This window comes from Novosphingobium sp. Chol11, from assembly GCF_900218065.1.
Lineage (GTDB): Bacteria > Pseudomonadota > Alphaproteobacteria > Sphingomonadales > Sphingomonadaceae > Sphingobium > Sphingobium agri.
Map to the genome: position 1 here is coordinate 71,487 of NZ_OBMU01000002.1, position 57,671 is coordinate 129,157.

A 57,671-nucleotide genomic window follows, 5' to 3' on the forward strand; every position below is an offset into this window, starting at 1 on the left:
GCGCCCGCTCCGCCGGCGCCTGCCGCTACGCCGCGCACAGCCGACCCGCGCCGCGCCGCCCAGTTGCGATCGGCAGGGCTCACCGCGCTGAACAAGGGGCAGATCGGCACTGCGGTCGGACTGCTGAACCAGGCGCTGCGCCTGGACCCCGGCAATGCGCTGATCAAGCGTGACCTAGATCGCGCGCGGCGGCTGCAGGCAACGGTAAAGGCACGGCGATGACCTGGGTTGGACGCTACCGGATCGATGAGCTGATCGGCGAGGGAGCGATGGCGCATGTCCATCGCGCGCATGACCCGAGTATCGACCGGCCCATCGCGATCAAGCTGCTGAAGCCGGAATTTCGCGCGGACAGCGAGATTACGCGCCGGTTCCTGAGCGAATCCCGCGCCGCCGGGATGCTGAGCCACGCCAATATCGTCACCATCTACGATGTGGGCGAGGCCGATGGCACGCCCTATATCGCGATGGAATATATCGACGGCTGCCCGCTCGATGAAATGCTCGCGGCGCAGGGGCGGATGACGGCGGACAAGGCCGCCCTGCTGGGCGCGCAGATCGCGAGCGCGCTTGCCTATGCCCATGCCCAGGGCGTGGTTCATCGCGACATCAAGCCGTCCAATATCCTGGTCTGCGGCAGTGGCCGAACCGCCAAGCTGCTCGACTTCGGCATCGCCCGGATCGACGGCCGCGACACATCGTCGGCCCAAAGGCAGGCCGCGCGCACCCAGGCGGGGGCCGTGCTGGGCACGCCGCGCTACATGAGTCCGGAACAGGCGCTGGGCATGCCGGTCGACGCGCGATCCGACCTGTTTTCGCTGGGCGTCGTCCTGTATGAAATGGTGACGGGCAGGGTCGCCTTCACGGGCGCCGGGCTTGCCACCCTCGCCATCCAGATCGCGCAGGAACAGCCGCTGGAAATCGCGCGGCACGTGCCCGATTGCCCGAAGGGGCTGCGGTTCCTCATCACCAAATTGCTGGCGAAGAAGCCCGACCAGCGCTTCGCCGATGCCGGAGAGGTGGCAGACGCCCTGCGCCGCGAATATGACGCGGCGACAGGCGAGATGGACCAGCGGCAGGAAGGATGGGTCCAGCGCTACCGGATGCCGTTGCTGCTGGCCGCATCGGTGCTGCTGGCGCTCGGCAGCGGGATCAACTTCGTGGTGCAGCGGGAAAAGGCGGTCATGCAGGACATGGCGCTGGCTTCCGGTTCCTCCATCGCATCCTTCGTCGCCCGCAATGCGGCGCTGCATGTGGCGGAGAATGCGGGCCGCCCGGCGACCGAACAGGATTGGGCGCCGTTGCAAGCCTTTGCAGTCGCCGCCGCGAGTGATCCGAGCCTGCGCAAGCTCGTCATCGCGGACGAGCATGACATCATCCGCGCGGCCAGCAACCCGCGGCTGCTCGGCACCCGATACCGGCCGGGAGCAGCGGCGGACGAAATGCCCCTCCCCCGAACCGCAGGATCGGCGGTCACGCTGACAGACGGCGGCATGCGCTTCGTGCAGCCGGTCCGCTATGCAGGCGTGCCGTTCGGCAAGGTCGATGTGGTGATGGAGCGCGGGCAGCTGGACCGGGCGCAACGCACCGCCAGCCTGCTCTTCGCGGGGTTTGCGATCTTCGTGACGCTGGTACTTGGCCTATGCACCGCCGCGAGCGTGCGCATATGGAGCCGCCCGCTCCGCCGCCTGAAACGGGCGATGGAAGATGTGACGGCAGGCAACCTCTCCTTCCGCATTTCGCACCGGCGCAAGGATGAGATAGGCGACCTGTTCGACACCATGAACCGCATGGTCGCATCCATGGCCGACCGGCAGGAATATGTCGCCACGGCCCTGGCGGACGCGGAACGGGCGATGTTGATGACGCGGATCGATCCTGCGGCGTCGGCCGATGCAGCGCCACGCAAGGGAGCCGCCTGATGTACATATTCCGCCTGTTCAACAAGGATGATGCGTTGACGCCGGTCGATGCCCGCTTCCTGGCGGAGGGGGTGCTGACCGTGGGACGCGATCCTGCGTCGGATTGGGTGATGATCGATCCGGATCGGGAGATTTCCCGGTCGCACCTCAGCATGCGGGTCGAAAATGGGCAGTTGCTGCTCCATTGTACCGGCGCAAACGGGGTTTTCGACGCAGCGACGGAGGAACGGCTGCCGATCGGCGAGGATATTGCGCTGAACCTTCCCCAATCCATCCTGCTTGGCCGCTACCGCCTGGCGGCCGATCATGCGCCACAGGCGTCGGCGGGCGGATCGCCGGAAAATGGCACGCTGCTCATGATGCCACCGCTTGGCCACCGTATCGATGTGCCGAGCGACTGGACGGATGGACCCAGCGTCCCGCCGATCACCGCCGGCACGATGTTCGATGCCTTTTGCGAAGGGGCAGGGATCGACGCGGCGCAGTTCGGTGCGGAGGACCCGGCGGAAATCCTGCGGCGCGCAGGCGCGGTCTATCGCCAGATGGTTCTGGGTGTCGGCGACCTTCTGGCCGAGCGGGACCGGGTGCGGGGACAATATCAGCTGGCCCAGACGATCATCACCAGCGCGGACAACAACCCGTTCAAATGGGCGCCGACCCAGCGGCTCGCCATCGACCTGCTGCTGGCGAGCGAAGGGAGCTTCCTGTCCGGTCCGGACGCTCTGAACGCGTCGTTCCGGGACATAAAGAAGCATCTGGTGGCGACATTCCACGGCTTTCAACAGAGCCTCGCCGCTGCCGTCGACAGCTTCGATCCACAAGCGATCGCCGCCGCTACGGAGGGGCAGGGATCGCTGCTCAAGAGCCGGGCGGCGGTCTGTTGGGAGGAAGCGTCCAGGCGCCACGCGGCGCTGGCAGCGGAGCTGGAGGGCGAGGCAGGGACGCTCAACGACGCCTTCGTTACGGCCTATGGCGAGGTCAGCGCCCAGCAGGAAGAGGAAGGCCGATGAGCGCGCTGCGCATCGCTTGCGATGATCCGGCGGATGGCGCGCCCCATTGCTCCGCCGCCCGTACGCATGTCGGCAAGGTCCGGTTGCTGAACGAAGACCGCTATCTGGAAGCGCCCGAACATAGGCTCTGGGCAGTGGCGGACGGCATGGGCGGGCATGATGCCGGTGATGTGGCGGCGACCATGACCGTGCGCGCTCTCGCGGCCCTGTGCGAGGATGCGGCACCGATCGACGCCCCTGCCATCGCCCGGACATTGCAGGCGACCAACGGGGCGATCCATGCGCATTTGACCGAGCGAGGACAGCGGGGCGGATGTACTGTCGCGGGGCTGTGGCTCGATCAGGATCAAGCCCATGTCTTCTGGGCGGGCGACAGCCGGGTCTATCGTTTCCGTGCGCAGCAACTCCAGCGGCTGAGCCACGATCATAGCGTGGTGCAGCAGTTGCTGGACGCAGGCGTGCTGAGCTCAAACCAAGCGGCGCATCATCCGCAGGCCAATGTGATCACCCGCGCGCTGGGCGTCGATCATCAGGTCGAGATCGATTTCTGCACTGTGGACCTTGCCGAGGACGACCGCTTCCTGCTCTGTTCCGATGGCATCACGGCGGAGCTCGATGATGCGCAGATCGCCGGATATATGGGCGAAGAGCGGGGCGAGATCATGAACGCGATCATGGCCGCCGCGCTTGCATCAGGCGGCCGTGACAATCTGACGCTGATCATGGTGGGATAGGGCACGACGAGGTTTGATTGATCGTCACCCCGGATCTGATCCGGGGTCTCGCTTCTTGCCTGAGGCTGCTGAAACAGCGGGACCCCGGGTCAAGCCCGGGGTGACCGAAAGGAGCCTCTGCGGTGCGTTCGTGTAAGACGATCACGCTCTGGAGGGAGCAGCCCGCGACGAAGCGCGGCCTGCTCCCCTTAAGCTATGTCAGAGTTCGACCACCGACAGGATGTGGCTGTCATAACCGGGCCACACATAGTCGAATTCGAGGATCAGCGTGTCGCCGATCTGACCGCTCGACAACAGGTCGGTTTCGACGAACAGCTGCAGGCCGTTGCGGCCATAGGCGTAACGGGTGACGTTGCCGAAGGCGGGGGACGCGTCCAGAAGCGCGTCGATCTGCTCATTGCCCTGGCGCGGACGGTTGACGGTGACCTTCAGGCGGCCCTTTAGGTCGGGATCATTTTCGTTCGCATCCATGAAGTCGAGCGTCATCTTCTCGATCGCTTCGAACGAGTCCACCAGCGTCCCGACGTGGAAGGTATATTCAGGATCAGCGTCGACAGCAGCGCGCAGGGCCTTGACCGCCTCATGCTCCTTGTCCGTGCCATAGCCGAGCGCTTCGCGCGCAGCCTTGTTCACCGCCGCCTGCGCCGCGGGAAGAGCGGAAAGATAAACGATGCCGTCGCCCCGGCTGCGGTTGCTGTCATGGACCACGAAGCGATAGAAATTGCCCTGGGGGAAAGGCAGCATCTGCGTTTCGACGAACCCTGCCAGCTTCAGCAGCTTGGCCGCTGCCGGGCCGTCTTCGCTATTGGGATAGAATAGGGCGACATGCCCCATCGACCGCATGTAATCCTGAGCATCTACTGCCAAAGTCGCCATGTTCATGCCTCCTGCTCCGGTCGCTTGACGCAACCGCTATCCCGGTAAAATCAAAAGGACCGGGCCGTTATGATCAACGGCCCGACCATAGGCCAGCCTTTCCGGCGGCGCTGGATATTTCGACCTTATGCCGCCTGCGTGGAACTGCGCTTGTCGAGTGTGACATGCATGCCGTTGGTGCGCTTGTGCAGGTCGGGGGTCTTGTCGCGGGGATTGTAGAACTGCTTGTACCAGGTCCGCACCTTGCCATAGGGGCCGTCATTGGGGATGACGAGCGGGTTCAAACAAGCTTTCTTGTTCTGCCAGATCTCGACATCCTGGGCAAAGGCAAGGCGGCTGCCTTCCTGATATTCGAGGGCTGCGGCGCGCAGCTCGTCGGTGACGGGCGCGGAGCCGTCATTCACCTGCACCATCAGGCCATGCCAGACGCGGATCTTGCCATCCTCGATCGGCGTGTGGGTGATGAGGATGAAGCTGTCGAACGTCCCTTCCATCTCCGACTGGAGGATCGAGGGACCGGTGTACCAGGTGTCGAGCGTCAGCACGTCTTCCGGGTTGAGCGTCAGCGTGCGGTGTCCGGCGGCATAATATTGATGGACGATGTGATCCTTGAACTCATTGGCGAAGTAGACGAAGTCCTTGGCGCCATGGATCGGGATGAAGTGGCCGAAGTCGGCCATGTTATCCACGACCTCGATCGGGTGGATGTCGAGGTCGCCCATGAAGTCGATCTTCCAGTTGACCCAGCCGGGCGCATCATAATGGCCGCCGAAATCGGGCAGGTCGAAATTGGGTTCGAGCGCTTCGGGATCATGCCAGATCCAGATCGTGCCCGCGCGTTCCACCACAGGGAAGGTCTTGAGCTTCGCCGCCTTGGGCACGAAGTCGGAATAGGGAATGTTCTTGCACGCGCCGTCAGGGCCGAACTGCCAGCCATGGAAGGGGCAGCGGATCGAATCGCCCACCACCTGCTCGCCGTCGCGCACGATGTAGCTGGTCGTGTTCTTCGCCAGATGCGCGCCCATGTGCGGGCAATAAGCCTCCGTCACATAGACCTGCCCGCTCTCGCCACGGTACATCACCATGTCCTGGCCAAGATAGCGCATCGCCTTGGGGCTGCTCGTCGCCTCGGCGCTTTCACCCACCATGAACCAGCCACGTGGAAAGGTGAATTCTCCCAGACGATAGTCCGACGATGTCGCCATTGCTTGATCCTCTCACTCGCTACCTGGCGTAGCAGGACGGGCCGGTCGCCCATATGAACCATATGGCGATCAACCCAGCCGATTTAACTGATGCCATATAATTTACGCAAAGCCGTTCGGCCGTGCAAGTTACTTATCGCCAATAAGCTTGAACCAGCCCTTAATGCTGCGCAATGAACAAGCCCATGCGCGTCCACGTCCGGGATTTGCGTGCACGCAAATCTCCGCCCGGCGCCTTGGTCATGCCAAGGCGCGCGCGGCCAATATGGCTTCTCGCACATGCGCGAACAAGAGGTCGAGATCGGCGTCGCTGGCGATGGTGAGATCCAGCACGACGCCGCCCTTGGTTACGCGTGCCCGGCCTATGCGGTCGTCGCCAGCCATGATCTCCATGTCGCTGCTTTCCCTGGGCCGCCGCGCCGCCGCCTGACGCAGCCGGGACAGGACCGTCGCGGACGCCAACATCGCCCCGTTGCCAGCTGCGCGCGCCTGCTGCTCCTGCGCGATGATCCGCGCTTCGGCGATCAGGTCGGCCCTTTGCTCATGCCTTCGCAAGAGCGGCGTCAGCAGTTCGGAATAGCGAACCTTCAACTCCTCCTTCGTGGCGAAGGCCTGGATCACCTCTTCGGGCAGTTGGGCAAGGGCAAGAAGGCGGCTGAGCTGGCTGTTCGACAGGCCTAGCGCCTCGGCCATGCGCGACTGGACACCGCCATAGAAGCGGTCGACCGCCTGCTGATAGCTGCGCGCCCGGTCCAGTTCGCAAATATCGGCGCGTTCCCGATTTTCTATGTCGGCGAGACGGAAGGCTTCCTCGTCCGACAATTCGACGACCAGCGCGTTGAGGCGCAGTTCCGGGCGACCATTATGGTTCAGCCAATCAATGGCGAAGCGCCGCCTGCTGCCGACCAGCAGCTGATAGGGTTGTTCCGACGCCTGCGGGTTCAGCCGCACGAGCACAGGGATGCGGTTGCCGCCTTCGGCCGCGATCGATTCGATCAGCGACCGGCAACTGTCGGGGTTGAGGCCCGGCTGATCCCGGGGGTTGCCATCCCACACCACGCAGTCGGCGGGGCGGATGAGCATCGGCGCGCGGCTGTCTATCCTGTCCCCGGCAAAGCTGGTCAAGCGATCATCCAGGCGGCTGAGCGCTTCCAGTTCGGCGGCCGGACGGGCTGCACCATTGTCGCGGGACAGCGTCGCCATGATGTCGCGTATCAATCCCGCCATGCGGCCTTTCCTCCATTGCTGGCGATTGTCTAGCGGCGTTTCGGCTGCCTGGCTCATCAGACCGAATCCGAAATGGTGGAAGTGGCGCGCGTTGCGTGCACGCAAAGAAGACTCTGCGCCACGTGGCGCGCCGGTTTTTCGCTGAACTGGCGATGATGCAGGGCGCTGGTGAAAGTGCTCAGCGACGTGACGCGATCTCCCTTCGTCCAGCCGCGCCGTGCGCTTGGGCGGCCGAGGTGCGAGCCGGTCACCCACTCCGCCCCTTCTTCAGCGGCGATATGGAGGTGCCATGGCGAGTCCACGCCATCGACGATCACGGTGGAACTCATGGTGCGGGCCAGGCCGAGAAGATGGCCGACGCGCAGCCGGTTGCGTTCCGATTCATAAGCCGTGCGCATGAAGGGGCTGTCCAGCTTCACGACATCGGGCGAAAGGGCCATCAACTGCCCGATGGAAGCTTGGCCGGAGCCGAAGCGGGCGACCGAAATCCGCACGCCCAGACCGCGCAAGGTCCGGACGAAGGCGAGCGCGTCGCGAAAACAGGCGATGCCGCTATTGTCGCCAATCTCGATCACCAAGCGGCGTGCAAGGCTGGGATCCCCTCTCAAACGGTCGATCAGGTCCGTCCAGCCTGCACCCTGGCCATGCACGTTGCTCGACAGGCTGTGCGGGGAGACGGCGACCGACAAGCAGGCGACCGGGTCCGCCTCCAGTTCACGGATCACGTCGCGTACCAGCAAGCGATCGAGCAGATGGGGCAGGCCGAGGCGTTCGAGCGCCGCGTAGTGGGCGGCGCAATCCATCTGCTCGCCATTTTCGCCGACGCGGCGCAGCATCGCTTCATAATAGAGGATGGTGCTGCCATCGCGCGGGCGGGATACCGGGCGCCAGCTCAGGACGGCCTCCCCATCCTGCACCCAGCGCAGGAGTGCGGCGGCCTGCTCCATGTCGCGCCGGTAGAGGGCGACCCCTTCACCCCGGCGGACGACGATCTGCAATTGCCGCAATGTGGAGGCGGCGAGCCGGGCGCTCGCCTCCATTTCCTGTGCACGGCCCAGATGTTCGCCGACAAAGGCCTGCCCGGCCGACACCGACAGCAATATGTCGCAACCATTGTACCGGAAGGGTTCGCCATCGATCGCTTCGCACAGCTTCTCAACCAGCCGCTCGACGGGCAGGCTCTGCATGAGCGGATAGCGGGCGGTCAGCATGATCCGGCTGCCGTCGGCGCTGCGCAGGCCGATGCGGCCCAGGTGCTGGCGAGCTCGATGGCAAAGATGATCGATGGCGGCGCGAGCGGCATCCGGGCCGTAGGCGGCTTCGATGGCATGAAAATTGTTAAGGCAGATGATGAGCAGATGCTCGGCCTGATGGAGCTTCATCAAGGGCGAATCCTTTCGCGGGACCAGCTTGCAAAGTGCCAGACAGGATAAGATGAGGAGGCGGCGGGCCTGCCGCCTCCTCACCCCCCTCCCCCGTGCCGGTGGGTGCGCGGGAGAGGCAAAGGGTCAGCGGCCGAGCAGACCGCCGAGCAGGCCCGTTACCGGAGCGGCGGGGCCCTGACCGCCCGTGGACGGCGCGGCCACGCCGCCGAGCAGGCCTGTCACTGGCGCAAGCAGTGATCCGCCGCCCGTGCTGCCGCTGCCGGTGGGGAGTGCCGGGGCAAGGCCGTTGACGGCGTCGAGCACTGGCGAGACGACGCTGTCGACGGTCGAGGTGACGGTGGCGACGACCGGCGCGGCAGCGGTCACGACCTGATCGACCGCGGCGCCCGCTTCAGCGCCCAGAACGCCGCCGACGAGATTGCCGACCGGCGCAAGTCCGGCCTCCACCCCTGCGGCGGTGGTCGGCACTGCCACATCGACGATCGTCCCCTGCGTCAGGACTTCGGCGGTCAGCAGCTGCCCCTGCGCCGGAGCGGTCGCGGACGGCAGCAGATTGACGCCGACCAGCGTGTCACTGGTGGTCGGGCCGGGCACGGCCCGACCCCCGACATTTGCCCCGAGCAGGGGTCCGCCGAGCAGGCCGCCCGGCGTTCCGCCTGCTCCCCCCAGCACGCCCGTCAGCCCGCCTGCGACCGTTTCGACCAAGCCGGTTACGGGAGCGAGCGCACCGCCATCGCCGACGAGCGCCCCCGTGACCGGGGCAAGCGCGCCGTTCACCGTGTCGAGCAACGGCGCCGTCACCTGAGTAGCGGCAGACGTCACCGTCGCCACCACCGGCGCAAGACTGTCGGTCACTTGAGTGACGGTGCCGCCCACCTGATCGCCGAGCAGCGTTCCGGCAAGCGTGCCGACGGGCGCCAGTCCCTGCTGAACGCCGCCGACCGTTGTGGGCAGGGCCACGTCCACGACCGTACCATCGCCATTCAGCAGGCCGACCGTCGCGAGGTTGCCGGTGGCGTTCGGCTGATCAGTCAGCACATTCACGCCGACGAGAGATCCGGGGCCGGTGGGACCGGCGACCAGCTGGCCGCCCAGATTGACGCCGATCAGTGCGCCATCGCTGGTTCCAGTCGGGCCACCGGGGCCGGTGGGACCGGTTGGACCTCCTGGACCGGTGGGGCCAGTTGGGCCGGTAGGGCCGCCCGGTCCGGTGGGTCCGCTCGGGCCGGATGGTCCATCTGGACCGCCTGGGCCGCCCGGGCCAGTGGGGCCATTCGGGCCAGCGGGACCGCCTGGTCCGCTCGGGCCACCAGGACCGCTAGGACCATCAGGGCCACTTGGACCACTCGGACCACCTGGGCCGCTTGGACCAGTGGGCCCGCTGGGGCTGGTCGGACCCGACGGGCCGGAGGGCGTCTTGCCTCCTGCCGTACGGACGCTGAAGCCCACACCATCGGAGCAGGCGCCAAGTAGGAAAAGCGGAATCGCCGTGGCGCAAAGCAGCAGACGCCGCCCTGACCGCGCTGGCCCAACCAAAGACATGCTAGAACCTCCCTGTTCAATGCGAACATCATCGCAAGGCCACAAGGCTAAGCACGGCATTCCCTTACGGCTTCTTCTAAAATCACCGATCTGGTGACATCGGGCTTTGGGTGGGGGGAGGTGCGAAGGAGCAGCCAGGGAAGCATGGGAAGGAATACGCAAAGGGCTTGCGATTGCGGTCTGTGCGTCGGGATCGGCTGATTAGGTTGGGGAAATTGGGGTTGGGCTGTGTTCTGATACGCAAGATGGCGAGGTCGGGGTGTTTTTGAGGTTTGTCCATTATGGTTCGATTTGTGTTCGGACTTGGGGCTAGAAATAATGGGCAGTCGGAAGGCTTTCTCCCTCTCCCCTTTAGGGGAGAGGGTTGGGGAGAGGGGAGCGACGATCGCCTGTTACGGTCCCCTCTGCCGCCTTCGCTGCGCTCGGCACCTTGGCCAGAGTCACGTGCCTCTGGCCGACCCCTGAAGGGGAGAGGGGATTTTCCGTCGACCAAGAGGCGCAGCGATGACCGGCACTAACGCCAGCGTGGCCCTTCAATCCAAGTCACGAGGCTCCGGCGCAGCCCCGCCGTCACGGGCAGCACGCGATGTTGCAGGAAGGATGGAAAGATAAGCATGCTGCCGCGCGGGGCGAAGGTGGCGGCGGGTTGCGCCACGCAGAAAAATTCGAACGCCCCGCCTTCATAATCTTCTGGATCGGACAGCTGCACCACCACCGACAATTTGCGGTCGAAGGGGCGGGAAGATTCCAGCCACACATCCTGATGCCAGTCATATTTGCCATGCTGGGTGGCGTGATATTCGGTGAACTGCACTTCATAGGGAGCGACGATGTCGACGCCGAAATTGGTGCGGTTGGATGCGCCGACAAATTGCATCAGCCGGTCGACAATATCCTTTTCCCGCAATGGATCGAACCAGCGGATAGTGGAGGAGCGATAGGCATGATCGCTGCGGCTGCTGTCCTCGAAACCCACAGTGGCGGATTGGTCGGCATAGAAGTCCGCCCGTTTGACGATGGCGTCGCACTCCGCGGCCGTCAGCGCGGACGGCCACACTTCCCACACATTGTTCATGTTTTCATCTTTCCTTTGCGTACACGCAAAAAGGGATCAGAAGGCGCGGCCGATCCCGAAGAAGACGCGCGCGCGGCGGGAATCCGCGCTGTCGACGCGCTTTACCGGCACAGCCAATTCCACGCTCGCCCGCCATTGATTGCCGATGCCGATCCGAACTCCGCCGCCAGCGGATGCGAGCGAAAAATTTTCGGCAGGAAGACGGTAAAAGGGCCGCGCGACCGCATGGGCCGCCGTGCCATCGGCATAGGCGAAAAGCGTCGTCTTCTGCAAAATACCGGTGCGCACGGGCGTCCAGCTTAGCTCGGCGGAGCCCGCCACCGCCTTTTCAGCCGCGCGGATGCCGATCGGGAAGGCCATGCCCGCGCCGGTGCCGCCCAGCGAAAAGCGTTCGGTCGAGGGCAGCTGGTCCCGCGAATATTGCGCCCTCGCGTTGAGTTTGACGGCAACACGCTTGGACAGGCTTCGCACGACCACGGCCTGCACATTGACCTTGGTGAAGATCTTTTCCGAAAAGCCAGTGAAGGCGCGCGCGCCGAGCAGGCCGATGCCACGGCTGGCGACGGCGGACAGCGCCTGCCCCTGCGTCTGATCGGAATGCGACCAGGATGCGCCGAGCCGCACCGCACGGGAACGGTAATCGCCGAAGCGGACGTCGAGGAAATAATTGCTGCTGTCGATCCCGTCGATCGAGGCATTGATGGTGAGGTTCGTCCTGTTGGAGCGGACCAGCGCATGGCTGATCGTGACGCCAGCCAGCGTCGCTTCGCCTTCGATCGGCCGGTCGCGGACGCGGCTTTTCATATGGGCGATATTGGCCGACAGGGTGGTGCCGTTGCTGCCGATCGGGGTTGCGTGGCTTAGCGAATAAAATTGATAGCGTTCGGGATAGAAGGGCAGATAGCCCGAGATGCGCGTGCTGTCCCCTTCGCGCAGAATCCCGTTGGCGGTCAGGGTCAACTGCGCCTGAACGCCGTCGATGACATTGTTGACCGCGCTGTTGTCGATAAGGACGCCGATTTCGAGTTGCTTGCGCTTTATGATGAGGTCGAGGATCAGGTCGCCCTCGCCCGCACCCTGGCGGACGCGTGCTTCGACGGTCTGGCCGGGAATGTCGCGCAGCAGGCCCAGGGCGCGTTCCAACGTGGCTTTGCGCAGCGGTGCGTCGTGCTTCACCCGCCGCATCTGGGCTTCGATCAAGCGGACCGGCATGCTGGGGGACATGCCCGCCAGCCGATATTCCTTTACCCGCCCCTCGACGATCTTCACGATCAGTTGGCCGCCTGCGGGCACCTGTGCCGGGATGGACACGGAATAAAAGGCGATGCCGCTGCGCGCATAGGCGTCGCCCACCGCCTTCGCCACGGCCTGAAGCGTTTCTCGGGTCAGCGGCCGCCCGATCAGGGGAGCGACTGCCTTGTCGAGATGCGGCACGGGGAGCGATGCGCCCATATAATGGACGCGTGTCAGCATGATGCTGCTGGCCGGGCTGGCGGCGGGCGCGACGGCGGGCCCAGGTGGGGCGAGCGTGACCGGAGGCGCGGGCGCGATGCTGGGCTGCACGCGATCCTGCCGATCCCGGTCGATCAGCGGAGCGGACGCGCCGTCCCCCGCACCGGCCATCTGCGCGGCGGCGGGAAAGCAGGCTGTGAGCAGCGTTGCCGCCGCCGCGATCGCCTTCAGCCCAGCCAAAGCCCCTTTGAAATCCATCTGCCCCACGCCGCCCTGCGCCGTGGATGACGACGCTTGTCAGGCGTCAGGCCTAAGGCAATGTCGTTGCGAATTGCTCCCAAACCATAACCGATTTGGTGCATTCTTGCCCATTCCAGAATGGTGCAAGCGTCAAATGCGACCGGATCGGCGCGATCGTGGCGGCGTTCACAGCGCGATCAGGGCGTAGGGGCGGTCGAAACGCTCCGACACCACAAATTGCGCGCAATTATAAACCGGGACGCCGCGTGGGGTGCGCCCTTCGAACGCGCCGCGATGCGCGTGGCCGTGCACGGCGAAACGGACATTGTCGAAACGGTCGATCGCTTCCGCCAGCCGCGAAGAGCCGAGGAAAGGGAAGATTTCGGGCGGCTCTCCCTCCACCGTATCGACGACCGGCGCATAGTGGAGAACCGCCACGCAGCGGTCGGTCCGCAGCGAGCGCAGGGCATTTTCGAGCTTACGCGCCTCGTTGATCGCTTCCTCGACAAAGGTTTTGATGCCCTTTTCCCCGAACGCGCCCAGTTCGCCACGGCCAAAGCCGCCGACAAAGCCTTTCACCCCGGCAAAGCCGACGCCCTTTATCTCCACCGCCTGATCGTCGAGCACGGTGACGCCAGCGCCGTGCAGGATGCGCGCGACTTCTTCGGGTTGGCCGCATTCATAATCGTGATTGCCGAGAACGGCGACGGTGGGGATGGTGCAGGCGCGCAGATCCTCGGCCAATATTTCCGCCTCGCGCGTCTTGCCGAAATTAGTGAGGTCGCCGCAGAGCGCCAATATGTCGGCCTTTTCCGAAATCTCCTCGAACATCGCCCGGTAGCGATGCTCTGACGTGTCGGTGACATGCAGGTCGCCGATCGCGGCGAGTGTCAGTCCTTCATGACGGCTGGGTTCATTTGTTGCGGTCATGGCTCTCCTCAAGGCCTTTGCCGACCACATCGGCGAAGCCCCATTCGGTGATGTCGATCAGATAGTCGCGCGGGGACAGAAGCCGCCCGCGGCATACGCGGATATTGGGCACCGGCAATTCCGCCCGCGTCTGCAAGCGGCCCAACAGTTCCTCGAACAGCCATAGCGGGATGCAATGCCGCTCCGTGGGATAGATGAAGCGGAAGTTGAGCAGATGGATCAGCAGCAATTCCCAGTGCAGCTCCATCGTGTCGAGCAGCCATTGCCAGTTGATCCGCTCATGCTGGCGCAGGATGACATGGACGACATCGGCGCCATCATAGCGATAGCGGTCCTGAATGAAGATCTTCGACAGGATGAACTCGGTCGGCGGGGTGATGCGGACGGTGGTGCCATAAACTTCGGCATGATCTTCGGCGCGAAACCATTCCTCTGTCACCGGAACACTGGCCGAGGAAATATTGTAGATCACGTCGAAGAAGTTGTTGCCGCGCCAGACCTTGCCGATCCAGCGCTCATCCTCGAACTCGACTTCATGTCCGAGGTGCTTGAAATAGGAGAGGATGCGCGGAGCGTCGCCTGCCTTGCAAAAGACGTCGAGGTCCTTTGTCGGCCGCACAATGCCGGTGTGGCAGCCCAAGGCATAGGTGCCCGAAAGCATGAAGGGAATGCCGGATTCCACCAGATGCTGGAGGCTTTCGGTGTAGAAGGCCACTGAATCGGGCGGCGGATCGAAGATCGCTGGGTCTGCTGTCATTTCAGGAAGGCAACGGGCGAAGGGGGCGAGTGTTCCGCGACAGGAGACGGGATGATCCCGGTTAGCATTTGAAACAGTCCCCCCCCCGCAGGCGCGAGGGGTTAGGCGTGGGTGTGAGCGAAGCGAGCTTTTGCCTGAGCCTTCAAAGCGACCTTGCGCTGGCCCACCCCCCGCCCCCTCCCGCTTGCGGGAGGGGGAGTTATCCCTCCTTAAATCCCCGGCACCGCAAGCAGCCTTGCCTCATCGCGCAGCCTTCCGGCCTGCGCGGGATTGGCCTTCCGCGCGGCCTGATAGGCCGCCTGTGCCTTTGCCGTTTCGCCCAGCGTCATGCGGCTGCGCATCAGCATGATCCAGCCGTCGACATTGGCGGGATTGGCCTTGAGCTTGGCTTCCAGCCCCGACACCATGTTTTCGACCATCGCGTCCTGCTGCCCCTTGGGGAGTTGCGCGGCGGCCTGCATCTGCTCGCGGCTTGGCCCGGGGATCGCTGCTGTGGCGACCGATCCGATGGGCGGATGCGGCGCAGTGGGCTTTACCGCTGCCAGACGGTCCTTGACGTCGATGCCGTTGATTTTGCCGACCTGCTCGATCGTCCGCCGCAAGTCGGCTTCCCACGGCGCGCCGGGAGGGGTGTCGGCAAGCAGTGCCAGCCAGTCGCGGATTGCGCCTTCATGATCCTTGGCAAGGTCCTTGCGGACAGCGAGGAAATAGCGGGCGCGCGGCTCCTTGGGATCGAGCTTCACCGCCTTGCCGAAGGCGTCCGCTGCTTCCCGTGGCATCGGGTCATGTTCGCTCGCCATCACCACCGCTTCACCGAGCGATGACCAGAATGTCGCATTATCCGGGGCCAGCTTGACGGCGCGGCGATAAGCGCGGGCGGCGTCAGCATGACGGCTGCTCTCGAAATAGGCCCAGCCGAGCATCTGCCAGCCTTCCGCGTCGTTGGGATTGGCGCCAACGCGCTCCTGAAGACCACGGATGACGCTTTCCGGATCGGAAGGCTGCTGCCCCGCCGCAGCGAAGGGCGCGGAAACGGCACTTTCCTTTTCCTGCGGCCGGTCGCGCCAGACATTATAGCCGACCGACACGATCGCCAGCCCGGCCGCCCCGATCAGAGCCACTCGCCCCACGCTCAGCTTCGCCACTCAACCACCCCCGATAATCACCAACTGCTCTCTAGCGTGACGCAGCGGAATTGATAGAGTGCCCAAAGACTTGATCCGCGCATCATAAACCGGCAGGGGCATGGCCGGGGCTGCGGGTGATCTCGCAAGAGGGGGGACATAAGTGACTGACCGCGTGCGTATCGCGATCGTCGGGTCGGGACCGGCGGGCATGAGCGCGGCCGCGCGCGCGGCGCAGCTGGGCATCCCGCATCTTCTGATCGAAAAGACGGACCATCTGTCCGACACGATCTTCAAATATCAGAAGGGCAAGCATGTGATGGCGACGCCCAGCCAGCTCGTGCTGCGTTCCGATTTCGACTTCGACGCTGGCAAGCGGGAAGCGATCCTGGGCCGCTGGAACGAGCAGGCCGCCGCGCAGGGTATCAACGTCGCCTATAATGCCGAGGTGAAGGCGATCACCGGCACCGGCGATCCGATCCCGGGCAGCGTGCAGAAGATCGTGGAGCGCAAGCGCGACGGCACGACCGACACGAAGGAAATCCAGCGCCTCGCCCCGCCCTACCGGCTGACGTTGACGGACGGGCGCGAAATCATCGCCGATGCGGTGATCATGGCGATCGGCACCCAGGGCAATCCCAATTTGATGCGGGTTCCGGGCGCCGACCTGCCGCATGTGCAATATCAGCTGGACGACCCCGCCGATTATAATGACGAACATATTTTCGTCGTCGGCACCGGGGACGCGGGGATCGAAAACGCCATGGGCCTCGCCGCCGACGAGGCGCAGGGGAATGTCGTCACCATCCTCAACAGGGGAACGGAGTTTGCCAGCGCGAAGCCCGCCAACGTCAAGGCGCTGATGGCGGCCGCCGAAGCCGGACGCCTTTCGATCATGACGGAATCGACCACGGCGAAGATCGAGCCCGGCTTCATCACGCTCGACAGCCGCGACGGCGAAGTGAAGGTGCCATGCGACCGCATCATCGCCCGCATGGGCTCCGCCCCGCCGCGCGCGTTCGTGGAAAGCTGCGGCGTCGAATTTGCCAGCAGCGACCGCTTGGCTTTTCCCAAACTCTCGCCGGTGTTCGAAAGCACCGCGCCCGGCATCTTCGTCATCGGCGCGCTGGCGGGCTATCCGCTGATCAAGCACTGCATGAACCAGGGCTATGACGTTGTCGAATATATCAACGGCAATCGTGACCTGAAGCCTGCCGACGAACCCATTCTCGCCGCGAAATTCGCCGGGTTGCCGGAAAAGCGCTCGGTCGCGGAATGGCTGGAGTTTCTGCGCACCAACGTGTCCATCCTCGAAGGCTTGTCGCCGCTGCAGATGCGCGAATTCATGCTGGACAGCGAAGTCCGCGCCTACCGCGCTGGCGAGGTGATCTTCGAAAAGCATGACCCCGGCTCATCGCTTTTCGGCATCGCGGGGGGTCAGGCGCTGGTGGAGGTCGCTCCCGGAACCAATGTACCGATCGAGGCGGGCAGCATCTTTGGCGAGGTCGGCCTCATCTCCGGCCGCCGCCGCGGTTCCACCTTGCGCGCAGGCACGGACTCGATCATGGTGGAGGTGTCACGGACGGCGGCGCTGAAGCTCATGTCGTCCAACCCGCCCGCCAAGCGCGCCATCACCCGCATCTCGACCGAGCGGCAGCTGCTCCAGATGTTCGGTGCTGGCCTGACGCCCGCCGATCTCGCCGACGTGCTCGACACGGCCGAAATCCAGACGGTGAAGGCGGGCGAGGCGATCCTAACCGAAGGCGATCTCGGCAACGACATCTATGTGATCCGCGTCGGCTCCATGATCGTGGAGAAGAAGATCGGCGGCAGACAAGTCTTCCTCTCCTACCTTCCCGCTGGGTCCTATGTCGGCGAAATGGCGCTGATCGCGGGCGGGCCCCGCACCGCCACGGTCAAGGCCACGGTCAAGTCCGAAGTCATCAAGCTGAACGGCGACGCCTTTGCCCGGCTGATGGCCGCCAAGCCTGCCTTGCTGGAGCGAGCCCGCAAGGACATGGCTGCGCGGCAGGACGTCAACGCCTTCATCGAAAGCCGCAAGGACAGCTTCTCCACTGTCGTCGACATGTATTCGGAGACGGCAAAATTCCTGGTCGACAACGGCATCGGCGAAGCCACCGACGTGCTTTTGATCGACGAGCATCTGTGCGTGGGCTGCGACAATTGCGAAAAGGCGTGCGCGGACAGTCATGAGGGCCTGTCCCGCCTCGACCGGGAAGCCGGGCGCACCTACGCCCATCTCCATGTGCCGACCAGCTGTCGCCATTGCGAGCATCCGCATTGCATGGCCGATTGCCCGCCCAACGCCATCCATCGCGGCCCGGATGGGGAGGTCTTCATCGACGAGACCTGCATCGGCTGCGGCAATTGCCAGCGCAACTGCCCCTATGGCGTGATCCGCATGGACAGCGTGCCGCCCAAGAAGCCGGGCCTGCTCAGCTGGATGTTCTTCGGCGCAGGGCCCGGCCCGGGCGAGCCGTCGAAGAAATGGCGCTACAAGAACGCCGAACCGGGCGTCGAAAAGCCGAAAAAAGCCATCAAATGCGACATGTGCTCCGGCATTGACGGCGGTCCCGCCTGCGTCCGCGCCTGTCCCACTGGCGCTGCCATTCGCGTATCGCCTGAGGACTTCCTCACCGTTGCCCGGCTTGATGGGCAAGCGAACTGATGGCCACTCGCGCGCCCTCCCCTCGCCGCGCCAAGGGCGAAACCCTGCATGACGGCTTCCTGCGTCACGCCAATTTTCGTTGGCTGAAGATCGCTGGCCTTCTCTGCCTGCTGGTCATCGCCAGCTATCTGATGATCGACATCACGCCGCGTCATAATGGCGGCAGTTGGTACGGCTACATGCTGGGGACGATCGGCGTCGGCCTGATCCTGTGGCTGACGCTGCTCGGCCTGCGCAAGAGGGCCATGACACGCGGCCGCTGGTCGCTCAAGGCTTGGACCAGCGCGCATGTCTATCTGGGTTTGAGCCTGATCGTCATCGGCACGCTGCACACGGGCTTTCAGCTGGGCTGGAACGTCCATACGCTGGCCTATGTCCTGATGATGCTGGTGATCCTGTCGGGCCTGTTCGGCATCATCGTCTATGCGACGCTCCCCACCGCGCTCAGTAACAACCGCGCGGAAATGACGCAGGTGCAGATGCTCGAAGCGATCCGCGCCATCGACCGGCAGCTGCACGATGCCGCGCAACCGCTGCCCCAGGCCCATGCCAGTCTGGTCCGCCTGTCGCTGGATGACGATCCGTTCGGCGGCAGCCTGATCGCGCGGCTTTCCGGCCGCTACCCGCGCTGCGCTACTGCCGCCGCGCAGGCGGCATTGCGCCATTGGACCGGAGATCATCCGGATACCGGCGAGGAGCCTTTGGAAAGGATCGACGCCCTGCTCGAACGCAAGCAAGCGATGCTCGCGCGTCTCCGCCGACACCTACGGCTGAAGGCGCTGCTGGAGGTCTGGCTCTATGTCCATGTCCCGGCGACCTTCGCTCTGCTCGCCGCGCTGACCGCGCATATCGTCAGCGTCTTCTTCTACTGGTGAGCGCGCAGATGAGCTTCACAGTCCGCCAGATCAGCCTGACCGCAGACGCGCGCGAGATCGTCCGCAGCGCGACGCTTGACAAGCCGCAGCTGGTGCTCGGCCGCGCATCGACCGGCGACATCCACCTGCCCGACCTGGCGCTGGAGCCCGATCACGCGCGCATCGAACAATTGGACGCCCGCACGATCCGAGTGCGCGCAACCGGCACGCTCGGCTTCGAGATAGAGGGCCGCACTACCCGCAGCGCCGACATCGACGTCAGCAAAGGCGCGGAATTGCGCTTCGGCGGGCATCGCATCACTGTGTCGCAGGAAGATGGCGCAACCGTCCTCACCATCCGCCGCGTCGATGCCGTTTCGGAAGCCTCAGAGGAAAAGGAGGAGGCTCGCGTCTTCTCCCTCGCGCGGCTTGCCCCGCCGAAGCGGCTGACCGCATGGGGCCTCGTCCTCGCCATCCTGATCGGCTTCCTTGCCGTTCCGATCTACAGCTATGCCACCCGCCCGGCCGACGACATGCGCAACATCTACAGCGTGAAGGGCGACAATATTAAGGGGGATGGGGCCTGGTCCTCCGGACCCTTGAGCCAGGCGCACCACGCGCTGGAAGGCAAATGCGAGACCTGCCATCAAAAGGCGTTCGTTTCCGTCCGGGATTCCGCCTGTCAGACATGCCACACATCGGTGCATGACCATGCTCCGGCCGCCCGCATCGCCATGGCGCGCACGGAGCCCGGCATCGGCGGCAAGTTTCTGAACCTCGTCGCCTCGACCTTCGGCAAACCCCCGGAGGGTGCCTGCGTCGATTGTCACCGCGAGCATGAAGGCGCTGGCCCCATGCAGCCGACGCCCCAGGCTTTCTGCACCGATTGCCATGGCAGTCTGAAGGATCGGCTGAAGGACACGAAGCTCGCCGATGCAGGGGATTTCGGGACCGCACATCCGCAATTCACGGCGCTGGTCCATTATAATCCCGGCAAGAAGCCGAGCTTCACCCAAGCCTCACTCGACGCCAAACCGATGGACGATAGCGGCCTCAAATTTCCGCACGACATTCACCTGTCGCAGACCGGCGGCGTCGCTCGCATGGCGCGCATGGTGGGCGGCTATGGCGACGCGCTCGCCTGCAAGGATTGCCATCGCCCAACGGCAGACGGCGTGCGATTCCTGCCGGTGGACATGGAGCGCGATTGCCAATCCTGCCACAGCCTTGCCTTCGAAAAGATCGGGGGCACGGTGCGGACTCTGCGCCATGGGCAGCCCGATCAGGTGATCGCGGATCTGCGCGCCTATTACCGCTCGACCGCGCCCACCCAGCCGATCGGCTTGAGCGGCATGGCTCGCCGCCGTCCCGGCGACTATGCACAGGGCCGTGTGTATCACGCCTATTTCGGCGCTCAGGCGGCGCGCCCTTCCCGCGCGGACGACGCGATCCGCGCCGTCTTTTCAAAGGGCGGCGCCTGCTATGACTGCCATATCGTCACCCCGCCCGGCGCGAACGGCAGTGCCAGCTGGAGCGTCACGCCGATCAACCAGCCGATGCGCTACATGATGAACGGCTGGTTCGATCATAAGGCCCACAGCACCGAGACCTGCGAAAGCTGCCACGCCGCGGCGAAGAGTCACGACGCGCGCCAGCTGCTTCTGCCGGGCATCGACAGTTGCCGCACCTGCCATGGCGGGGAAAAGTCGAAAGCGCCCGTGCCATCGAGCTGCGCCATGTGCCACAGCTATCATGTCGGCGATGGCGCGCCATGGACGCCTGTCCGGACCACAATCAAGGAAGATCGGGCCAAGAGGGAGAAGGACTAGCCATGCTGATCGCGCAGGTTACCGACATCCATCTGGGTTTCGACCGCGACAATCCGGGCGAATTCAATCGCCAGCGGCTTGACCAGGTGCTTCGTGCGCTCATCGACGGCCCCAACCGCCCCGATCTGCTGCTCGCCACCGGCGACCTTACCGAATATGGCGATGCCGACAGCTATCGCCGCCTGGCGGAAGCGTTCAGTCAGTGCCCCTTCCCCGTGTGGCCGGCGATGGGCAATCATGACGACCGCGCCAATTTCGCCCGGCATTTCCCCAAGATCCCGCAGGACGAAGGCTTCGTCCATTTTGTGGTGGCAAGCGAGGGCCGCCGCATCATCATTCTCGACACGCTCGAACCCGGCCGCCATGGTGGCGCTTTCTGCGAAGTCCGCGCCGCCTGGCTGGCCGCCCGGCTCGACGAAGACGCACACACCCCCACCCTGATCGTCATGCACCACCCGCCGATTGAGGCAGGCATCGATTGGATGAACACCCATCCCGACGAGCCATGGGTGCAGCGCTTCGCCGCAACGATCGCGGGCCGCCCCAACATCGCCGCCATCCTCTGCGGGCATCTCCACCGCACCATTGCCGCGCCGTGGCAGGGCACGACCGTCGCCATCTGCTCCTCGACCGCGCCGCAACTCGCGCTGGACCTGCGCCCCATGGACACCGGGCAGCCTGATGATCGCCCCATGATCGTCGCCGATGCTCCCGCCTACGCCCTACATCGATGGACGGAAGCGGGCTTCGTCACCCATTTCGAAACGGCTGGCGAACGCGCGACGCTGGCGAAGTTTGATGAAAAGATGCAGCCGCTAGTGCGGATCCTGATGGATGAGCGGCCCGCTTAAGGCGGGGCTTATCCCTTCTTCTTGTCGATCAGCACCGCCTGCTGCCATTTACCGGGCGCCTTGTCGGTCCGATGGACGCAGCCCGCCCAGCAACAGGGCCGCTTCTTGCCCTCCAGCAATTCCTCGCGCGTCCGATAAATACGCCGCGCGCGCGTCTTCGCCTGTTTGGCGTCTTCGATCCAGCAGATGAACTCGTTGCGGCCCAGCGGCGTCAGCGCCTGCCACAATGCCAGCACCCCCGGCTCCGCCCGTAACGCCGCCTGCAAATCTTCACCTGCTTCATGCACAGTGCCGTGGAAAAAGGCGTCGGTCATGAAATGCTCCGTGGAACTGTCTTACCAAGATCAGCGGAAAACGCCCCTCACCGCAACAATGGCGGCCGCCACGCCTTCATATCGACATCGTCGCTGACCTTGTAGGGTATGCCCTTCGAGGTCAGGAACAGCCGTTCCATTTCGCTGCGGGTGAAAGGCCGCGAGCCCAGCCGCCCAAACACCGCGATCTGCCCGCCGGTTTCGTCTACCGCACGGTCGCGGTCAAGGCCCTTGGATAGCGCGACGGCGGGCGTTGGCGTCCGTGCCCAGGCGATCAGTTCGGGCCTGGGCGCGGGGGAGAATCCGTAGAAATTGGGCTGGCTTGCCGGGCTGGTCAGCTGGATCACCTTCATGCCGTTCCGCCCGTCCGCGACATAGGCGAAGAGGGAGGCGTTGGTGGTAGCGACGATCACATCCTCCACGTCCGTCATCTGCCCGCCGAATGTCTCCTTGGCATAGACGCTCGGCCGGAGCGGATTGGTGATGTTGACGATGGCCAGCCCTTCGGCCTTCGCCGCCACATAGGCATAGGTACGCGCCAGATAGATGCGGCGCGCGTCCCTTAGCGGCACGGTGGCAGATGGCACCGCCACGGGGTCCGTCAGCTTCGTCACGTCGAACAGCTTCAGTCCATCGGCATCCGTCACCCACAGGTAGCGGAACTGAATGGCGCTCGCGCGCGCATCCTTCATCGGCCGGACGGCAGCAAGGCGCGGATGCAGCGGATCGGCAAGGTCCACCACCACCAGCCCCGCATCCGCCGTGATATAGGCGATCTGCCCCGCCAGCTGGATATGCCGCGCCCCGTTCAACACGCCATCAGGGTTCCAGGTGACGGCACGTTTCAGGAAATTGTTGCGGAACTCGCCGTCGGCCATGGTCTCGATATTGACCATGATCAGCCCTTCGATGCTGTCGGTCACGGCCGCATAGCTATAGATCGGAAGAAACGGCTGTTCCTGGTTGATCTCGCGCAATTCCTTGGTGCTGCGCAGCGGATTGATCGGCTGGTTCGTGGGCAGCGCCATGCAGGCCGCGTTCTTCGATGCCACGCCCGTATTGTGGCCGAGCTTCGAGAAGGGGCCGCTGAGGATCGGTTCGGAAAAGCCCTTGTTGGCGATCGATGCGACGTCATAGACGCGGAAGCCGCCCTTGCCCTCCGCAACATACATATATTCGCCGCGCAATTGCAGGCACCCGACGCGATCGCGCGTGCCCTTCACGACATTGCGGAACTCCTCGACGGCTTGGCTCTCGCCCGAAGCCTTCTTGTCGAAGAACTTGCCGCGAACCCAATTCTTCAGCTCGCGTCCATTCTGCTCGACATGCAGCTTCCAATAATCGGGATAGGCATATTTCTGAAGATAGCTGCCGATCACCGCCTGCGGCTCATCCCATTCGGTAACGCGGATCGCTTCGAACCCGCCTTCCAGACCCGTCCAGGCATTGAGGCCGACGAAGTTCACGAAGTTCGTGCCCAGCAACAACAGCTGCGACATGATCGCGTTGTTGTCGTCCTTCGCCGACAGGTGGCAGTCGGAACAGGTTTTCGTCTCCGTCTTGCGCACCGTATGGGGGAAATGCGGGGCGAAGGCCTGGCTTGAAAAGCCGATGCCCGACACGGGCGGCTGCTGGATATAGATGCGTTCGCGGTTGATGTTGGTTGATGAGAGCACCAGCGCGGACGTCGACCGCACCGGCGCGGTCTCATTCCCCTTGGTCGTCATATGCTTGCCGAGCTGGAACATCTCGTCGCGCGCGACCTGGGGATTGTAGGTCGCGAAGTTGCGCGTCTCCTCGCCATCATAATGGTGGAGCGAGGTCTTCCAGTTCGCCTCGATCGGCAAGTGGCAGCCGCCGCAACTGGTGGTCCAGCTCAAGTGACAGGTGAAGCAGGCCATGTTGTCATCGCCATGCGCCCGGTCCGCCTTAGCCACGCCCGGGCCGAAGGCGAAGCTGCCATCTTCCGCGCCCGATCGGCTCATCAGCTTGGCGCGCGCCGCCTTGGCGTTGAAATGTGGATTGGTGGAATCGACGCTGTCCTTCACCAGCGACACTTCCCATTCCAGGGTAGGATCGACGATCGACCGCTGGATCAACTTGCGCCGCCCGCTCGCGTCATAATACCATTCGAACCGGCGCTTGCCGTCCGGATTGCGCAGCAGCGCCAGGTTGGTGCCCTTGGGCGGCGCGGCCGGTCCGGATGTCAGCAGCGTCGGATAGGCGTCGGCGGTGCCGTGGCAATCCTTGCAGCCGATCTCGATCGCGTTCGCCACTTCGCCATAGATGAAGCCGTTGCCATGGCTGTCCTGCGCGAAATGGCAATCGGCGCATTGCAGGCCCTTTTCGGCATGGATGTCCATGAGGTGGACCGACTTGCCGGGATTGACGCCGGGCTGAACGAACTTGCCCTCGCCCTTCTTCCGCCACTTCTCCGGATCGTCGTTCGGCACGATCTTTCCGTCGGCGTCGAGCAGATTGCCCTCCCGATCGCGCTTGAATACGCCGCGAAAATTCCAGCCATGGCCGTGATAGTCGGCGAACTGCGTATCCTTCGCCTTGTCATTGAGGTCATAGACGTTGCGCAGGAAGTCGAGGTCCGACCATTTGCCGCGCGGGCCCGCGCCTTCGGGATTGCGTTCCAGCGTCTGGTGCGTTTCGGCGGCGGTCGGATATTTCTGCTTTTCCGGCCACATGAGGCCTGCGTCGGACTCATAGTCCCACATGGTGTAGCCCAGATAGCTGTTCAGGAAGATATTGGGCTGGTGCATGTGGCAATTCATGCACTGCGCGGTCGGGATGGCGCGGGTGAAGGTGTGGCGGATCGGGTGTCCGCTTTCCTTGACGGCCGCGATGGGGTGGTCGGGCGTCTCTTCGCCGTGCGCGCCTTTTAGCGCACCGTGTCCGCCCTTTTGATGCCCGGCGTCCTGTGCATGCGCCATTTTGTTTGCGATGGTCGGATCGATGGTCGCCGTCTGCCCGTCGCGGCCATATTGCGCGTAGATCAGGCTGTGGCGCGGTTCCCGGTCGTTGGCATAGACGACATGGCATCCCGAACAGCCCGAATGGCGATAGTCGCCGGGCTGGTCGTTGGTGCCCATGAACCACATATAGGGATCGTTGAGGCGCGTCTTGTGCAGGTTGAGCACGGGGATCGCCACTCGCAGGCCGGTGCCCGGCCCACGGCTCGACTGCTTGAGGTCGGGTCGGCCCGGCTCCTCCAGCCGCTGGATCGATCCGGTCGGGTTGGGCAGGCCGATTTCAGGGAATTGCGTCGCGATATTGCGCCCGCCGCGTTCGAACACGCGGAACACGTCGCCCGGCGGCGTCACTTGCCAATTGGGGAGCGGATAGAGTTCGGCCAGCGCGCCGCGCGCTTTCTGCTCGGCGGTCAGCGTACCCGGAGGGGAGCCCGGCGACACGATCTTCGCGGGCTTTCCATCCTTGGTATAAGCCTCGCCGAAGATGTAATTCTTGTATGGCACGATGCCGTTATTGTAGGCCGCGCCGCCCCACAGCATCGCGCCGGATGCCATCAGGGAGCGCTCTGCCGCCTCGATCGTCTGCATGTGGCACGACCCGCAAGCCTCGCGCGCTACGCGATAGTCGCTGGGATTGACGAAGCGCACGAACTCGGGCGCTTCCCGGTTCAGCAGCGTGTAAGTCCGCTTGGGATTTGCCGAGGATGGATAGTGCCAGCTACCCGGATAGCGCGGCAGGACATGCGCCTTGTCCCGCGCCGCAACATAGGCGGGATCGTCGAAGCCATGGGCAGGATCGCCGCGCACCGTCGCATCGCCGCCATGGCAATCGACGCAGCCCAGCATCACCGCAGGCGTCGCGTGCATCGACGGTTCGTCAGTCTTGGTATGGCAGCTGTAGCAGCCTTCCGATTTGGCCGCGACCTGATCGGCTGTCTGGCTCACCGGCGCGGGAGGCGTCCTGGGATAGACCCGTTCGACCGGCTTTTCCGCGTCGGACGCGTGCAACACGACGACCGGCACGGTCAGCGCGGCGAGCATCAGCAACAGGAAGGCAAAGATCGGCCGCATCAATAACTCAGGATCAGGTTGCCGAGCACCGAATAATAGTTCCGGTTGCGCTCGCTATTGGTGAAAAGGTCGCGAAAGCCCGCGCCCGGCAGCAGGGTCGCGCCCGACAGGCGGAATACGATGTTCTGCGTCGCATGCGGCCGCCAAATCGCGGCGGTGGAGAGGTCCCAGCCGATCGTCTTGGGAATGCTTCCTTCATTGCGCAAAGCCTGCAGGGTCGCCGTATTCTGAAACCAGAGATGGTTGGCGTTGGCCGACAATCGCAGTTCAGGCAGAATATCGAAATCCGCGCCAGCGCCCAGCAGCATCGTGCCGGGATTGTTGAAATTGGACTGGCCCTGCTCCTTCGAAGATCGCAGCGAATTCAATATGCCGTTGCGCCCGTTGATGCCAATGGCCCGCCCGCCGCCGGCGAAGGGGATTGTCTGCCTGATCCAATAGCTGGTGTCCGCGCCCGCGAAGATGGGGTTCTCGAAAATCGCGTCGAAGCCGTTTTCGCGATCGTCATAAGGATCACCATCACCGCTGGCATAGAGCCCCGACAGACGGAAGCGCATCCAATCCTTGTCGATGCTCGCCTCGGCAGCGGCGAAAAAGGCCCTGATCTGAGCTGGCTTCGACGTAAAGAAGCTGTTTCGATCCTCGCCCAAGGCCCCGTACACCGAAGCCGTCAGGTTGATCCGCCCGATCCGCCCGTCAGCGTTGTAGCCCAGATAGACGACATCATAATCCCGGCCGCGGAGATCGCCCAGCAGGGCGGGCCGCACCGGAAAGCCATTGTCATCAACCTCGATCCGCCCCGCCTCGCGGTTCATATTGTAAACGGCGGTGATCTGGCTGGTGAGGCCGGGGATCAGGAAATCCTGTCGATAGAGGTTCGCCAGGAATACCCAATCGCGCCGGGGGGACTGCACGACGCTGTTAAGGCCGCTGTTCGTGTCCTTTTCCAACCGCCAGAAGGCAGCGAGATTGAACTGGAAGCGGTTATTGTCCCGATTACCGAACAGCCGGATACCAAGCTGCTGGTCGTTGAACAGGAAGCCGCGAAAGTCCGATTGAAAAGGCTGGATGCCGACGCGGATCGAGCGGAAGTCGTAGCGATCCGATGTGTTCGCCAGGTGATAATCGACGAACAGCTCCTGCACGCCCAGGAAATGGTCGGTGCGGTGCGACGGCCTGGACGGCTCGACGAACAACACCCGCCGTTCGGGCACATTCACATGGTTGATGTTGTAGGCCAGCGTCAGCCGATATTCGATCTCCGGCGGCTTGAAGGCGGTCGATCCCTTGATCAGCGCGACGCCGCCGATGAAGGTCTGGCTCAACACATAGCTTGCGTCCTTGCCGAACACATCGATGCTGCCGGGCCGCTCGGTCGTCTGCACGCCCACGGGAATGGGAAAGGTGCGCGGCTCTATCACCGAGTCGCTCACCGCATTGGCGACGAAGAACCAGTCATCGCCCTTGATCGGCAGCCACTTCACCTTTTCACGGTTGATCGGCCGGTCGCCCTTAAGCGTATTCTGTCCGTAGGGATCGAACCAGCGCTCCTTGACCACGCCGAGAGATTCGATCAGCCGCCAGCGATCGGGGATCGGCACCTGATCGACGGGGAAAGCCTCGGGCGGCGGCGCACGCACTGCGCCCGGATTGTCCTGCGTCACCGCTTCGGGCAGCGGGGCTTCATAGCCCGGCCTGCGGCGGCCTTCTATCGACTGATCGTCCGCGCCAACCTCCGGCGCATTCAATATCTCTTCCCAATTGTCCGGTGGAGGCGGCGGAACGGGCTCGCCCGGCTGCGCGAGCGCAAAGAGCGGCAGGAAGGCGGCAAGCCCCATCGCTACAGGCCCTGACACACATTTTGCGACGAACTGTCGAGGAAGGGCGCAAAGGGACAGCTCACATAGCGCAGCCGCACGGACGCGTTGCCCAGGTCGACAACGATCCGATCCGCGCGAATGGCAGCAGGGGCATTGCCGATGCCGCCGCCGCGTTGCCCGCCATTATGGGCGCCCAGGAAACTGATCATGTCATCCTGATCGATGCCGTCACCCGAAACGCCGATCGCACCAACCAGCACATTGCCGCGATAGATGGGGACAGAACCGGGGAAGATCTGGATGCCATTCTGGATGCGATTGCCCGCGCCGACGCCGGTGACGGCCGAACAACGCTGCGGCGTGTCGGTCGCACTCGCGCCCGTCACATAGGCAAGATGGGCGGCGAGATCACCCACGACCAGCGCGGATTGCAAGCCTGTGGAGAAAGGATTGAACTGCGCGATGAGGCGGGAGAAAGGCCCGTTGGGCCGCCCCACCTCGCCGTCAGGAAAATAGGGGCGTGACAGATTGCCGTTCGCACGATCGGTGAAGGCATGGGTGCCGGTCAAGGCCGCCGGATCGTTGAGGAAGGTCCGCGCCTTGCCCACGAAAGCCGCGACGTCAGCGCTGCTGCTCGCCAGCAGGTCCGGCGCGGCGTGGCTGCTGGAGAAGAAAGCCGCCGTCCGAGCCTTCTGCAAACTGACGTCGGTGCCGAAGATCGGCGCGTCGGGCGATCGCACGATGCCGAGTGCCGCGCCGCGCGTGTCGACCACGCTGATCGTCACCTGCGCGCGGCTGTCGAGCGGCTGCCTGATCTGCGCGCGCGCCCGGCTCATGATGGTGAAGGCTTCCTCCAGCACCGCCGTCACCTCGGCGGCGGTCAGGGGCTGCGTCACATCACCCGCGTCGGTCGCGGCTCGGATCGGGAAACGGTTATTCCCCGACCCATCGGTCAGCACGAAGGCGTCGCGATTGGAAAACTCCGCCACCCGCGAAGCCCGCACGCCTGAAAGCTCGCTGCCATAGGCGACGCCCGCCAGCACCATCGGCGCGGGATCGCCATAATAGCCGCGTACCGCCACCAGGCTTCCCGCGCTGCCGTTGATCGCGGCGAAGCTGGCCACGCCGCTCGCCGTCAGCCCCGCATAGGCAGCGTCCGAATAGCGCAGCGACGTGCCGTCAACAAAGATGCGGTTTGCGCGGATACTATCGGGCGCTTCAAAGCCCAGCGTTCCGGCCAATGCGATATATTCTTCCGGATCATTGTCCGTGTCGGTGACATCGGGATCGGAGCCATAGACCCCATCGGCCATGACGCCGATGCCGCCGACCACGACGCCATTCTTATAGAGCGGAAAGCCGCCCGGATCAGCCGCCAACCCCAGCGGCGACCGCTTGGGCCCGATCATCGCCATGGCGCCCGACGAGATGTAGCGCGCCGACAGGTCCGAACAGGGGAGTTGACTGAACTGCACGCCGAATAGCGGCCCGCTTTCGAGGCCCACCGTGCCCGGCGCGGGCGGGAAATGCTCCTGCACGATCATGCTCGCCGTGCGGGTCGAAAAGGCATTGCCGCCGCTCGACAGATAGGCCCCGGTGATAGCCTTGCTGATCGCGCCCGCCTCGGCCGGAACCGTCAGATTTTGCGCATCGATATTCTGCCCATTGGGCGCGGCGCTGGTGGTGGCGGTCGCCCGCGCGCCATTCATGCGGAACACGGCCAACACATTGCCCACCCGGTCCGTCACCGCGATGACCGCGGGCAGGCTGCGCGCCTGCGCCTCAGCTGCGGCGTGGGCGACGACACTCTCCACATCGGCGACCGTCAGCGCCTCCTGTGCCGGATCGGCATAAAGGCGTGTGGCGGTGGGTGTAGGCGTCGGCGTCGGGCTGCCCCCGCCGCTTGCGCCATCATTTCCGCCGCCGCCGCAAGACGCCAGCATCAATGCCGCCAGCGCCGCGAACGCGCTCAACCTGTGCCGGAAGCCTCTCACCGCAATGCTCCGATACTGCGCGCCGCGCTGCCCAAGGCACTGCGGAAGGCGGCGGGTTGATAGATGTTGGGTTCCTTGACCGCTGCATAGGCGCGATTGACGTCCGCCCGGATGCCCGCAGCTGCGCCCACCGTCACGCGCCCAGACTTCACCATGGAGTTGAGCAGCGTGTCGATCGCCATCACTGCCTGCACCGACCCTTCATAGTCGGTAAAGCGCGGGCTGATCGCCCCGCCTGCGATCTCGCTGACAATGGCGAACGCCATGTCGCCGCTCGTCCTTGCGCCCGCAAATCCGTTCGCAAGCGCGCCAGCGCTCGCGGCCAGCTTGCCCGCTGCGGCGACAGCTGCTCCCCGATCCCGCGCGATTGCGGCATGAAAAGCCTTGCTGTCCGCGTCGAACCGGCCCGCCGCTCCCGGCGCGATCACCTTTGCCGCCGCTGACAGCATGATCATATTCTCGTCATTGAAGGGCGGCATTCCTGCAGGGATCGGTCGTCCCGGGTTCGCTTCCCAGGTCTTGCTCCGCTCCGCCTGATCATAGATACGGCGGTGGCAGCTCTGGCAGTCGAAAAAGTAAAATTCGGGGAACGCGCCTTCGCTTCCCTTGGCGGAGGCATAGAGGGTGAGCGCCCGCTCCACCGCCACCGCCTGTCCCACGGCCCAAAGCTTCAGGCTGTCCGTCCGCCCCTTGCGCCGGACATAATCGGCATCCTCGTCATGATGCGCCTGCATCGAGGAAAAGAGATCAAGCTCGAACGATACGCGCGGATGCCCCGCCGCCATCATGCGATGGTCGACAAACTGGCCCGGCCGATCGCTGCCGAAATGGCAGTCGAGACAAACGGCGGCCCGCGCCTGCGGTCGGTCGAGCGGCATCATTCCCGCCGCGACGTTGGACGCATGGGTCGCGCCGACGGCATAATGGCTCGCGATCCAGCCGCCTGCCGCGCCGTGGCACGCCTCGCACCCGACGCCATCGCTCGCCAGGAACCGCGCGCCCGTTGCCGCCGCCGGGGTAGAATGGCAGCCGAGACAAGCGGGCGCCGCTGTAGGATCGCCGAGGCCCAAGGTCGATGCGATCTGCCGCCCGCGCGTGCCGGACAGCACGGCAAAGGCGCGGGCGTGCGCCCCGCCTGGACTCGAGGGCTCCTGCCAGCGCATCAGTTCATCCTGACGCACGACCTTGCCGTCGCCTTCCATCCGCCCATGGCAGGTGGAGCCCGCACAGGACGCAACGCCGGTGAAGCTGCGCGCCGCCGGAGCAGCGTCAGCCGCACCACGATCGCCACCGGGCAACACGCACAGCAGCAGGACGAGCAGCATCACCGCGCCCAGCATCATGCCGGCCGCGCGCCTGCTCCATCCATGGCCCATGAAGCCCCCCATTACACGCCCCCTTGCGCGCGATCGCTCTTGCCGCGTCCGCCCCGCCCTTTCAATCCCGTTTTGCTTGCTCTTTCCGCTTATTGCGCATCGCAGGCCGGTTCCCCTGGGCCGCCGCAGGGACGATCCCACAAGTCCTCATTGCCCGCGCCCGTCACCGGTTCGTCAATGAGCGGCGGATAGCCCTCCGTCACCACGTCGCGCAATTCGATCAACGCGGTCGGGAAGGTGCGCGACACCGCCACTGTGGGGTCAAGCAAGCCCTCGAATGTCTCACGGCCATCCACGTTCACGGTTGCGCACGCGCCGAAGATGAAGCAGCCGTTGATCTTCGATCCGGCGGCGAAGCGCCCGTTCACCGTCACCAGAGGGATGACGTCCAAGCCGGTGGCAAAGGTTCCGTCGCTCATCGCCAGCCGCCCGTTGATCGCGATCTGCGGCCGTCCAGTTCCGCCGCTGATGATCAAGCTATTGGCGGTGAAGCCGCGCCGGTCCGCAAAGCTCGTCGAAAGCCCGCTATTCTGTATGAAGATGCCGTCGGCCGCCGCGAGCCGGATGGTCCCGGCCTGCAACATGCCCGCTTCCAGTGCCAGGCCGTCATTCTGCGCCAGCCGCAATTCACGCGCCGCGAGCGAATCCGCCGCGCGCACGTCGGCAATCGCCTCTGCGGTGGCAGCGTAGATGGACGGCGCCTCAAGCGTCAGCACGCCACCTAGCCCGCCATTACCATCGCTGACCGCAATCGACCCAAGCCCCGCTATGACCTCAAGCGCGTCTCCTGCCGTCAGGGTCAGCCCGCCCGTGCCGGTGCGTCCGGTCATCGCGACCGCTCCCTGCACGCGCAGCAGGCCTGCCGCACCGATGCTCAAAAGGCCGCTGCCCGGAAGGATGTTCGTGCCGATGGTCACATCGCGCACGACCACATCGCCTGCGCCGAATATCGCGATGTCGGCTGCCGAGACACGCGCCAGCTCCGCCGCCGACAGGCTGTAACCTACCGTGGCATCGCCGCCACCAATGGCTGTTTGAGCGCCTAGGGCGTTGAAGCGCAACAGCCCCGTGGCGCTCACCCGCCCGTTCGCCGAAATGACGATGTCGCCAGAGCCGATCGTTACGGCCTGCCCACTCGCCTGGCCGTCGACCGCTATCAATCCGGCGGCGTTCAACATCAGGTCGCCACTGGCCACCGCATTGGCGATCGTCATGCCCCCGCTCGACCCAAGGCTGATGTTCCGGCCCAGCGCGGCGATGGAGCCCTGCGCCAACAGGTCGTTCACCACAAGGTCGCCAGTGCCAGCGTCCAGCGACACCGCGCTACCCGAAGCCAGCGATTGCGCGCTGATGCCCACGCCGGTTAGCGCCAGGCTGCTACCTGCGACATTGCCGAGGGTGAGTGCACCGGCAGCAGTCATAACAATGCCGCCCGCCGCTTGCGCATCGGCGATGTTCAAAGCACCCGCTGATCGCAGCAACAGGCCGCCATTTCGCGCGGTCATGGCATTGGCGCTGATGCTACCCGCGTCGATGTCGATCGCGCCGACGAGTAGCTGACCGCCAAATTGGGCCACTGCGCCGCGTTGCTGCAGCAAGCCGCCGATGTCGCTGCCACCAAGTTGAAGGCTGCCATTGACGATCAGGTCGCCGCTGGTCACCGCATTGCCGATCTGGACGCCGCTTGCCGCACTGAGTGTCTGGCTGCCAGCCGTGAGCGTCCCGATGTTGATGCGAGCAGCTGATAATGTGCCGCTTCCCGCGCCGATCTCCAACGTGCCGCTGACTGCAAAGTCGCCGCCGATTGCCATGCCCGAGCCGCCCAGCGCATTACCGCTCGCGTCTGCCATGTCGAGCAGACCCGATGACAAATTCCCGAGGCGGATGCTGCCCGTGCTGCTGCCTAGGCCGATCGCTGCCCGCCCGCTGGAAAAGACATCGCCACCCGCGCCGTCGACGCTGCCCTGCGCGAACAGGCGCAGATCGCCGCCCGCCGTCAAAGCGCTGCCGCCGGTCAGGGCGATGTCGCCGCCGCGCGCTAGCAGAGTCAGCAACCCCACTGAGCGCAGCGATGCCCCAGCCGCGCTGATGGCGCCGAGCGTGTTGAAGTAGATGCTCGCCGCCGAAAGGCTGTCGGCATCCTGTGCGCGCGCTCCATGGCTGAACGCTACGCCTGTTCCGGAATAGCCGGTCAGCGCGCCAGCCACCGCCAGCCCACCACCGCCGGTGAAAGCGAAGGAGAGCGGACCCTCAGTCAGGAAATCGGCTGCCCCGCCGACCCGCACGATATTGCCCGATGCTGCAAAGCTGATGCCCGTGAAGCCCGGCACCGCCGTTCCCGCAGCGTGCAGCGTCATTGGTCCGTTGACGACCAGGCCGCCCGCTGCTGCCGTGCTGCTGTCGGCGAAGCTGATCTGGCCGCCGGTGTCGCCATTGGCTGTCATGATCAGCGATGCGAGTTGCCGCTGCACCCCCGTGCCCAGCGCTGCACCGCCACCATTGGTAAGACGCGCCGTGCCGCCGCTGGTCAGTCCGGCCAGCGCACCCGCGCCGCCCAGCCCTGCGGCGCCATCCGCAACGATGGATAGGGGACCAATCAGGAAATCCGCGTCGCTCGCCTCGAATGAAGCGACGCCGCCAGCACCGGTCCCGCCACTGCCGCCTGCGCCATTGGCCAGAGCCGGATCGCTCGCCGTGCCGCCATCGGCTCCTGCGCCGCCTTGGCCGACAGCGGTGATGCTGTAGGCGGGCAGCGACGAAAAACTGCTGTTTACTCGCCATTTTCCGCCGTTGATCCGCAATGTGGCGGCGCCCGCCACCGCGTTGCCGCCCGCTCCACCAGCACCGCCGGCGGGACCGTCTAGCCCTCCCGATCCTGCGCCGCCCGTCGCATCGCCGCCGAGCATCAATTGCGCGCCGGTGAGCAGGCTGGCCCCCGCATCGACGGCAAGCAGCGCCGTCCCCCCAACCGCGTTGCCGCCATTTGCGCCCGCAATGCCGAGGCCGCTCTGTGAATTGCCAGCGCCGCCGGATCCGCCAAAGGCTTGCGCCAGCACGCCGATGTCACCTGCATCAAGAGACGTCGACGCGCCCGTCAAGCCAAGCGTCGCCGCGCCGCCGAAGGCGTCGCCGCCCCGGCCTGCTGCGCCGTTCGATGCTGTTCCGCCAGCGCCGCCAAAGCCCGATGCCGACACGCGCAACTTACCGCTGACGCTGGTGGCGCCGAAGCCGATATTGAGTGTCGCGATGCCGCCTGCGCCATTGCCGCCCGCTCCGCTGCTACCGCTGTTCGCGCCCATGCTGCCGATGCCGTCCGCGCTGACGATCAGGCTGGCGAAGCTGGGATCGACGTCGATCAGCATGTCCGCCGTGCCGCCCTGGCCCGATCCACCGCCGCCGCCCTGTCCCGCGCCGTAAACGTAGGTGGGTTCGTTCGTTATCGGGTCGCGGCCATCATAATAACCGTTGACGCCCGCCTGACCGCCTTCGCCAGCGGCCGTGACGGTCAATGCGCCGATCGCATGGCCTTCGTTCAGATAAGCGACGCGTGCCGTGCCGCCAGTGCCGTTACCAGCCGCACCGCCTGCTGCATCGCTACTGTTATTGCCGCCAGCGCCGCCTGTGCCTGCCGCGGACACCAGCAATGAGGGTGCAGTTAGAGCGCCGCTTGCCAGCGTCAGTTCCGCCGTGCCCCCCGTTCCGTTGCCGCCCTTGCCAGCTGTGTAAAAGCCGCCCGACCCGTCAGACCCAGCGCCGCCGCCAGCACCGCCATGGCCCTGCGCCATGACGCTAAGGTCTTCGCTCACGATGATCTGGCCAGTGCCGCCTGCTCCCATCAGCAGGCGGGCGGTGCCGCCGACGCCCGCGCCGCCATCCGCGCCGTTAGGACCGTTATAATTATAGTAGGAATAGGGGTCGCTGCCGCCGCCCGCCCCGTTGGCCTCGACTATGATGCTGTCCGCATTCAGCGCGCCGCCTCGCGACTCCAGCACAGCGGTGCCGCCGATGCCTGCGCCTGCAAGGCTCGACACTTCTTCCGCCGCACTGGCCGCCATCGCTTCGCCGCCGGTGCCGCCCGCTCCCAATCCCAGCGTTGCGATGATTGCATTGCCACCGGTCATCAGAAACTGAACGGAGCCGCCTTGCCCAGTCCCCGCCCGGAACTGCGTGCCCCCGTCGCCGCATTGCGGGCAATTGACGTAGGACGATCCGCCACGCCCATAGGCGCCGCCGGAGAGCGTGGTGGCTTCAAAGCTGCCGCCTGCGACTAGGAAGTTCACTGTTCCGCCGGTGCCGTTGCCGCCGTCGCCCTGATTGAAGTCCGATCCGCCAAGGCTCGACGCTGCCAAGAAGACTTCCGACATTTCCGTGGACGCGCCGTCGGCGGAAGCGGAGACATTGCCAAAGCGCATCACGGCGCTTCCGGCGGCGCCTGCGCGGCTCTCAACCGTTATGCTGCCGCCCAGGCCGTCTCCGCCTCGACCTGCGACGCCGTCGCTATATTCTGTGCCGCCACCAATGCCGTTCGCTTGCAGATACAGGTTGTTACCCATTGTGAAGTCAGCGTCAGTGGCGTGAACGAGCACCGACCCACCGGTGCCGTTCGCTCCATTCGCGCCATAGCCACCACGGCCATCCGCACTGATCGTGCAATAGAAACTACAGTCAGCGGTGAAGCTGCCACGCAGGCCGCTTGCCGCGCTGGCCGACAGGGTGATGCTGCCACCGCGTCCGGTTCCCGCGACGCCGCTCGCATCGCCGCCCGACGCATTGGCATATATGTCCAGATAGGCGGTGGTGATGTTGCCGCCCTTGGCCGACACATCGATCGTGCCGCCGGTTGCGTTGCCGCCGGTCACAGGCTGCGAAGAATAGCTCGCCGTCCCAGCCGATGTACTCAGCATCATGCCGCCGAAATCCATCTCGCCTGCCAGCGAGCCACTCGGCCCAGCGGCAGTTTGCGCCGAGACGGTGATGGCGCCGCCGGTTGCAGTGCCTGAACTTTCGCTGCCGATCCCCGCCCTGGCGTCGGCATAAGCGAACAGATCGCCCGCGCGGATCGATCCGCCCGCAGCGATGACATTGATGTCGCCGCCCGTCGCGTCACCGCCGTTGAGCACGGGAAGGTTGTAATCGCCAAGACCAACCGCGCCTGCGTCCAGCTGCATCGTGCCAGTGACGACAATCTGACCATTGGAAGCCGGTAACGCACTGCCGCCATAGGTCAGAACGTCGATCACCCCGCCGACGCCGCCGATCCCGGCAGTCAGGTTCATACTACCCGCGCTGATGCTGCCGCCCTGGTCAGCGCGCACGGTGATCGCCTCGCCAGCTTTCAAATCGATGGCCCCGCTTGCCGCTATACCTCCCGCAGCACCGGATTGCAGCGTGATCGCCCGATCCGCCGTCAGGTTGACGTTTGCGAAGTTTGCATCTGCGCTTGGCTGGACGATGATGTTGCCCGACGCTTGCGCCGCTACATCGGGCTGCCAGGTCCCGCCGCCGATGCTGATGCTCGCCTCCCCCGTGCCGGTCACATTGCGCGGACCAATTGCACCGCTTGTGACGTCGGAGCCTGCCGACAGGATGACGCCGCTGCCGCTCTGGACCGCGTTTGCCGCCGCTTCGTAACCGACATTGCCCGACAGCAGCATGGTCAACGCGTTGTTTTTCGGAACCGCGACCATGAAGACTTTTTGCGCGGCAGTGCTTGCCGTGGAGTCCGGACGTTCGGTGCTGCCCGTGTGTACCACGCCATTGGCGTCGGTGGTGCCAGCGCTGATGCTGATGTCGAACAAGCCGCCGTTGATCCGGATGTCCGCCGCTTCCGCGCCTACATAGGCTGCGGCGCCATCGACCCTGACCGTTCCGCCCTGCACCACGCGCGGCGCTACGAGCGCAACATAGCTGCCGCTGGTTAGAGCGTTGATCTGCGCGCCAGGCTTCAGCTCGACCGAGGATAGGACGTTGCTCGGCCCCCGGAAGCGGATTTCGCCATTGCTTCCGTAAAGCCCGCCTGTCGTATCGATATCGTTGCTGGTCAGCACGAGAGAGCCGACGTTGAACACGGCTCCCGGACCGGCGACGATGCCGCCGGGGGCGTAGAACCACACTTTGCCACCTGTACCGCTGCCAACTTGGCTTTGCACCGTGCCGTTCAGTTCCACGATGCGCGAAACGGACATGCCGCTGCCGTTCACCGGCAAGATGCGGTTGAGAACCGTAAAATCGCTAAAGCCCCTGAACTCGACGGTGCTGTTTTGAGGCAGGAAGTCGATCGCCCCCGTTCCGCCGGTATCGTCAGGCGCCCAGTCGATGATCGCTTCGGAGGAGTTGAGCGAAATTACATCTGTATCCGGCGATGAGCCCTGCGAGACGAAGGCATCGCCCGATCGCACCGTATAGCTGCCCTGAAACGCCTTGTTGACCTGCGCGATGCCAGCCCCGCAACCGACCGCCAATGCAACGGCACTGGAGCGGCCCAGCAGGGTCCAGAGCCAGTATGTGCTACGCTTCATGGACATCAACGCCTCCACGGCAGAATTTGCGTGGTGAAAGATAGAAGCAGGCGGGTGTCGCCGCGCTCGGTCTGAACGCCTGCCCGGCGCAAGGGGGTCGCCAAGGTGAGGTCGATCCGCGCTCGGTTGGACCAGGTCGCCCTTACGCCGCCACCTGCCGAAAAGAGCTTCTGCGGATTACTGCCGGCAAAGGCGCTGCTGTGACGCCACATCCAGGCCCCGTCGAAGAACAGGAAGGGCTGAAGCGCGATGCCGCGCGGGCTGCGCGGCAGGATGTGCCCATAGCGGATTTCCGCGCCGAAGCCGATGCCGCTGTCCCCCGTCAGGGTGCCCGGATCATAGCCGCGGCCGACCGTATAATTGCCCGCGCTCATCTGCTCATAGGAGAGCAGGGCGTCTGGGCTATATTGGGCGCGGGGCGAGAGGGCGAAGGCCAGCTTGGGCGTGGGGCGATATTCCGCCTGCATGCCTGCCCTGACCAGAAAGGCCGAAGCGTCGCCGTCCAGCTGGCCAGTGGGGATACAAGCCCCTGCCGCGCCACAAGGCTCGCTCGCGCCAAGCCCGGCGAGGCCCTGACGCACCTCCAGATTTCCGCCGATCCGCCATTTGGGTTCGACGCCCGAATAGCCGGTCGTGCTAACCAGACTGTCAGCATCGATCGCTTCGCCTTCCAGCCGCAGGAATACCACCCGCAGCCGATCGCGGGACAAGGGCAAGGAGCCTACGCGCAAATCCTGATTGACGACATCAAGCCCGCCGCTCGCCAGCAGGGTATGCACCTGCCGCCGCACCAGCGGGTAAGACAGCGCCGCCGTCGCGATCATCGTTTCGGACTTGAGGTCGAGCCCCTCGATATCAGGCTTGCTCCAGGCAAATGTCAGGTCACCCGACAGCCGCAGCCCGTCGCTGCGCAGCGCCATGCTGTGCCCGGCCTGCAATACCGTCTGTTCGTCGGGCTGCACGGTGTTGAAGATGCTGAGTAGCGTGCTGTCGCCCATGCCGGTCAGGTCGTTGAAGCGCACCCGCGCCAGACCGCCGAAGCGGCCGACGGCATTGCTGCCAAGGTTCTGGACATTGACGTCCAGCTCGACCCGGCGACGTATCACCTGCACCTCGCCAACAACCTCGCCCGGCGCCGTCCCGGCGGGCCGCAATGCCAGGCGGACATCATAGCCGGGCGAGTCACGGGCCAGCAGCAGATGCCGTTCCGCCTGATGCACATTGAACAGCGGCTGACCCTTCAGCGCCTCCATATGCGCGGCGATCAGCCGTTCACTCCTGCCGGCGTCGCCCCGCACTTCGATGGTGACCAGCCGGGCCATCAATATGTCGAAGCGGACAGTGCCGCCCTTTTCGATCCGCTGCGGCGGGACCTGCACGGCCGCAAGATAGCCCAGTTGGCGGAGCGCCGTTGCTGCCCGGTCGCGCACTTCGCACAGGCTTGCGATCGGGATATCTCTCCCGGCAAGGTCGCTCCAGCTATCCTTCAATATGCTCGCATCGACGCCGCGCAGGCCGTCGAACTGCACATCGGCGAAGTTCACAGTGACGTTGGCGAATCGGGGATCAGCCAAAGGGCACGGCGCCCGTTCAACGCCGCCTTCGACATGAAGGCGGCTTCCCTCGCCCGCCACGTCGGCAGCCTGCTGCCCCGGAGACAGCTCCTCGCGAGTCGGCGCGCGCGGCGCGACCTGCGCCAGCGCGGCGGCCGGAACCATCGCTGTCAATGCCAGCACCGCCCGCCAATGCGCACGCCCCGCCGTGCGGGATATTGCCCCCTGAAACCCCATCGACGTATCAACCCCCAAAGTAGGAGGGAAGCGGCCTTATGGCCTGTCATCCCTGCCGCTGCGACCGTCCGGGTGCAGGCGCTGTGCCCGCCGCCCGCCCGCTTATCAAGTCCTTAGCGCGCCGCCGTGTCGATCAGCAGGTCGAGCTGCGCCTGACAGCCTTTCGCGATCAGCGCCGACGCCATGCCCTCGATCCCCGCATCGGCCGCCCCCAGCAGCGCCAAGCGAATATCCGTCGAACGTCCGCCAGCATCGATGCGATAGGCCGCGCCATCCTTGACCGGCAGCGCTGCAGGCCAGGCGGCAATCGCTTCATTGGCCGCGAAATCGGCGGACGCCTGCGCCCCGCCGCCGCTGATGCGGACGGTTGCCGGCTTTGCGGCATCGGCCCGCCACAAACGCACGGCCGCAGGATCAGTGACGCACAGCGCGCCAGGCTGCGCGACATCGACCAGCCACAAATTGGGCCGCTTCGTCGCCGCCGGGGCTTCACCTACGGCGCCTCTCACGGCCCCTGTCCTCGCCCGCCGCACGCGTTTGGTATCGAGCAGCGCGGCCATGGTCACATTGGTGGCAGGAGTCGCCGCCGCCGCTGCCACGCTGAAGCGGCCCGGCCCGCGCAGCGTCCGCGTACCTTTCGCGTCGAGCAGGGTCACCACGTCCCCCGCCTTCAGCAGCAGCGATCCCCCATCGCCCAGCTTCTTGCCCGGCGCATAGCTCCCGGCGGAGGGTCCAGACGACCGTACCACCAGGCTGTCGGCCCATGCAGGGGCCGCCCCCAGAGCCGCCGCCATGCCAAGCGCGACCGCCCCCTTAGCCCAGACCATAAATTCCTCCGTCCCCAATATATTCATAGCGATACACGAGATTGGCGAGTCCCGCATCATCCGGATATTTCCGCGCAACCGCTTTCAGACCCGCCAGCGCCTCAGTCCGTTTGTCCGCATCTTCGTCATCGAAAGCGGCCAGCGCCGCCCTTAGCAGATCGCGATCTTCCACCGGAAAGTCCGGCACCGGCTCGAACAGGTCGACCGGCGTCGCGCGCCCGCGCAGCCGGACTCGGCCCATCGGACGCCACCAATCGAGGGTCGATCGCTCCACCGCCTCGCGCGAGACCAGCACGGACGTTTCCAGCGGCTTGTTCGCCGCTTCCAGCCGTGCGGCCGTGTTCATGCTGTCACCCAGCGCCGTATATTGGATGCGGCCTTCGCCGCCGAAATTGCCGACGATCGCATCGCCATGATGCAGCCCTACCCGGGTTCGCCCGATCGGGGGAACGCCGGGCGGCAAATCCTGCCGGAACCGCTCCCCCGCCTGCCACATGGCATAGGCCGCAAGCGCCGCATTGCGCCCATCGTCCGCCCGGGCGATCGGCGCGCCCCAAAAGGCGACGACCGCATCGCCCACGAACTTGTCGATCGTACCCCCATGGGCCAGCACCACGTCGCTCAACATATCAAGATAGCGGTTGAGCAATTGAGCGACCATTTCCGGCGCGATCGCATGGCTTAGCTTGGTAAAGCCCTCAAGGTCCGTGAAGAGGGTGAAGATCGGCCGCTTTTCACCATGCAGCGCCAGCTTTTCAGGCTCGGCCAGGATTTGCGCGGCAATGTCGCGGGGAAGATATTTGCCAAGCGCGGCCTGTGCGAAGCGGCGCTGTTGCGAATTCACCGCTCTTGCGGCCGCGCTCACCGCCGCGAACGCGATGACCCAGCCGAGCGCCCAGCCCGCTGCAGGCAGACCCTTGGTATCCCAACCGCTGGCCTGCAGCCAAAGCGGCAGGCCAACTATCGCGCCAGCCTGAAAGCCAAGCGCGGGCACCAGCCAGAACCATCGCAAGTCGGCAAGGCTGGTCAGCGCTGCGGCCAGCACGATTAGCGCCGCCGCAAGCCATAAGGCCCAGCCGGGCACGGCGGGCAACAGCGCGCCGTCCAGCAACTGCGCCAGCATGGTTGCATGCACTTCCAGCCCGATCATCGTCGATTTCGTCTGGCGCCCGGACAGCGGCGTTTCAAACTGGTCGATATCGACGATGTCGCCGCCGATCAGCACATGACGGCCACGCACCATCGGCGCCAGCGCAGCCGCCATTGAGGGGTTGGCGATAAGGTCGATCTGAAGGCTCGGGATCACCGGCTCTTCCGATCCGTCCGCCTGGGCGCGTGGCATCCGGTATTGAATGGCGCCCCTATATCGGGCAAAGGCCGGGGACGGCTGCATCGCCAGCGACAGTAGCGGAGGCTGTCCTGCCACTGGCACCGGCCAGCTGCGCGCGACATTGTCGCTGTCCGTTTCCAGGCGAATGCTGGCTGGCCTGACCCGATCGGTCCGCGCTTGAGCGAGGAACCGGTCGAGATATTGTTGCTGTTCGAAGATGATCTGTTCGCGATTGTCCCCGAAATTGGCGTAGCCGAGCCAGACAGGCGTGCGCATGGCATGCAGGGCGGACAGCAGCTGTCCATCCTCATCCTGCGGCTGATCGAAAAGGATATCGATCCCGATCGATCTCGCGCCCATGCTGTCCAGGTTGCGAAGTGCCCGTGCGAGGAGGCCGCGATCCAAAGGCGATCGCTTACGCGTCGCAATCAATGTCTGGTCGTCATAGACGACCATCAGCACGCGCTTGTCCTGCTCGACCCGGGGAGCGAAGGCAGCCGCGCGCCAGTCGTATAGGCCGCGTTCGGCATCGGCGGTCGGGATTTCGCGCTGCGATCCAGCTCCACCCAGCGGCTTGTCCCAGTCCCACCCGGCGATGAACAACGCGAGCAACAGCAGCAGCGCGGTTCCGGCAAGCCGCCCCCGCCCCGCATCCCTCATCACGCGCGTACCCCGGTGCAACAGGCCGTGCGCCGCCATGCTGATCAGCGCCGGGCGATCAGAGGCCGCGCGCCATCGCCGATTATGGCAAAGCCCGACCAGTAGAAGGGGTGGGAGGTTTCTGCATCATCCATCAGGCGAAGCTGGGCGTGGCGCAGCGCTTCACCCACCGGTTCGTCGGGGGCTGCGGCGAACAGCCCGGCCATCAGCCTTTCGGTCGCGCGATATTCTTCGGGAGCAGGCCAGTGGCTGGCGATGACGGACCGGCTACCCGCACCGATAAAGGCGCGAACCAATCCATCCAGCGCGCCGCCACCGCCGGAAAGACCCGCTGCACGCGTCGTTTCCGCGCCCGCTGCACCCGCCGTGTCGCAGGCCGACAGGATGACCATGTCCGCATTCAAACGCAGGTCGAATATCTCGCCAAATTGCAGCAAGCCGTCCGACCCGGCCTTTGGCGCGAAGCTGGTGAGCAAGGCCGGACGCGCGGGACATCCCGCGCGTGGCGGCGTGACCAGACCATGGGTGGCGAAATGCAGGATACGGAAATGGTCGAGGTCGCCGCGCGCCTTGACGGCCTCATCCGTGAAGGCCGCGCCGGTCATAAGTTCGCTGCCCGATGACCCTACCGACTGTACCGCCTGACGCAACTCGTCCGCGGGAATAGGGTGGTTCCATTGCGCGGGCGACCAGCTGCAATCGTCGCCCTGGCCCGGCAGCGCGCCACGCGTCAGCGCGGCAAGCCTTGGCCCGGCAAGCGGCGCATTGTCGCCAAAGCCGATATAGCTTTGCCGTGCACCCGATGGCGATGTCAGCCGGGCGTCGCGGAAGGCACGGGCCGACAAGGCCGTGCTTACCGCATGGTCACGCCCCAGCCAGTCGACGCCACGAAAGTCGAACTCGTCCCCGCCCTTTGCCAGCCGGGCCGCATAGGCTTCGACACCTGGCTGGCTGGCGACGAGCAGATTGACGGGCAATTGCAGCATCGCGCCGTCTGGCTCGAAGATCAGATGGCGTACGCCCTTCAGCCGCTCATCAATGGGGCCGAACAGGTCGAGATAGAGGCTGCGGGCCACCGGCAGGTCGAGCGCATAAGTGGATTGCACACCGGCGACATCAATCGAGATCGTCTCGCGCAGAGCCGCTACCTTGCGCGCTACCTCGCTGGCGCTTACGGGCACGCGAAAGCCGGTTGCCCCCTGCCCGTCGATCCACAGGGCATAAAGCGCGTCGCCAAGCTGCGCGAGCTTGTAATAGCCTTCGCCCGCTTTCAACGTTCCGCGCATGTCGCCAAGGGTCAGCGCTTGCGGACTGACGGCGCGATATTGCGGATAGGCGGCGAGTGCCGTCAGCGTTGCAGCCTGATCCGTCGCCAGCGCGTCGATCTCTGCCTGTCGCCGCGCGACCTCATCTTGGGTCGCGCTGTCGTCCCTTCCCGCTTCACGCAATTGGGCGAGCGCGATGCGGCCACGCTCAATGTCGCGGGAGAGGGATACAGATTGGCGGAACAGGCGTGCCGCCTCTCCATCGCCCGCCGACAATTCCCGGCTGAGCAGTTCCAGCGTCTCGGCCGCGCCGGGACGCACCAGCAATTGCGACGCTTCGAACAGGTCGGACGCCAGTTCCGGACGGCGGGGCATTTCGGATGTGAGCAGCGTGAAATAGGGCTGCAACTGATTTGCCATCGCCGTCAACGTGCCACGGTTCGCCATGGTGGACGTCATGATCGCGCGATAGGTCTTCAGCGCCTCATCCGTCCGCCCGCGCCGCACGAGAAACGCGCCCAAGCGGCCCCGCGCGCCGTTGAGGGCCATCGTCTCGGGATATTGGGCGGCGATCAGACCGACGGCTTGATTCAGCCGCGCCTCGGCCCCGCCATAATCGCGTTCCGCCTCATATGTGAGAGCGATCTCGCCCAGCAGCTGCGCGCGCAGGCGCGTGATCGATGTCACCCGGCCGCCGCGGACCCGCTGCGCGTCTTCAAGCGCCTGGGCGAGGACGGTGCGCGCTTGCCCTGGCTTGCCGGACAGGCGCAAGATCGTGCCGCGCAGCTGTTGTGCTTGCGCATCGAGTATGGCGGCCCGTTCGCCCGGCGTCAGCCCTGTATCCTGACGCACGCCGAGCGCGCGTGTTTCAGGCGCGCCGCTGCTCAATTCCGCCGCGACGTCGCTCGGCAGGGTCACCGCGCCATCAGCCCCAGCGGCAAGCGCGGTGCCGCCGCCCGGCGACTGGTCGAGCAAAGCAAGCGCGCTCTGAAGGTCCTGCTGATTGAGATGATGCACCGCTTCGAAATTGCGGCGCAGGCGGAGCTGGACAGCATCGGCTGTCGGTATGCTGCGCGCCTGCGCGAACGCGGCATCGGCCTGATCGAACAGGCCAAGATTGGACAATTGCAACCCGTGATTCACGAGATATTCGTGCCGCCGGTTCGCCCGTTCGACAGGGCTCAATGCCTGCGCCTCCGGATCCCGGGCCAGCCGGTCGGTCAGGCTGTCGAAAAATTCGGCGGCCTCGGCATAGTTGCCCGAGGCGTTTCGGCGATACCCCTCTGCCAGCACCGTCTGCGGATCGAGGGTGGCGGCCTGCATCCGGGCGAAGGCCGCTGCATTGCTGCCGCCTGTGGTGACGATGTCGATCTTCCCCGGCACGGTGCGTCCCAGCACGATGGTGCGCAGGCCAAGGTCAAGGACGGTGTCATAGGGCGCGAACCCCTGCGCCACGTATAGCGTCTTGCCGCGCTCGGCCGAAAGGATGCGGTAGGTGCCCGACTGGCTGGGGCAATTGCGTACCGTCGCCGCGCCGATGTCTGGCAGGGTCATGCCGCCGGGCGCGCTGCAATTTACAGACGAACGGCGCGACGCCGCCAGCCTTTCAAGCAGCGCCTGTTCATCGCCGGCCTCTTTCCGCCGCAGGGCGTAGATGCGGCCTACCGGACGCGCGGCGTCGCGGCATACCACGGCCCAGGCGCGATCGAACATGGTGCGGTTTGCCGGATCGTCATTGACGCTTTGCGCCTGACAGAGCGCGCCGCCGCCACTGCCGATGCGAAAGCTGTCCTGCAACAGCGGCCGGTCGAGCTCCGGCTGAGCGGCCAGCACAGAAGACAGGCCCAGAGCACCCAGCCCGGCCAATAACCGACACAAATTTCCAATAGCGCGCAAGGCTTTCCCCCCAGCCTCACCGGATCTATCCGTGCAAGCCCCCCATGGCGCGACCCAGCGCGCCCTTCATAGCGCCGCCCCAGCTTGCCGCAAGGTAAAAGAGGGATGGGAAATTACAGGCGTCGGGCGCCTGCTATTCTTTTCCCTTCTCGCTGTCCGGTTCCGCAAGATGGCGGTGGAACTGCGCCATCAGGCTTGGCGGCGCGACATGTGCGGCGGCGACCTGTATCTTGTTCTTCCAGCCAGAAACGATGTGTGCCTTGCCAGCGATCATGGCGTCCCATCCATCCCGGGCGACCTTGGCGGGATCGTCCTTCTTCATTTCGCCGACATTGGTGTCCTCCATCCCCGCGCGCTCGAAAAATTCCGTGTCCGTCGCGCCGGGCATGAGATTGGTGATGGTCACGCCATCGCTGTCCTTTATCTCGTTACGGATCGCTTCGACGAAATTGTCGATGAACGCCTTGGTCCCATTGTAGATGGCGTGGAACGCGCCCGGGATGAAACCAGCGATCGACCCGGTAACCAGTATCTTGCCCTCATTGCGCGCGACCATCTGCCTCAGCACTTGCTGCAACAGATAGATGGTGCCGACGATATTGGTGTCGATCACCTTGCGCCAGTCGGCCAGCTCCTGTTCCAGAAAGCTGTGGCCGACGCCCCTTCCGGCGTTGGCGCACACAATGTCGATCTGAAGCCCGCCAGCAGCCGCGATCAGCCGGTCGACCCCTTCGATGGTCGAAAGGTCAGCCTCGACCGCCTGTACATCCGTGCCATGCCGGCTGAAGTCCTTGGCCGCCGCCTCGATCAAGGGTTCGTCGGCTACGACGATGAGGTCATAGCCCTCCTGCGCCGCGACATGCGCCAGTTCAAAGCCGATGCCGGTCGACGCGCCGGTTACGATCGCCAATTTACGAGCGGACATGGGGCTTACTCCACTTCATGCTGCCGCCACCTGATCCATGCCGGGCTTCAGCACGATCTTGGTCACTTCATTCTGCTTGTCATGGAACATGCGATATCCTTCCGCAGCCTGTTCGAGCGGCAGGCGGTGGCTGATGAGGAAGGTCGTATCGACCTTGCCTTCCATGATCGCGTTGAGCAGCGCGGGCATATAATGCTGTACGTGGGTCTGGCCGGTCTTGAGCGTCAGCCCCTTTTGCATGAAGGCGCCGAGCGGGAATTTGTCGACAAAGCCGCCATAGACCGCAGGCATGGATACGCGCCCGCCCTTGCGGCAGGCGATGATCGCCTGGCGAATGGAATGGGCGCGGTCGGTGCCCATGAAGGTCGACACCTTGATCTGGTCGATGACATTGTCGGCGAAGAGGCCGTGCGCCTCCAGCCCAACGGAATCGATGCAGGCATCGGGACCGATGCCGCCGGTCATCTCCATCAACGCTTCGTAGGTCTTGCTTTCCTCATAATTGATCGTTTCCGCCCCGAACTTGCGCGCGAGTTCCAGGCGGCGCGGGAAATGATCGATGGCGATCACCCGCTCCGCACCCATGAGAAAGGCGGACTGCACCGCGAACAGGCCGACCGGACCGCAACCCCAGACCGCGACCGTGTCGCCCGGCTCGATGTCGGCGTTTTCCGCAGCCATCCAGCCGGTGGGCAGGATGTCCGAGAGGAACAATACCTTGTCGTCGTCGACTCCATCCGGGATCACGATCGGGCCGACGTCGGAAAAGGGCACGCGGACATATTCCGCCTGGCCGCCCGCATAACCGCCGGTCATGTGGCTATAGCCGAACAGCCCCGCCATCGGATGACCGTAGAGCGTCTGCGCTATTTCCTGATTTTCGGCAGGCAGGCTGTTCTCGCAGGCGGAATATTGATGCTTCTCGCAATGGAAGCAGCCGCCGCAACTGATGGTGAAGGGCACGACGACGTGCTGTCCCTTTTGCAGGGTCGATTTGGGGCCGGTTTCCACCACCTCGCCCATGAACTCATGACCGAGGATATCGCCCTTCTGCATCGTCGGGATATAGCCGTCGTATAGATGCAGGTCGGACCCGCAAATTGCGGTCGAGGTGATCTTGATGATGGCGTCGCGCGGATTGATGATCTCTGGATCAGCGACATTTTCCACACGGACGTCATGCTTGCCATGCCAGGTGAGCGCGCGCATCAGTTCTGCTCCTCCTCATATTGTGCCTTGGTTCGAGCCGCTGTGGCGATCTCGCCGGTTTCCATCAGCTGCTTCAGCCGCCGCAGGTCGCGCCGCGCCTGGATATGCGGTTCGCGCTGGAACATCTTGGCGATCACCTTGCCGATGATGCCTGCGGGCGGATCATAGAGGATGGTCGCGGTGACCCAGGTGCCGCGATGGCCGGGAGCATCGCGAAACTCTATCCGCCCGCTATTGGGGACATCGGCGTCCTCTTCGGACGTCCAGGCGATGAGTTCGCCGGGCCGGTCATCCGTGACCAACGACGTCCAGCCGACCGTGCCGCCGCCCGGCGCCTTTACCGTCCAGCGAGACCGCCGGCCATCCAGCTTTTCGATCGACACCACATTATCCATCACCTGCGGCAGGTTCGAAAAATCGCGCCAGAAATCGTAAATCTCTTGCCGCGGGCGGTTGATCGTCACCGTCTTGCCCGTGACGTCGCTCCCCGTCGCTTCAGGCAAGCCAGCCGTCGCGGCCGCGCGCTCTTCCTTGTGCTTGGCGGTCAGGGGCGGGGCGTCGTCCTGCTGGCCTGGCGTCATGTCTGCCATGCTGCGCTCCTTTCGATTTTCGGGTGTCTGCTGATCCCCCGCCAACCAGCAGGGCCATGCGCCGTTCCCTCCCAGCCCCTGAAATATGCGCCTCGCTAACCTGCGTTAGACGCTTTCTTTTGTGGCGTTCCACGGTTGGAACGGGGCGTGTCGAGGGCCGTTGTCCGTCCATTCAGGCAGATGGAGGATCATCATGGGCGCGCATGCACCCCTTCACCGTTTCACCCATGGTTCGGGCCGGGAAGCGCTGCTCGGCGCGGGAATTGGGGCTGGCCTAGCGCTGCTGGGCGCAGCCGGGCGCAAGCTCGCCGTCCAGGCGCCGACGGCGCTCGCAGGCGATTGGGACAAGGCGCTGGCGCTTGAGCACAAGATGACGCTGGCGCTGTTCGACAAGCTGCGTGACACAGGTCCCGCAGCCAAGGGCAAACGGAGCATGTTGCTGACCCAGCTCAAGCATGCGCTCGGCAAACATGCGATGGAGGAGGAAAACGCCATCTACGCGGCGATGCGCCAGGCAGGCATGCGGGAAGAAGCCGACGCGCTCAACAGCGACCATGGCTATGTGAAGCAATATCTGTACGAGCTGACCGACCTGACGCGCGACCACACCGCCTTTCAGGCCAAGCTCGCCCAGTTCCGCCGTGACATCGAAGAGCATATGCGGCGCGAGGAGCAGGAACTGTTCCCGCGCCTGAAGCAGGCGTTGAGCGAACAGGAAAGCGGCACGCTGACGCGCCGCATGAACCAGGAAGGGCTGAAGCTCGCCTGAGCTTGGTCCGGGAGAGAAAACAGATGAACGACCCCACACGCAGCAAGCGCGATGTGCCGACGCAGCAGACGCGCAATCCCAATATATCGACGGAAAACCAGCCTCCGGGCGCGGCGCGGCGGCCAAGCGCAACGCTGGACCGGGAACCGGAGCGCGACCCGCTGAGCGGGGGCAGCATCCCATCCAACTATAATCCCGAAACCATGACGCGGCACGGCGAGGAACAGGACAGCCGTGCCGGACAGGAGGGCGCAGGCGAAAAGTCGCGCCGATCCGATGGATAAGGGTCAGAAGGACGGGGACAAGCGTTCGCCGGGCCTCCCACCCATCTACCAGGGGGATGAGGACGCCAATATCAAGGCGGCACAGCCCCTCCCCCTCTCCACCGGGCGCGAGGACAATCGCGGCCACAGGGCCCGAGAAGGTTCAGGCGTGGTCGAGGGAAGCGGCGCCGCGGCGGGAGGTGGCGGTAATCCGGAAGATTATGACAGCGACCCCGTCTCTGGCGGAGCCGCTCAGCAAGGACAGGATGATGATGACCGAAAATCAAAACCGCAGTGAAGGCCGCGACGACGCGGACCTGCATGACGATCCACCCGCCCCCGGCCAAGGCAGCGCGGCAGGCGGCGATCTGGCGAGGGATGTCGGATCACGCGATGAGGAAAAATCAGCACGGGACGGCGATCCCGAACCCACGCGTGTGACGAAGCAGGACAAGGTGCAGCCACAAACCAGCACCCGATCCGACAACGAAGGCGCGCAGCGCTGATCTGGTTTCGCGCGGCGCCTAGAGCATCGTGCGCAAAATTGGGAACCGGTTTTGCGCTTAAAACGATGCGACAACAAAACTAGAGCGCGCGACCTCCGCCCGATTGAGGCAGCGCGCTCTACACCAGCATCTCGTTGGGGGTAAGCGCCGCAGCGTCACGCAATGACGCAAGGTCAGGAATACGCAGCCATTTGGATTGCAATTCCACCAAGCCACGCGCCCGCATCGTCTGTAGCGTCCGATTGACGTGAACCGGCGTGAGGCCGGTAAGGTCGGCGATCTCCATCTGCGTAAGCGGCATCGCGCATTGCTGGCCATAAGCAAGGCCGGACGCGCGCATGCGTTCGAACAGTTCCAGCAGCAGATGCGCCAAGCGTTCCAGCGCGGTCTTGCGGCCGAGGGTGACAAGCCAGTTGGTTTGCCGCTCGATGACTTCGGCCAGGTTTTTCCAACAAGCCTGCTGCGTTTCGGCTGAAAAGGAGCCCTGAGGCGTCGAGGAAAGCCGCGCCGCGCGTACATTGGTGAGGGCGACGATCGGCTGGGAGGGGCGTTTGCCGAGCGCCCAATGCGGCTCGCAGATATCACCGGGCAGATAGAGCCCGGTGATTTGACGGCGGCCATCAGGCAGCAAGCGGTAACGGCAAGCCCACCCTTCATCGATACGGAAAATCGATTCAGGTTGCTCATCCTCCCGGGCGAGAAACTGATGCGGGCGGAAATGGCAATGGGATTCGTTAACCGCAACTTGGCCTAACATGGGCGATTCCCCTGTCGAAGCCCCCGCCGAAACCATAGCCTAAATAGGTCAGCCACCCTTTACCCATGTTGGAGTCATTAAGTTCTTGCGACGAAATGGTGTGGAGCAACGATCAGCCGTCCACACCATTAAGTTCGGCTTCACGGTGACGGTGGCGTGTCAGCCGCCTGCGCTGCCAGAAAACCGGCGGCGTCGAGATCGACCTTGAATTCGCGATCCCATAGCCGGACCTGCCCGCAGAGCGCCAGGAAAGGCTCGACGTCATCGGCTCCCTCAAGCCTCACAAAGCCTTCATCCATGTCACTCTCGAGTACCCCGGCACGCTGGATGAGGGGCAGCGCATCATCGACATAGGCAATGAACTTGCAATGCGCATGGGCATCGCTGACGAAGTCCTTCCCCGCCTTGTCCATGCTAAGCTGGGCAGCGCCCTCCGCTGACAGGATGAGCGCTACAGCGTCGTAGAGGACGGACGGCCCGCCATCGATCTTCTGCTTGGCTTCGGCGATGGTGCCGTCGTCCAACAAGGCACCGGCTGTTTTCGGTGCGATGATTTCGTACACCGCGCCAAGGCGCTTTATCTCTTTGGTCAGCGCCTTGACCAGTTCGACAGGAGCGCCATCGCTCACCAATATGCCAAGCTTTCGTCCGGCAAAGCTTTCCGGCCCATTCTTGACGATGCTGAGCGCATCGGACGGTGGAAGATCCGTACGCGGCGCGGCGGCGGCAGGAGCGGGATCGGGCAGTTCGGCAAGGCCAAGCCCGCTTGCTACGACGGTTGCGAGCGTCTCGTCGATGTTGCGCAGATGCGCGACCATCCTCTGCCTGATGTCGATGCGTTCGCATTTAGACAGCTCGAACACCAGCGCGTCGCCGATATGCTTTTGTTCGATGGGCGTCTGGCTGATGAAGAACTGGCGCGCCTGGCTGTAATGATCGTTGAAGCTGGGAGAGCGGATTTGTAGCTTCGGCCCCGCCTCCCCGGCCGCGAAGTGGCGGTAGCCGCGATCGGGGGACTCGCGCGGGCCGCCCCAGCTGTTGGGCTCGTAATTCACCCGGCCCTTGGGATTGTTCATCGCCATATGGCCGTCCTGCTGGAAGTTATGGACGGGGCAGCCGCGCGGCTGATTGATCGGGATATGGGTGAAGTTGGGCGAACCCAGCCGCTTCAATTGCGTATCAAGATAGGAGAAATTGCGTCCCTGAAGCAGCGGATCGTTGGAAAAGCCGATCCCCGGTACGACATTTTGCGTGCAGAAGGCGACCTGTTCCGTTTCCGCAAAGAAATTGTCGACTTGTCCATCGAGGACGAAGCTGCCGATGCGGCGGACAGGGATCTGTTCCTCGGGGATGATCTTCGTCGCGTCGAGCACGTCGAACTCGAACGCTTCGGCGAAATCATCATCGAAAATCTGGACACCCAAGTCCCATTCAGGCGGATTGCCGAGGTCGATCGCGTCCCACAGATCGCGGCGATGGAAATCCGGGTCGGCGCCGTTGATCTTCAACGCTTCGTTCCACAGCACCGATTGCAGGCCCTGCTTGGGTTTGAAGTGGAACTTGACGAAAGTCCCCTTCCCTTCCGCATTGATCAGGCGGAAGCTGTGGACGCCGAACCCTTCCATGAAGCGGAAGGAGCGTGGAATGGCCCGGTCCGACATCGTCCACATGATCATGTGCATCGATTCAGGCGTCAGGGTGATGAAGTCCCAGAAATTGTCGTGCGCCGTCTGCGCCTGCGGGAATCCCCGATCGGGCGTCTGCTTGGCGGCATGGACCAGGTCAGGAAATTTGATCGCGTCCTGGATGAAGAAGACCGGGATATTGTTGGCGACGATGTCCCAATTGCCTTCCTTGGTATAGAATTTTGCGGCGAAACCGCGCACGTCGCGGGCAAGGTCGAAGGAGCCCTTGTTGCCGACCACGGTCGAAAAGCGGACGAACATCGGCGTTTTCGCGCCGACTTCGGTCAGCACCTTGGCAGAGGTGAACTCCTCCAGGCTTTCGTTGAGCGTGAAAGTGCCGTGGACGCCGAAGCCGCGTGCGTGGACGACGCGCTCGGGAATGCGCTCATGATCGAAATGGAATATCTTTTCGCGGAAGTGAAAATCCTCAAGAAGCGTCGGGCCGCGCTCCCCTACCCTGAGGCTGTTCTGGTCGTCAGCCACGGGAACGCCCTGCTGCGTCGTCAGGACATCACCCGACGATCCCGCAATCTGATGCAGTTCACCACCTGCCCCTGTCTTCGTCTCGAATTCGCGCGCAGCGCTCTTGGCGCCCTTGTCCTCACCGATCTTCCGGGCCATGCGGCACTCTCCTGATGCAGATGGTTGCAGCTTGGGGAAGGTCCTCCCCGCTCCCTGCCCCAGACCCACCAGGAGCCACGTTGTTCCTGCTGCCTCCGGAACGACCGCGACGAATTCCGCGCCGCATAATGCAGGTTAGCAACTTTCCCCTGCGCTTCTGGAACATGATCCCCCGGCGCTCGCTCTAACCCGCGAGAGGAGTAGCCCATGACATCAAGAACCACGCTGATGATCGCTTCACTATTCGCAGCTCTGCCAGCCGCCGCCGTTGCGCAGACGCCTTCGGCCTATGTGGCCGCAGCAGGAGCGAGTGACCTGTTCGAGCAGACATCGAGCAAGCTGGTCCTTCGCACCACACGGGATGCCAAGGTGCGGTCATTCGCCACGATGATGGTGCGGGACCATGCCAAGAGCACGGGCATGGTGAAGGCGGCAGCAGCCAGGTCGGGCGTCAAGGCAGATCCGCCGCAACTGACCACCGATCAACGCGCCAAGGTCGCGTCCCTCACCAAGGCGACGGGCACGGCGCGCGACCAGCTATATTGGCAACAGCAAAAGGCGGCCCATAGCGCCGCGCTGCAACTGCATCAAAGTTATGCCGCTAGCGGATCGGCCGCGCCTCTCAAAGCCGCCGCCAAGCAGATCGTCCCCGTCGTTCAGCATCATATCGAGATGCTCGACGGCAAGGCGATGCACGCACATTGATCCTTTCGGGAAATCGATCGCCATGCCCATGATGGACGTCCAAGCCACAGCCGAGAACAGGAGCCCTCCGGTTCCTCGCGACCTGAAGCATGTGTCGCTGAAGGAAGACCTTGAGGTGCAATATTGGTCGCAACGTTTCCGGACTTCCCGGCAACAGCTGGAGGAAGCGGTGGAACAGGTCGGCCACAGCGTCAACGCGGTGGCAGATTATATCGACCGTAATCGGTAGCCGACCATGAACCGCGTCGACCCGCCGCCTCCACCCAAAGCAGGACGGGCGGCGGCGCTGATCATATTGGTCATCGCCGTGATCATCGCGATCCTCTTCATCGGCCGTAACGTGTGGCATGGGGAAGAATTGCAGGATAATCAGGAAGCCGGCAACAATGTCGCGGGCAATTATCAGGGTCAGTCAAACTATTGAGGAAATGCTCTGGAGCTTGTCCCGAGCCGGCAGGTAACATCTCCCGCTTTGCAAAATCCTCTAGAAGCGCGCGGGGATGGTTCTGATCGGCACCGGCTCGGGCAATCGCCTCCAGCCCAAGTCTGCGATGACGTCGTTGCTTTGCACGGCTTCCCGGCCCCGGCTGCGGTCGAGGGACCAGGTGATGTGGAAGGTGCCGCCGTCAGGCCGCCCGCTGTTCCCGCCTACGACGACGATCAGCGCCTGAAGTCCTTCGCCGTCGCTGATGCTGCCGACGATCTCCGCCTGCTGCGGCTCGGGCAGCGGAGCGTCCTGGGGCACGCCGGACGCCAACGTGATGTGATCCGCAATGACGTCCGGCCAGAGGGGTGGAAAGCGATCGAGCAGTGAAGAGCGCTCCGCCTCATCAAGTTTCCAGCCGATCGCCGGCATGTCCTGCTCCTCACTTGTAGCGTATCAACGTCCCAGCGGCCCGTTGGTCGCATAGGGCGAGATCGGTCGATCAGCTTTCCAGCATTTCGCGGATGCGGGCGGAGAGCATTTCAATCTGGAACGGCTTTGTAATCATCTGCATGTTATCCGACAGGAAGCCGCCGCGCACCGCTGCCCCTTCTGCATAGCCGGTCACGAACAGGATCGGCAGGTCGGTCAGATGCTCCCGCGCGATTTCGGCGAGTTGCCGCCCGTTCATCCCCGGGAGGCCGACATCCGAAATCATGAGGTCGAAGCGGCGGCCTGATTCCAGGATGCGCACGGCCTGCTGCCCGTCCGCGGCTTCGGTCGCCTCGTATCCAAGCTCCTCCAGCACATCGCGTACAAGAAGGCGCACGGATTCATCATCTTCGACCAGCAGCACGGACTGACCATCGCCATGATGGATGGCCGCGCTTTCGGGGGGCGCTTCATGGGGCTGCATATCGGCGACGGGCAGGAATAGCTTGACCATCGTCCCCTCCCCCACCTGTGAATCGATGCGAACAAGTCCATTGGACTGCTTGGCGAAACCATAGACCATCGACAGGCCAAGGCCGGTCCCTTGCCCGATCGGCTTGGTGGTGAAGAATGGGTCGAACACCTTGTCGAGCGTATCGCCATCGATGCCGACGCCGGTGTCGGAAACCCCGACCATGATGTAGCGGCCCGGTGCGACACCCGGATTGCGGGCGCAGCATTCTTCGTCCAGTTCCACCTCTTCACAGGACAGCGTCAGCCGGCCCCCATCCGGCATCGCATCGCGGGCGTTGATGGCGAGATTAATGATCGCGCTTTCAAGCTGGTTGGCGTCCACCAGCGCCGGAGGTAGCGTTGGCGAGGATGAGAGTATCTCCACCTCAATGGATTCACTCATGGTACGGCGGAGTAAATCCTCCAGCGAATGGATAAGCTTGCACACGTCGGTCGGCCGGCTGTCGAGCGACTGCCGCCGTGAAAAGGCAAGCAGCCGCGCGGTCAACCCTGCCGCCCGCTGGGCCGACGTGCTTGCGGCATCCATGAACCGTTCGAGATCGTCCAGCCGACCGCTGGCGATCCGGCGCTTCAATATGTCGATGGCTCCAATGATACCGGTCAGCATATTGTTGAAATCATGCGCGATGCCGCCCGTCAGTTGGCCGACCGCCTCCATCTTCTGCGCCTGCCGCAGGGCTTCCTCTGCACGGGCCCGCTCTTCCGCTTCGGCTTCGAGCCGGGCGAGCGCATCGCGCAATTCACGCGTGCGAACATCGACTTCCTGCTCCAGCCGCTGAGCGGCCTCTGCGAGCGCCTGCTGGCCCCGTTTCTGTTCGTCGATGTCGACGATTACGGAAATGGAGCCGGTGACACGCGAGCCGCTGGGGTCGCGGAGCGGGACGCCGCTTACCCGCGTCCATACCGACGGCCTGTCTGGCGGGTGGTGGAGGAATTCGATGCCCCGCACCAGCTCGCCCCTGAGCGCGCGCATGGTGACGAAGCGATCACGCGTGATCCGGCTGCCATCTTCTTCATAGCCTTCCCACACTTCCTCGGCATTGGGCAGCCGGGCGGGAATTTCGCCGCTGGGCAGGAAGCGGCGAAATGCAGGATTGGACAGCAGCGTGCTGCCATCGGCATTGACGAAGGCGACGCCCACCGGAAGGTTTTCCAGCAGCGTGTTCAGACGGCTGCGTTCGGCATCAATCGCCGCGAACTGATCACGGATCAGCAATTGCTTCTGCCGTGCCCTGATACCGGACGCGATAGCGCTGATGAGCGACTCTCCGCTGACCGGCCGCTCCAGCAGGATGACGCTCAGTGCATTGTCCGGCAGCCGCCGCCTGACCGCTTCGCTGGACGCAAACCGTCCCGCCTGCCGCCCTGCGAGAAGCACGAAGGGCACGTCGGACCAGGCAGGCTGCGCCTCCAGCGCGAGGCGCAGCGGTTCGAGATTGGCCAACAATGCTTCTTCGGTGACCAGCACCACCCCGGTTTGCTCGTCGATGGCGTGCGCCACGTCAATCAACGTAGAGCATATTTGAACGGGATGTCCCTCGCCCTGAAGCAGGCGCGTGACGCTTTCGGCGTCGCTGCCATAAGGTGCGCTGACAAGGACCCGAAGGGACGGGGATGCGGCCTTATGCACGGCCGGGGCGGTCCTCCATCAACGGTGAGGCAGCGCCCAGATATTGCGGCGTGCCGGTGAGCACGCCCCGGAAGTCGGACAGGGGTGCGCCTACCCGAACACCGTGAGAATCGATGCGGAATTCGCGGATCGAGTCCTCATGCGCGCCACTGCGATGCTTGATCACAGACAGCGCCTTGCGGATGCGGCCTTCCGCTTCAAAGAAGCGCAGCAGGATGACAATGTCGGCGATATAGGACACGTTGAGTTCGTCGGCACTCATCGATCCGAAGAAGCCCTGCTGCGGATTGACAAGCAAAGTCACGACGCCGCGATGGCTGAGATAGGACAGCAGCTCATGCAATTGGAGGATGAGCTGCTGTTCCTGCGGCATAGCCGCGAGATAGCCATTGAGGCTGTCGACAAGCACGATGCGCGCATTCCGATCCTCAACCTCGCGCCGGACCATGGCGGCAAATTCGCCCGGCGCGACCTCGGCCGGATCGATCTGGCGGATGACGAGCCTGCCGTCATCCATCAATGCCTGAAGATCGGTGCCGAACAATTTGGCGCGGCTGATCAGCGTCCCGATCCGCTCGTCAAATTCGTAGATGACCGCATTTTCGCCCCGTTCGCAGGCGGCAATCACATATTGCAAGGCCAGTGTCGTCTTACCCGCGCCAGCCGGGCCGGTGATGAGCGTGCTGGTGCCGCGCTGGGGACCACCGCCCAAAATGGCGTCCAGTTCGGGGATCTTGCTCGGCACTGGTTCGCCTTCGAACGGCGCATGATGATCGGACGCGATAAGGCGCGGAAAGATGTCGATGCCGCCTTTGCGGATGATCATGTCATGGTATCCCGCGACGAAATCGACGCCCCGCATCTTCTGGATCTGCATCCGCCGCCGGGCTGCGCCGAAATCCAGCGTCAGCCGCTCAAGGGTGATAACGCCGTGGCACAGACTGTGCAGATGATTGTCGCGGACGCCAGCGCTGCCGGTCAAGTCGTCCACCAGCAGGACAGTCGTGTCGATCTGCGCGAAGAACTGCTTCAGGAACAGCAGCTGGCGCCGGTAACGAAGCGGGTCCTGTGCGAGCA

Annotated in this window: 41 protein-coding genes and 1 pseudogene (1 of these 42 only partly in view); 14 read left to right on the top strand and 28 right to left on the bottom strand. The window is 64.3% G+C overall.

What is annotated here, in order from left to right; all coding sequences use genetic code 11:
- The 4 genes and pseudogenes from NCHOL11_RS18220 to NCHOL11_RS13065 form a co-directional block, all read left to right on the top strand.
- A pseudogene (locus NCHOL11_RS18220) lies at nt 1–222 on the top strand (LysM peptidoglycan-binding domain-containing protein); the annotation flags it as partial.
- Nucleotides 219–1,922 (top strand): protein kinase domain-containing protein, encoded by a 1,704-nt coding sequence (locus NCHOL11_RS13055; protein ID WP_097092997.1) that lies wholly within the window; start codon nt 219–221, stop codon nt 1,920–1,922. The pseudogene NCHOL11_RS18220 and the gene NCHOL11_RS13055, both read left to right, overlap by 4 nt.
- Entirely contained in the window at nt 1,922–2,932 is a 1,011-nt protein-coding gene (locus NCHOL11_RS13060) for a type VI secretion system-associated FHA domain protein (protein ID WP_097092998.1), read from the top strand. The genes NCHOL11_RS13055 and NCHOL11_RS13060 overlap by 1 nt, the downstream gene beginning before the upstream one ends.
- Nucleotides 2,929–3,666 carry a PP2C family protein-serine/threonine phosphatase gene (locus tag NCHOL11_RS13065; RefSeq protein WP_097092999.1) on the top strand — a complete coding sequence of 246 codons (738 nt, stop codon included), beginning with the start codon at nt 2,929–2,931 and terminating at the stop codon, nt 3,664–3,666. The genes NCHOL11_RS13060 and NCHOL11_RS13065 overlap by 4 nt, the downstream gene beginning before the upstream one ends.
- Nucleotides 3,667–3,864: 198 nt before the next feature.
- Here NCHOL11_RS13065 and NCHOL11_RS13070 read toward each other — a convergent pair whose 3' ends face one another.
- From NCHOL11_RS13070 to NCHOL11_RS13120, 10 genes are all read right to left on the bottom strand, one after another.
- On the bottom strand, nt 3,865–4,542 hold the full coding sequence (locus tag NCHOL11_RS13070) for a hypothetical protein (RefSeq protein WP_255254821.1): 678 nt from the start codon (nt 4,540–4,542) through the stop codon (nt 3,865–3,867).
- Between the two features lie 125 nt (nt 4,543–4,667).
- Nucleotides 4,668–5,747, bottom strand: a complete 1,080-nt coding sequence (locus tag NCHOL11_RS13075) for a Rieske 2Fe-2S domain-containing protein (RefSeq protein WP_097093001.1) — start codon at nt 5,745–5,747, stop codon at nt 4,668–4,670.
- Between the two features lie 240 nt (nt 5,748–5,987).
- Nucleotides 5,988–6,974: a ParB/RepB/Spo0J family partition protein gene (locus NCHOL11_RS13080; protein WP_097093307.1), complete on the bottom strand. Its 987-nt coding sequence runs from the start codon at nt 6,972–6,974 to the stop codon at nt 5,988–5,990.
- A 56-nt stretch (nt 6,975–7,030) separates the two neighbouring features.
- Nucleotides 7,031–8,356 carry an EAL domain-containing protein gene (locus tag NCHOL11_RS13085; protein WP_097093002.1) on the bottom strand — a complete coding sequence of 442 codons (1,326 nt, stop codon included), beginning with the start codon at nt 8,354–8,356 and terminating at the stop codon, nt 7,031–7,033.
- 126 nt (nt 8,357–8,482) lie between these two features.
- Nucleotides 8,483–9,901, bottom strand: coding sequence for a hypothetical protein (locus NCHOL11_RS18405; RefSeq protein WP_217991080.1), 1,419 nt, complete (start codon nt 9,899–9,901; stop codon nt 8,483–8,485).
- Nucleotides 9,902–10,415: 514 nt separating this feature from the next.
- Nucleotides 10,416–10,976 (bottom strand): 2OG-Fe(II) oxygenase, encoded by a 561-nt coding sequence (locus NCHOL11_RS13100; RefSeq protein WP_097093003.1) that lies wholly within the window; start codon nt 10,974–10,976, stop codon nt 10,416–10,418.
- A 36-nt stretch (nt 10,977–11,012) separates the two neighbouring features.
- The gene (locus NCHOL11_RS13105) at nt 11,013–12,686 is read right to left on the bottom strand and encodes a ShlB/FhaC/HecB family hemolysin secretion/activation protein (protein ID WP_097093004.1); all 1,674 of its coding nucleotides are present in this window, start codon (nt 12,684–12,686) and stop codon (nt 11,013–11,015) included.
- 168 nt (nt 12,687–12,854) lie between these two features.
- Nucleotides 12,855–13,598 carry a metallophosphoesterase family protein gene (locus NCHOL11_RS13110; protein WP_097093005.1) on the bottom strand — a complete coding sequence of 248 codons (744 nt, stop codon included), beginning with the start codon at nt 13,596–13,598 and terminating at the stop codon, nt 12,855–12,857.
- On the bottom strand, nt 13,582–14,355 hold the full coding sequence (locus NCHOL11_RS13115) for a hypothetical protein (protein ID WP_097093006.1): 774 nt from the start codon (nt 14,353–14,355) through the stop codon (nt 13,582–13,584). Before NCHOL11_RS13115 ends, NCHOL11_RS13110 begins: the two co-directional genes overlap by 17 nt.
- Nucleotides 14,356–14,564: 209 nt before the next feature.
- The gene (locus NCHOL11_RS13120) at nt 14,565–15,500 is read right to left on the bottom strand and encodes a TPR domain-containing protein (protein WP_255254822.1); all 936 of its coding nucleotides are present in this window, start codon (nt 15,498–15,500) and stop codon (nt 14,565–14,567) included.
- A 190-nt stretch (nt 15,501–15,690) separates the two neighbouring features.
- Between NCHOL11_RS13120 and NCHOL11_RS13125 the strand changes: the two genes are divergently transcribed.
- The 4 genes from NCHOL11_RS13125 to NCHOL11_RS13140 are packed head-to-tail and all read left to right on the top strand — an operon-like array spanning nt 15,691 to nt 21,702.
- On the top strand, nt 15,691–18,168 hold the full coding sequence (locus tag NCHOL11_RS13125; protein WP_441339509.1) for a cyclic nucleotide-binding domain-containing protein: 2,478 nt from the start codon (nt 15,691–15,693) through the stop codon (nt 18,166–18,168).
- Nucleotides 18,168–19,043 (top strand): hypothetical protein, encoded by an 876-nt coding sequence (locus tag NCHOL11_RS13130; RefSeq protein ID WP_097093008.1) that lies wholly within the window; start codon nt 18,168–18,170, stop codon nt 19,041–19,043. The genes NCHOL11_RS13125 and NCHOL11_RS13130 overlap by 1 nt, the downstream gene beginning before the upstream one ends.
- A complete protein-coding gene (locus NCHOL11_RS13135) occupies nt 19,040–20,851 on the top strand; it encodes a cytochrome c3 family protein (protein ID WP_255254824.1) in 1,812 nt (603 codons plus the stop codon). Before NCHOL11_RS13130 ends, NCHOL11_RS13135 begins: the two co-directional genes overlap by 4 nt.
- Nucleotides 20,852–20,853: 2 nt before the next feature.
- Entirely contained in the window at nt 20,854–21,702 is an 849-nt protein-coding gene (locus tag NCHOL11_RS13140; protein ID WP_097093010.1) for a metallophosphoesterase, read from the top strand.
- An 8-nt stretch (nt 21,703–21,710) separates the two neighbouring features.
- Here the strand turns inward: NCHOL11_RS13140 and NCHOL11_RS13145 are convergent, their stop codons facing one another.
- The 13 genes from NCHOL11_RS13145 to NCHOL11_RS13205 all read right to left on the bottom strand — a co-directional run bounded on the left by NCHOL11_RS13145 (nt 21,711) and on the right by NCHOL11_RS13205 (nt 48,268).
- Nucleotides 21,711–22,016 carry a YdeI/OmpD-associated family protein gene (locus NCHOL11_RS13145; protein ID WP_097093011.1) on the bottom strand — a complete coding sequence of 102 codons (306 nt, stop codon included), beginning with the start codon at nt 22,014–22,016 and terminating at the stop codon, nt 21,711–21,713.
- A 47-nt stretch (nt 22,017–22,063) separates the two neighbouring features.
- Nucleotides 22,064–26,068 carry an LVIVD repeat-containing protein gene (locus NCHOL11_RS13150; protein ID WP_097093012.1) on the bottom strand — a complete coding sequence of 1,335 codons (4,005 nt, stop codon included), beginning with the start codon at nt 26,066–26,068 and terminating at the stop codon, nt 22,064–22,066.
- Nucleotides 26,068–27,906 carry a hypothetical protein gene (locus NCHOL11_RS13155; protein WP_097093013.1) on the bottom strand — a complete coding sequence of 613 codons (1,839 nt, stop codon included), beginning with the start codon at nt 27,904–27,906 and terminating at the stop codon, nt 26,068–26,070. The genes NCHOL11_RS13150 and NCHOL11_RS13155 overlap by 1 nt, the downstream gene beginning before the upstream one ends.
- Nucleotides 27,907–27,908: 2 nt before the next feature.
- A complete protein-coding gene (locus NCHOL11_RS13160) occupies nt 27,909–29,831 on the bottom strand; it encodes a heme-binding protein (protein WP_097093311.1) in 1,923 nt (640 codons plus the stop codon).
- 47 nt (nt 29,832–29,878) lie between these two features.
- The gene (locus NCHOL11_RS13165; RefSeq protein ID WP_441339503.1) at nt 29,879–31,270 is read right to left on the bottom strand and encodes a multiheme c-type cytochrome; all 1,392 of its coding nucleotides are present in this window, start codon (nt 31,268–31,270) and stop codon (nt 29,879–29,881) included.
- A gap of 77 nt (nt 31,271–31,347) precedes the next feature.
- Nucleotides 31,348–37,776, bottom strand: coding sequence for a histidine kinase (locus NCHOL11_RS13170; RefSeq protein ID WP_255254825.1), 6,429 nt, complete (start codon nt 37,774–37,776; stop codon nt 31,348–31,350).
- Between the two features lie 5 nt (nt 37,777–37,781).
- Entirely contained in the window at nt 37,782–39,566 is a 1,785-nt protein-coding gene (locus tag NCHOL11_RS13175) for a ShlB/FhaC/HecB family hemolysin secretion/activation protein (RefSeq protein WP_097093015.1), read from the bottom strand.
- A 113-nt stretch (nt 39,567–39,679) separates the two neighbouring features.
- A complete protein-coding gene (locus tag NCHOL11_RS13180; RefSeq protein WP_097093016.1) occupies nt 39,680–40,393 on the bottom strand; it encodes a hypothetical protein in 714 nt (237 codons plus the stop codon).
- Complete coding sequence (locus NCHOL11_RS13185) at nt 40,380–42,422, bottom strand: adenylate/guanylate cyclase domain-containing protein (RefSeq protein ID WP_097093017.1); 2,043 nt, start codon at nt 42,420–42,422, stop codon at nt 40,380–40,382. The genes NCHOL11_RS13180 and NCHOL11_RS13185 overlap by 14 nt, the downstream gene beginning before the upstream one ends.
- A gap of 5 nt (nt 42,423–42,427) precedes the next feature.
- Complete coding sequence (locus tag NCHOL11_RS13190; RefSeq protein WP_255254826.1) at nt 42,428–45,514, bottom strand: CHAT domain-containing protein; 3,087 nt, start codon at nt 45,512–45,514, stop codon at nt 42,428–42,430.
- 163 nt (nt 45,515–45,677) lie between these two features.
- Nucleotides 45,678–46,469 (bottom strand): SDR family NAD(P)-dependent oxidoreductase, encoded by a 792-nt coding sequence (locus NCHOL11_RS13195; protein ID WP_097093018.1) that lies wholly within the window; start codon nt 46,467–46,469, stop codon nt 45,678–45,680.
- Between the two features lie 15 nt (nt 46,470–46,484).
- Nucleotides 46,485–47,678 (bottom strand): zinc-dependent alcohol dehydrogenase, encoded by a 1,194-nt coding sequence (locus NCHOL11_RS13200; RefSeq protein WP_097093019.1) that lies wholly within the window; start codon nt 47,676–47,678, stop codon nt 46,485–46,487.
- A complete protein-coding gene (locus NCHOL11_RS13205; RefSeq protein ID WP_176502269.1) occupies nt 47,678–48,268 on the bottom strand; it encodes an SRPBCC family protein in 591 nt (196 codons plus the stop codon). Before NCHOL11_RS13205 ends, NCHOL11_RS13200 begins: the two co-directional genes overlap by 1 nt.
- Nucleotides 48,269–48,461: 193 nt before the next feature.
- Between NCHOL11_RS13205 and NCHOL11_RS13210 the strand changes: the two genes are divergently transcribed.
- The 3 genes from NCHOL11_RS13210 to NCHOL11_RS13220 all read left to right on the top strand — a co-directional run bounded on the left by NCHOL11_RS13210 (nt 48,462) and on the right by NCHOL11_RS13220 (nt 49,806).
- The gene (locus NCHOL11_RS13210; protein ID WP_097093020.1) at nt 48,462–49,037 is read left to right on the top strand and encodes a hemerythrin domain-containing protein; all 576 of its coding nucleotides are present in this window, start codon (nt 48,462–48,464) and stop codon (nt 49,035–49,037) included.
- 23 nt (nt 49,038–49,060) lie between these two features.
- The gene (locus tag NCHOL11_RS13215; protein ID WP_097093021.1) at nt 49,061–49,321 is read left to right on the top strand and encodes a hypothetical protein; all 261 of its coding nucleotides are present in this window, start codon (nt 49,061–49,063) and stop codon (nt 49,319–49,321) included.
- A 251-nt stretch (nt 49,322–49,572) separates the two neighbouring features.
- Nucleotides 49,573–49,806, top strand: a complete 234-nt coding sequence (locus NCHOL11_RS13220) for a hypothetical protein (protein ID WP_141397863.1) — start codon at nt 49,573–49,575, stop codon at nt 49,804–49,806.
- 118 nt (nt 49,807–49,924) lie between these two features.
- On the opposite strand, the gene NCHOL11_RS13225 is transcribed toward NCHOL11_RS13220, so the two are convergent.
- Both NCHOL11_RS13225 and NCHOL11_RS13230 read right to left on the bottom strand, forming a co-directional pair.
- Nucleotides 49,925–50,563, bottom strand: coding sequence for a Crp/Fnr family transcriptional regulator (locus NCHOL11_RS13225; RefSeq protein ID WP_097093023.1), 639 nt, complete (start codon nt 50,561–50,563; stop codon nt 49,925–49,927).
- A 140-nt stretch (nt 50,564–50,703) separates the two neighbouring features.
- Complete coding sequence (locus NCHOL11_RS13230) at nt 50,704–52,869, bottom strand: catalase (protein WP_097093024.1); 2,166 nt, start codon at nt 52,867–52,869, stop codon at nt 50,704–50,706.
- Between the two features lie 207 nt (nt 52,870–53,076).
- Here NCHOL11_RS13230 and NCHOL11_RS13235 point away from each other — a divergent pair, with 207 nt between their 5' ends.
- From NCHOL11_RS13235 to NCHOL11_RS13245, 3 genes are read left to right on the top strand one after another with little or no spacing between them, the layout of a single operon-like run.
- A complete protein-coding gene (locus NCHOL11_RS13235; protein WP_255254827.1) occupies nt 53,077–53,574 on the top strand; it encodes a DUF4142 domain-containing protein in 498 nt (165 codons plus the stop codon).
- A 28-nt stretch (nt 53,575–53,602) separates the two neighbouring features.
- Nucleotides 53,603–53,803, top strand: a complete 201-nt coding sequence (locus NCHOL11_RS13240) for a DUF3606 domain-containing protein (RefSeq protein ID WP_097093315.1) — start codon at nt 53,603–53,605, stop codon at nt 53,801–53,803.
- Between the two features lie 6 nt (nt 53,804–53,809).
- Nucleotides 53,810–53,998, top strand: a complete 189-nt coding sequence (locus tag NCHOL11_RS13245; RefSeq protein WP_097093026.1) for a hypothetical protein — start codon at nt 53,810–53,812, stop codon at nt 53,996–53,998.
- A 60-nt stretch (nt 53,999–54,058) separates the two neighbouring features.
- On the opposite strand, the gene NCHOL11_RS13250 is transcribed toward NCHOL11_RS13245, so the two are convergent.
- From NCHOL11_RS13250 to NCHOL11_RS13260, 3 genes are all read right to left on the bottom strand, one after another.
- Nucleotides 54,059–54,430: a hypothetical protein gene (locus NCHOL11_RS13250; protein WP_097093027.1), complete on the bottom strand. Its 372-nt coding sequence runs from the start codon at nt 54,428–54,430 to the stop codon at nt 54,059–54,061.
- Between the two features lie 70 nt (nt 54,431–54,500).
- Nucleotides 54,501–56,465 (bottom strand): response regulator, encoded by a 1,965-nt coding sequence (locus tag NCHOL11_RS13255; protein ID WP_255254828.1) that lies wholly within the window; start codon nt 56,463–56,465, stop codon nt 54,501–54,503.
- A gap of 121 nt (nt 56,466–56,586) precedes the next feature.
- On the bottom strand, nt 56,587–57,671 hold the 3' portion of the coding sequence (locus NCHOL11_RS13260) for an ATPase domain-containing protein (protein WP_097093029.1). 418 nt of this gene lie beyond the right edge of the window; only the last 1,085 of its 1,503 coding nucleotides appear in the window; its start codon lies beyond the right edge, outside the window — the gene reads right to left on this strand; it ends in the stop codon at nt 56,587–56,589.

What these genes read in the sequence shown, in the direction of transcription:
- NCHOL11_RS13055 (WP_097092997.1), top strand. Translation starts at nt 219, where the DNA reads ATGACCTGGGTTGGACGCTACCGGATCGATGAGCTGATCGGCGAGGGA.
- NCHOL11_RS13060 (WP_097092998.1), top strand. Translation starts at nt 1,922, where the DNA reads ATGTACATATTCCGCCTGTTCAACAAGGATGATGCGTTGACGCCGGTC.
- NCHOL11_RS13065 (WP_097092999.1), top strand. Translation starts at nt 2,929, where the DNA reads ATGAGCGCGCTGCGCATCGCTTGCGATGATCCGGCGGATGGCGCGCCC.
- NCHOL11_RS13070 (WP_255254821.1), bottom strand. Translation starts at nt 4,542, where the DNA reads ATGGCGACTTTGGCAGTAGATGCTCAGGATTACATGCGGTCGATGGGG.
- NCHOL11_RS13075 (WP_097093001.1), bottom strand. Translation starts at nt 5,747, where the DNA reads ATGGCGACATCGTCGGACTATCGTCTGGGAGAATTCACCTTTCCACGT.
- NCHOL11_RS13080 (WP_097093307.1), bottom strand. Translation starts at nt 6,974, where the DNA reads ATGGCGGGATTGATACGCGACATCATGGCGACGCTGTCCCGCGACAAT.
- NCHOL11_RS13085 (WP_097093002.1), bottom strand. Translation starts at nt 8,356, where the DNA reads ATGAAGCTCCATCAGGCCGAGCATCTGCTCATCATCTGCCTTAACAAT.
- NCHOL11_RS18405 (WP_217991080.1), bottom strand. Translation starts at nt 9,901, where the DNA reads ATGTCTTTGGTTGGGCCAGCGCGGTCAGGGCGGCGTCTGCTGCTTTGC.
- NCHOL11_RS13100 (WP_097093003.1), bottom strand. Translation starts at nt 10,976, where the DNA reads ATGAACAATGTGTGGGAAGTGTGGCCGTCCGCGCTGACGGCCGCGGAG.
- NCHOL11_RS13105 (WP_097093004.1), bottom strand. Translation starts at nt 12,686, where the DNA reads ATGGATTTCAAAGGGGCTTTGGCTGGGCTGAAGGCGATCGCGGCGGCG.
- NCHOL11_RS13110 (WP_097093005.1), bottom strand. Translation starts at nt 13,598, where the DNA reads ATGACCGCAACAAATGAACCCAGCCGTCATGAAGGACTGACACTCGCC.
- NCHOL11_RS13115 (WP_097093006.1), bottom strand. Translation starts at nt 14,355, where the DNA reads ATGACAGCAGACCCAGCGATCTTCGATCCGCCGCCCGATTCAGTGGCC.
- NCHOL11_RS13125 (WP_441339509.1), top strand. Translation starts at nt 15,691, where the DNA reads ATGAGCGCGGCCGCGCGCGCGGCGCAGCTGGGCATCCCGCATCTTCTG.
- NCHOL11_RS13130 (WP_097093008.1), top strand. Translation starts at nt 18,168, where the DNA reads ATGGCCACTCGCGCGCCCTCCCCTCGCCGCGCCAAGGGCGAAACCCTG.
- NCHOL11_RS13140 (WP_097093010.1), top strand. Translation starts at nt 20,854, where the DNA reads ATGCTGATCGCGCAGGTTACCGACATCCATCTGGGTTTCGACCGCGAC.
- NCHOL11_RS13145 (WP_097093011.1), bottom strand. Translation starts at nt 22,016, where the DNA reads ATGACCGACGCCTTTTTCCACGGCACTGTGCATGAAGCAGGTGAAGAT.
- NCHOL11_RS13150 (WP_097093012.1), bottom strand. Translation starts at nt 26,068, where the DNA reads ATGCGGCCGATCTTTGCCTTCCTGTTGCTGATGCTCGCCGCGCTGACC.
- NCHOL11_RS13155 (WP_097093013.1), bottom strand. Translation starts at nt 27,906, where the DNA reads ATGGGGCTTGCCGCCTTCCTGCCGCTCTTTGCGCTCGCGCAGCCGGGC.
- NCHOL11_RS13160 (WP_097093311.1), bottom strand. Translation starts at nt 29,831, where the DNA reads ATGCTGGCGTCTTGCGGCGGCGGCGGAAATGATGGCGCAAGCGGCGGG.
- NCHOL11_RS13165 (WP_441339503.1), bottom strand. Translation starts at nt 31,270, where the DNA reads ATGGGGGGCTTCATGGGCCATGGATGGAGCAGGCGCGCGGCCGGCATG.
- NCHOL11_RS13170 (WP_255254825.1), bottom strand. Translation starts at nt 37,776, where the DNA reads ATGAAGCGTAGCACATACTGGCTCTGGACCCTGCTGGGCCGCTCCAGT.
- NCHOL11_RS13175 (WP_097093015.1), bottom strand. Translation starts at nt 39,566, where the DNA reads ATGGGGTTTCAGGGGGCAATATCCCGCACGGCGGGGCGTGCGCATTGG.
- NCHOL11_RS13180 (WP_097093016.1), bottom strand. Translation starts at nt 40,393, where the DNA reads ATGGTCTGGGCTAAGGGGGCGGTCGCGCTTGGCATGGCGGCGGCTCTG.
- NCHOL11_RS13185 (WP_097093017.1), bottom strand. Translation starts at nt 42,422, where the DNA reads ATGGCGGCGCACGGCCTGTTGCACCGGGGTACGCGCGTGATGAGGGAT.
- NCHOL11_RS13195 (WP_097093018.1), bottom strand. Translation starts at nt 46,469, where the DNA reads ATGTCCGCTCGTAAATTGGCGATCGTAACCGGCGCGTCGACCGGCATC.
- NCHOL11_RS13200 (WP_097093019.1), bottom strand. Translation starts at nt 47,678, where the DNA reads ATGCGCGCGCTCACCTGGCATGGCAAGCATGACGTCCGTGTGGAAAAT.
- NCHOL11_RS13205 (WP_176502269.1), bottom strand. Translation starts at nt 48,268, where the DNA reads ATGGCAGACATGACGCCAGGCCAGCAGGACGACGCCCCGCCCCTGACC.
- NCHOL11_RS13210 (WP_097093020.1), top strand. Translation starts at nt 48,462, where the DNA reads ATGGGCGCGCATGCACCCCTTCACCGTTTCACCCATGGTTCGGGCCGG.
- NCHOL11_RS13215 (WP_097093021.1), top strand. Translation starts at nt 49,061, where the DNA reads ATGAACGACCCCACACGCAGCAAGCGCGATGTGCCGACGCAGCAGACG.
- NCHOL11_RS13220 (WP_141397863.1), top strand. Translation starts at nt 49,573, where the DNA reads ATGACCGAAAATCAAAACCGCAGTGAAGGCCGCGACGACGCGGACCTG.
- NCHOL11_RS13225 (WP_097093023.1), bottom strand. Translation starts at nt 50,563, where the DNA reads ATGTTAGGCCAAGTTGCGGTTAACGAATCCCATTGCCATTTCCGCCCG.
- NCHOL11_RS13230 (WP_097093024.1), bottom strand. Translation starts at nt 52,869, where the DNA reads ATGGCCCGGAAGATCGGTGAGGACAAGGGCGCCAAGAGCGCTGCGCGC.
- NCHOL11_RS13235 (WP_255254827.1), top strand. Translation starts at nt 53,077, where the DNA reads ATGACATCAAGAACCACGCTGATGATCGCTTCACTATTCGCAGCTCTG.
- NCHOL11_RS13240 (WP_097093315.1), top strand. Translation starts at nt 53,603, where the DNA reads ATGATGGACGTCCAAGCCACAGCCGAGAACAGGAGCCCTCCGGTTCCT.
- NCHOL11_RS13245 (WP_097093026.1), top strand. Translation starts at nt 53,810, where the DNA reads ATGAACCGCGTCGACCCGCCGCCTCCACCCAAAGCAGGACGGGCGGCG.
- NCHOL11_RS13250 (WP_097093027.1), bottom strand. Translation starts at nt 54,430, where the DNA reads ATGCCGGCGATCGGCTGGAAACTTGATGAGGCGGAGCGCTCTTCACTG.